Annotated in this window: 47 protein-coding genes (2 of these 47 cut by a window edge); 20 read left to right on the top strand and 27 right to left on the bottom strand. The window is 41.4% G+C overall.

Going from position 1 to position 57,671, the window contains the following annotated elements; all coding sequences use genetic code 11:
- The 3 genes from V7K46_RS02035 to V7K46_RS02025 all read left to right on the top strand — a co-directional run.
- On the top strand, window positions 1-152 hold the final stretch of the coding sequence (locus tag V7K46_RS02035; protein ID WP_335110545.1) for an ATP-dependent DNA helicase. Its footprint begins 1,435 nt before the window's first position; 152 of the gene's 1,587 nt are visible here — the last part of the coding sequence; its start codon lies beyond the left edge, outside the window; the stop codon is at window positions 150-152.
- 115 nt (window positions 153-267) lie between these two features.
- On the top strand, window positions 268-483 hold the full coding sequence (locus tag V7K46_RS02030) for a DUF2839 domain-containing protein (protein ID WP_273766750.1): 216 nt from the start codon (window positions 268-270) through the stop codon (window positions 481-483).
- Window positions 484-1,067: 584 nt separating this feature from the next.
- Window positions 1,068-3,161 (top strand): prolyl oligopeptidase family serine peptidase, encoded by a 2,094-nt coding sequence (locus V7K46_RS02025; RefSeq protein ID WP_335110543.1) that lies wholly within the window; start codon window positions 1,068-1,070, stop codon window positions 3,159-3,161.
- An 87-nt stretch (window positions 3,162-3,248) separates the two neighbouring features.
- Here V7K46_RS02025 and V7K46_RS02020 read toward each other — a convergent pair whose 3' ends face one another.
- The 4 genes from V7K46_RS02020 to V7K46_RS02005 all read right to left on the bottom strand — a co-directional run bounded on the left by V7K46_RS02020 (window position 3,249) and on the right by V7K46_RS02005 (window position 4,858).
- Complete coding sequence (locus V7K46_RS02020) at window positions 3,249-3,533, bottom strand: type II toxin-antitoxin system RelE family toxin (protein ID WP_335110541.1); 285 nt, start codon at window positions 3,531-3,533, stop codon at window positions 3,249-3,251.
- Window positions 3,508-3,876, bottom strand: a complete 369-nt coding sequence (locus V7K46_RS02015; RefSeq protein WP_335110539.1) for a hypothetical protein — start codon at window positions 3,874-3,876, stop codon at window positions 3,508-3,510. The genes V7K46_RS02020 and V7K46_RS02015 overlap by 26 nt, the downstream gene beginning before the upstream one ends.
- A gap of 255 nt (window positions 3,877-4,131) precedes the next feature.
- Window positions 4,132-4,299 (bottom strand): GNAT family N-acetyltransferase, encoded by a 168-nt coding sequence (locus V7K46_RS02010; RefSeq protein ID WP_335110683.1) that lies wholly within the window; start codon window positions 4,297-4,299, stop codon window positions 4,132-4,134.
- 73 nt (window positions 4,300-4,372) lie between these two features.
- Window positions 4,373-4,858: a hypothetical protein gene (locus tag V7K46_RS02005; RefSeq protein ID WP_335110537.1), complete on the bottom strand. Its 486-nt coding sequence runs from the start codon at window positions 4,856-4,858 to the stop codon at window positions 4,373-4,375.
- 429 nt (window positions 4,859-5,287) lie between these two features.
- On the opposite strand from V7K46_RS02005, the gene V7K46_RS02000 reads away from it, so the two are divergent.
- The 5 genes from V7K46_RS02000 (at window position 5,288) to V7K46_RS01980 (ending at window position 14,141) form a co-directional block, all read left to right on the top strand.
- Window positions 5,288-8,047, top strand: a complete 2,760-nt coding sequence (locus V7K46_RS02000) for a M16 family metallopeptidase (RefSeq protein WP_335110535.1) — start codon at window positions 5,288-5,290, stop codon at window positions 8,045-8,047.
- 354 nt (window positions 8,048-8,401) lie between these two features.
- Window positions 8,402-9,685 (top strand): serine hydroxymethyltransferase, encoded by a 1,284-nt coding sequence (gene glyA, locus V7K46_RS01995; RefSeq protein WP_335110532.1) that lies wholly within the window; start codon window positions 8,402-8,404, stop codon window positions 9,683-9,685.
- 316 nt (window positions 9,686-10,001) lie between these two features.
- Entirely contained in the window at window positions 10,002-11,252 is a 1,251-nt protein-coding gene (locus V7K46_RS01990; protein ID WP_335110530.1) for a competence/damage-inducible protein A, read from the top strand.
- Window positions 11,253-11,257: 5 nt separating this feature from the next.
- Window positions 11,258-11,491: a hypothetical protein gene (locus V7K46_RS01985; RefSeq protein ID WP_335110528.1), complete on the top strand. Its 234-nt coding sequence runs from the start codon at window positions 11,258-11,260 to the stop codon at window positions 11,489-11,491.
- Between the two features lie 643 nt (window positions 11,492-12,134).
- Window positions 12,135-14,141 carry a cytochrome c peroxidase gene (locus tag V7K46_RS01980; protein ID WP_335110526.1) on the top strand — a complete coding sequence of 669 codons (2,007 nt, stop codon included), beginning with the start codon at window positions 12,135-12,137 and terminating at the stop codon, window positions 14,139-14,141.
- A 338-nt stretch (window positions 14,142-14,479) separates the two neighbouring features.
- Here the strand turns inward: V7K46_RS01980 and V7K46_RS01975 are convergent, their stop codons facing one another.
- The gene (locus V7K46_RS01975; protein ID WP_335110524.1) at window positions 14,480-16,012 is read right to left on the bottom strand and encodes a hypothetical protein; all 1,533 of its coding nucleotides are present in this window, start codon (window positions 16,010-16,012) and stop codon (window positions 14,480-14,482) included.
- Between the two features lie 201 nt (window positions 16,013-16,213).
- Between V7K46_RS01975 and V7K46_RS01970 the strand changes: the two genes are divergently transcribed.
- Window positions 16,214-17,008 carry an LmeA family phospholipid-binding protein gene (locus V7K46_RS01970; protein WP_335110522.1) on the top strand — a complete coding sequence of 265 codons (795 nt, stop codon included), beginning with the start codon at window positions 16,214-16,216 and terminating at the stop codon, window positions 17,006-17,008.
- Between the two features lie 374 nt (window positions 17,009-17,382).
- Here the strand turns inward: V7K46_RS01970 and V7K46_RS01965 are convergent, their stop codons facing one another.
- From V7K46_RS01965 to V7K46_RS01930, 8 genes are all read right to left on the bottom strand, one after another.
- Entirely contained in the window at window positions 17,383-18,774 is a 1,392-nt protein-coding gene (locus tag V7K46_RS01965; RefSeq protein WP_335110520.1) for a UDP-glucose dehydrogenase family protein, read from the bottom strand.
- 140 nt (window positions 18,775-18,914) lie between these two features.
- Window positions 18,915-19,865, bottom strand: a complete 951-nt coding sequence (locus tag V7K46_RS01960; RefSeq protein ID WP_335110517.1) for a UDP-glucuronic acid decarboxylase family protein — start codon at window positions 19,863-19,865, stop codon at window positions 18,915-18,917.
- Between the two features lie 430 nt (window positions 19,866-20,295).
- Window positions 20,296-22,434 (bottom strand): cation:proton antiporter domain-containing protein, encoded by a 2,139-nt coding sequence (locus tag V7K46_RS01955; RefSeq protein WP_335110515.1) that lies wholly within the window; start codon window positions 22,432-22,434, stop codon window positions 20,296-20,298.
- A gap of 141 nt (window positions 22,435-22,575) precedes the next feature.
- Window positions 22,576-23,232 carry an HAS-barrel domain-containing protein gene (locus V7K46_RS01950; protein ID WP_335110513.1) on the bottom strand — a complete coding sequence of 219 codons (657 nt, stop codon included), beginning with the start codon at window positions 23,230-23,232 and terminating at the stop codon, window positions 22,576-22,578.
- A gap of 104 nt (window positions 23,233-23,336) precedes the next feature.
- Window positions 23,337-23,534: an NAD(P)H dehydrogenase subunit NdhS gene (locus tag V7K46_RS01945; protein ID WP_273766774.1), complete on the bottom strand. Its 198-nt coding sequence runs from the start codon at window positions 23,532-23,534 to the stop codon at window positions 23,337-23,339.
- Between the two features lie 419 nt (window positions 23,535-23,953).
- On the bottom strand, window positions 23,954-25,270 hold the full coding sequence (rodA, locus tag V7K46_RS01940) for a rod shape-determining protein RodA (protein ID WP_335110511.1): 1,317 nt from the start codon (window positions 25,268-25,270) through the stop codon (window positions 23,954-23,956).
- Between the two features lie 269 nt (window positions 25,271-25,539).
- On the bottom strand, window positions 25,540-26,610 hold the full coding sequence (locus V7K46_RS01935; protein ID WP_335110509.1) for an Mrp/NBP35 family ATP-binding protein: 1,071 nt from the start codon (window positions 26,608-26,610) through the stop codon (window positions 25,540-25,542).
- Window positions 26,611-26,890: 280 nt separating this feature from the next.
- Entirely contained in the window at window positions 26,891-27,415 is a 525-nt protein-coding gene (locus V7K46_RS01930; RefSeq protein WP_273766779.1) for an SRPBCC family protein, read from the bottom strand.
- Between the two features lie 391 nt (window positions 27,416-27,806).
- Here V7K46_RS01930 and hemF point away from each other — a divergent pair, with 391 nt between their 5' ends.
- Window positions 27,807-28,850, top strand: coding sequence for an oxygen-dependent coproporphyrinogen oxidase (hemF, locus tag V7K46_RS01925; protein WP_335110507.1), 1,044 nt, complete (start codon window positions 27,807-27,809; stop codon window positions 28,848-28,850).
- Between the two features lie 243 nt (window positions 28,851-29,093).
- Window positions 29,094-29,462, top strand: coding sequence for an STAS domain-containing protein (locus tag V7K46_RS01920; RefSeq protein WP_273766782.1), 369 nt, complete (start codon window positions 29,094-29,096; stop codon window positions 29,460-29,462).
- 88 nt (window positions 29,463-29,550) lie between these two features.
- Here V7K46_RS01920 and V7K46_RS01915 read toward each other — a convergent pair whose 3' ends face one another.
- Window positions 29,551-30,156 carry a chromophore lyase CpcT/CpeT gene (locus V7K46_RS01915; RefSeq protein ID WP_335110505.1) on the bottom strand — a complete coding sequence of 202 codons (606 nt, stop codon included), beginning with the start codon at window positions 30,154-30,156 and terminating at the stop codon, window positions 29,551-29,553.
- A 203-nt stretch (window positions 30,157-30,359) separates the two neighbouring features.
- Here V7K46_RS01915 and psb29 point away from each other — a divergent pair, with 203 nt between their 5' ends.
- Window positions 30,360-31,067 (top strand): photosystem II biogenesis protein Psp29, encoded by a 708-nt coding sequence (psb29, locus tag V7K46_RS01910; protein ID WP_335110503.1) that lies wholly within the window; start codon window positions 30,360-30,362, stop codon window positions 31,065-31,067.
- A gap of 89 nt (window positions 31,068-31,156) precedes the next feature.
- Here psb29 and V7K46_RS01905 read toward each other — a convergent pair whose 3' ends face one another.
- The 4 genes from V7K46_RS01905 to V7K46_RS01890 form a co-directional block, all read right to left on the bottom strand.
- Window positions 31,157-31,519: a phage holin family protein gene (locus V7K46_RS01905; RefSeq protein ID WP_335110501.1), complete on the bottom strand. Its 363-nt coding sequence runs from the start codon at window positions 31,517-31,519 to the stop codon at window positions 31,157-31,159.
- Window positions 31,520-31,792: 273 nt separating this feature from the next.
- Window positions 31,793-32,473, bottom strand: a complete 681-nt coding sequence (locus V7K46_RS01900; protein ID WP_335110499.1) for an ExbD/TolR family protein — start codon at window positions 32,471-32,473, stop codon at window positions 31,793-31,795.
- Between the two features lie 41 nt (window positions 32,474-32,514).
- Window positions 32,515-33,243 carry a MotA/TolQ/ExbB proton channel family protein gene (locus V7K46_RS01895; protein ID WP_335110497.1) on the bottom strand — a complete coding sequence of 243 codons (729 nt, stop codon included), beginning with the start codon at window positions 33,241-33,243 and terminating at the stop codon, window positions 32,515-32,517.
- A 38-nt stretch (window positions 33,244-33,281) separates the two neighbouring features.
- Window positions 33,282-33,737, bottom strand: coding sequence for a hypothetical protein (locus V7K46_RS01890; protein ID WP_335110495.1), 456 nt, complete (start codon window positions 33,735-33,737; stop codon window positions 33,282-33,284).
- Between V7K46_RS01890 and V7K46_RS01885 the strand changes: the two genes are divergently transcribed.
- A complete protein-coding gene (locus V7K46_RS01885; RefSeq protein ID WP_335110493.1) occupies window positions 33,725-34,039 on the top strand; it encodes a YkvA family protein in 315 nt (104 codons plus the stop codon). The genes V7K46_RS01890 and V7K46_RS01885 overlap by 13 nt on opposite strands.
- A 421-nt stretch (window positions 34,040-34,460) precedes the next feature.
- Entirely contained in the window at window positions 34,461-35,216 is a 756-nt protein-coding gene (locus V7K46_RS01880) for a class I SAM-dependent methyltransferase (protein WP_335110491.1), read from the top strand.
- A gap of 579 nt (window positions 35,217-35,795) precedes the next feature.
- On the opposite strand, the gene V7K46_RS01875 is transcribed toward V7K46_RS01880, so the two are convergent.
- A complete protein-coding gene (locus V7K46_RS01875) occupies window positions 35,796-39,002 on the bottom strand; it encodes a glycoside hydrolase family 15 protein (protein WP_335110489.1) in 3,207 nt (1,068 codons plus the stop codon).
- A gap of 998 nt (window positions 39,003-40,000) precedes the next feature.
- Here V7K46_RS01875 and treS point away from each other — a divergent pair.
- The 5 genes from treS to V7K46_RS01850 all read left to right on the top strand — a co-directional run bounded on the left by treS (window position 40,001) and on the right by V7K46_RS01850 (window position 47,600).
- Window positions 40,001-43,387: a maltose alpha-D-glucosyltransferase gene (gene treS, locus V7K46_RS01870; RefSeq protein WP_335110487.1), complete on the top strand. Its 3,387-nt coding sequence runs from the start codon at window positions 40,001-40,003 to the stop codon at window positions 43,385-43,387.
- Window positions 43,388-43,445: 58 nt separating this feature from the next.
- Window positions 43,446-43,646, top strand: a complete 201-nt coding sequence (locus V7K46_RS01865; RefSeq protein ID WP_298904763.1) for a hypothetical protein — start codon at window positions 43,446-43,448, stop codon at window positions 43,644-43,646.
- A 458-nt stretch (window positions 43,647-44,104) separates the two neighbouring features.
- The gene (mgtE, locus tag V7K46_RS01860; protein WP_335110484.1) at window positions 44,105-45,457 is read left to right on the top strand and encodes a magnesium transporter; all 1,353 of its coding nucleotides are present in this window, start codon (window positions 44,105-44,107) and stop codon (window positions 45,455-45,457) included.
- Between the two features lie 296 nt (window positions 45,458-45,753).
- Window positions 45,754-46,806 carry an aspartate carbamoyltransferase catalytic subunit gene (locus V7K46_RS01855; RefSeq protein ID WP_335110482.1) on the top strand — a complete coding sequence of 351 codons (1,053 nt, stop codon included), beginning with the start codon at window positions 45,754-45,756 and terminating at the stop codon, window positions 46,804-46,806.
- A 353-nt stretch (window positions 46,807-47,159) separates the two neighbouring features.
- Window positions 47,160-47,600 (top strand): pentapeptide repeat-containing protein, encoded by a 441-nt coding sequence (locus tag V7K46_RS01850; RefSeq protein ID WP_335110480.1) that lies wholly within the window; start codon window positions 47,160-47,162, stop codon window positions 47,598-47,600.
- Between the two features lie 69 nt (window positions 47,601-47,669).
- Here V7K46_RS01850 and V7K46_RS01845 read toward each other — a convergent pair whose 3' ends face one another.
- The 8 genes from V7K46_RS01845 to V7K46_RS01810 form a co-directional block, all read right to left on the bottom strand.
- A complete protein-coding gene (locus tag V7K46_RS01845; RefSeq protein ID WP_335110478.1) occupies window positions 47,670-49,010 on the bottom strand; it encodes a TldD/PmbA family protein in 1,341 nt (446 codons plus the stop codon).
- A gap of 150 nt (window positions 49,011-49,160) precedes the next feature.
- Window positions 49,161-50,633 (bottom strand): TldD/PmbA family protein, encoded by a 1,473-nt coding sequence (locus tag V7K46_RS01840; protein ID WP_335110476.1) that lies wholly within the window; start codon window positions 50,631-50,633, stop codon window positions 49,161-49,163.
- Between the two features lie 307 nt (window positions 50,634-50,940).
- Window positions 50,941-51,807 carry a glycosyltransferase family 2 protein gene (locus V7K46_RS01835; RefSeq protein WP_335110474.1) on the bottom strand — a complete coding sequence of 289 codons (867 nt, stop codon included), beginning with the start codon at window positions 51,805-51,807 and terminating at the stop codon, window positions 50,941-50,943.
- 3 nt (window positions 51,808-51,810) lie between these two features.
- Window positions 51,811-53,115, bottom strand: a complete 1,305-nt coding sequence (locus V7K46_RS01830; RefSeq protein WP_335110472.1) for an NAD(P)/FAD-dependent oxidoreductase — start codon at window positions 53,113-53,115, stop codon at window positions 51,811-51,813.
- 86 nt (window positions 53,116-53,201) lie between these two features.
- Entirely contained in the window at window positions 53,202-53,558 is a 357-nt protein-coding gene (locus V7K46_RS01825) for an EamA family transporter (RefSeq protein ID WP_335110470.1), read from the bottom strand.
- 33 nt (window positions 53,559-53,591) lie between these two features.
- Entirely contained in the window at window positions 53,592-53,975 is a 384-nt protein-coding gene (locus V7K46_RS01820) for an EamA family transporter (protein ID WP_335110468.1), read from the bottom strand.
- A 281-nt stretch (window positions 53,976-54,256) separates the two neighbouring features.
- Window positions 54,257-54,502 carry a hypothetical protein gene (locus V7K46_RS01815; protein ID WP_335110466.1) on the bottom strand — a complete coding sequence of 82 codons (246 nt, stop codon included), beginning with the start codon at window positions 54,500-54,502 and terminating at the stop codon, window positions 54,257-54,259.
- 1,403 nt (window positions 54,503-55,905) lie between these two features.
- Window positions 55,906-56,244 (bottom strand): hypothetical protein, encoded by a 339-nt coding sequence (locus V7K46_RS01810; RefSeq protein ID WP_335110464.1) that lies wholly within the window; start codon window positions 56,242-56,244, stop codon window positions 55,906-55,908.
- 611 nt (window positions 56,245-56,855) lie between these two features.
- On the opposite strand from V7K46_RS01810, the gene V7K46_RS01805 reads away from it, so the two are divergent.
- Window positions 56,856-57,671, top strand: the 5' end (the start) of a protein-coding gene (locus V7K46_RS01805; RefSeq protein ID WP_335110462.1) for a Tex family protein. 1,344 nt of this gene lie beyond the right edge of the window; the window shows 816 of its 2,160 coding nt (coding positions 1-816); its start codon is at window positions 56,856-56,858; its stop codon lies off the right edge, out of view.

The raw sequence follows: 57,671 nt of genomic DNA, 5'->3' as shown, positions 1-57,671 counted from the left end.
GAGAAAGTCAAGGCATTGTTGCTCTACTTGATAGTCGTGTAGTTAATCGTAGCTACGGCGCTCAAATTCTTGCAGCTTTAAGTCCTCTGGCACGAATTAACTATCTTGATCCAAGCCTGTTTTCTACTACTAGTGAAGAAAATTCCGCTTAAGGTCATTTGTCACCCAATTTACATTTTATGAAGGTAATGCGATTCATTGCCTCTCTATAGCCATGATTCCTGCCAAGATAAATTTAGAACCTAAGTAAAATTTGAGTTGCTGATTATGGGTGAAGCAAAGCGTCGTAAAACCAGACAAGGGGAAACATACGGTCAAGAGACTCGGATCTTGCCTTGGGTTCCCATCACAAAAGCTCAATCCGAACTATTTGTCAGTTGGACAACTCGTGGTGCCTGGATAGGCATTATCCTTATGGCTGTAGGATGGGCAACTATCCGTTTTATCGGCCCAGCCTTCGGTTGGTGGCAAGTAGTCTTCTAAATCTTGCTGTTAGCCTTCTGACTTGGAGAAACCTTGAATCTTACTCCCCAACACTAGTAGGGAACGATCTGCTCTTGTTAGGTCTGTATTGGACTCAACTGAGAAACGCTATAGAAATATACCAGATAAGGGGTTTGGCTTAAAACTATAGGACTTACGCAAAATATCTCTCAAACTCTGATTTCTCCGTGCCGCGCCAGTTGCTTCTCCTAAGGGAGACGCTGCGCGAACAAGTCGGGAAACCCGCCCAACGCACTGGCTTCTCTGTGCCTCTGCGGTTCGTTATTCCGTAACTTGTGCGTAAGTCCTAAACTAATGCAATTAAATGAGCGTAGGCGTGGCCCGTCGGAGACATCGCTTGTTTATACTTCAATCCGCTTGGATTAAGGCTTGATCCTCCCTAACCCAAGCGGATTAGTTTATCTTGCTTGCTGATTAAAATCCTAACGGGACTGCTTGCTACTTAGTAGTACCCCAGCAGGTACTCTTTCCAATTGGAATTTTCCCACAGGTTTAGTCTGTGTATGCTCCACGTCTTGGGTCTATCTTTGTAGTATGTAAAGAAGCACTTTTGACCTGAGATTATGCCCTCCTCTAAAAAACCCCTCGCCTACCCATCCAGCCACAAGAGCAATCAAGTCGATAATTACCACGGTACTTTAGTCGCAGATCCTTACCGTTGGTTAGAAGATCCTGACTCTGAAGAAACAAGGACTTGGATTGAGGCACAAAATCAAGTTACTTTTGGCTACTTGAGTGAAATTCCTACTAGGGAAAAAATTAAACAGCGCCTCACCAAACTTTGGGATTATGAAAAATATGGTATCCCTTTTAAAGAAGGTGAATCTCTGCAAGACGGTTCCACCGAACGCTACTTTTATTTCAAAAATGACGGACTGCAAAATCAAAGTGTCTTCTACACTCTGAAAACCCTCGAAGACCAACCCAAAGTTTTACTCGATCCTAATAAACTTTCAGAAGATGGCACTGTTGCTCTTTCAGGATTGTCTATTAGCGAAGATGGTAAACTTTTAGCATACGGTCTATCCGCCTCTGGTTCTGATTGGCAAGAGTGGAAAGTCCGCGATGTTGAAACTGGTGAAGACCTGCAAGACCACCTGAAGTGGATTAAATTTTCTGGTGCATCGTGGACACATGATAATCAAGGTTTCTTTTACAGTCGCTACGATCAACCGAATGAAAAAACTCAATTAGAAGATGTTAACTATTATCAAAAGCTCTACTATCATCAACTAGGTAAACCCCAATCAGAAGATGTACTAATTTATCATCGTCCTGACCAAAAGGAATGGGGTTTTGGTGGCGGTGTTACTGAAGATGGAACCTATCTAATAATTTCTGTTTGGCTGGGAACTGACTCCAAGAATTTATTTTTCTACAAAGATTTGACTAACCCTAATGCGGAAGTTGTAGAACTAATTAACCAATTTGAGGCAGATTACAGCTTTATTGACAATGATGATAGCCTGTTTTATTTCCGCACGGATTTAAATGCACCACGGGGACGAGTTATTGCGATTGACACCAAAAACCCTGCGCCAGAAAATTGGCAAGAAATCATCCCCCAATCAGCAGAAACGTTAGAAAGTGTAGGCATACTTAATAACCAATTTGTTGCAGATTACCTCAAAGATGCTCACAGCCAAATTAAAATTTTTGACCTCAAAGGCGCGTTTATCCGCGAGTTAGAACTACCTGGACTCGGTTCAGCCGGAGGTTTTGGAGGAAAGCGTAATGATACCGAAACTTTTTATATTTACACCAGTTTTACCACACCAGGAACTATCTATCGCTACGATATGATAACTGGTAAAAGTACCATTTTTCGCCAGCCAGAGGTAGATTTTAATCCTGATGGTTACGAGACAAAACAAGTCTTTTATGATAGTAAAGATGGTACTAAAGTGCCAATGTTTATTACCTATAAAAAGGGCATTAAATTAGATGGAAATAATCCGACTTATCTTTATGCTTATGGCGGTTTTAATGCCTCAATGACACCTAGTTTTTCTGTGAGTCTTTTGATATGGATGGAGATGGGTGGTGTCTATGCTATGCCCAATATCCGCGGCGGTGGAGAATACGGCGAAGAATGGCATCAAGCAGGAATGAAGGATAAAAAGCAGAATGTCTTTGATGACTTTATTGGCGCAGCTGAGTGGCTGATTGCTAATAAGTATACTAAGACTGATAAGCTGGCGATCGCAGGTGGTAGTAACGGCGGCTTATTAGTAGGTGCTTGCATGGCACAACGTCCTGATTTGTTTGGTGCAGCCTTACCAGCAGTTGGGGTGATGGATATGTTGCGGTTTCACAAATTTACCATCGGTTGGGCTTGGACTTCGGAATATGGTTCAGCAGATAATTCAGAAGAGTTTCCAGCGCTGTATGCTTATTCGCCATTGCAGAATCTCAAACCAGATACAGCTTATCCAGCAACCTTAATTACCACAGCCGATCATGACGATCGCGTTGTCCCTGCTCATAGTTTCAAATTTGCCGCAGCTTTACAAGAGGCTCACGCAGGTGATGCGCCAACGCTAATTAGAATTGAAACTAAAGCAGGACATGGTGCGGGTAAACCCACGGCTAAAATTATCGAAGAAGCCGCAGATAAATGGGCTTTTCTGGTGCGTGCTTTGAATGTTGAAGTTTAAGGGTTGATTTATTTGTAGGGTGCGTTACACTGCGTTAACGCACCACATTATTTTTATAAGCGTCAAACTTCCCTATACATTTTAAAATTATTCATAAACTCTACCTCGATGCTGAATCAAAATAATCATTACTTGATTTAAGCCATCATCTATTTCATAAATGACGCGATATTGACCTACGCGATAACGATAATAACCTAATAACTCACCTTTCAGAAATTTAATATTAGGAGAATTACGAGGCTCAATTTTTAAACGTTCAAAACAACGATCTAATTTTTTTTGTAAAGAAGCAGAAGACGACTCGAAAAATTCTTGAGCATCAATACTAATAATAACAGTATACTTAATATTTTCGTTGGAGTTGGTCAACTGAAATTACCTTACCTTCTTTAACATTCTTCTTTGCTTTAGCAAGCGCTTCTTTAAAACCCTCTATTTTCAACAATTCTTCAGTTGCTTCATTATCATCTCTTTTAGCTAAATAATATTTTCGTTGGAGTTGCTCAACAGAAATTACTTGACCTTGTTTAACATTCTTCTTTGCTTTAGCAAGCGCTTCTTTAAAACCCTCTATTTTTAACAATTCTTCAGTTGCTTCATTATCATCTCTTTCAGCTAAATACGCTAAAAAATCAGCAGCAACTAATAATCTCTCTGGGGAGAGTTGATCGACATATTCTTTAATTTGCTGGCGAATTTCTACTGTATTCATAAAATTTTATTGGTATCTAAACACAAAACTCTAGTCACGTCGCCCTTCGTCCTCTTTGAGGCTGCAAATCAAACCTGTAAAAGCTGGTTGTATCCCAGTTTTAGCTTTATTGTAACCGCTTTATATTCAGGGGCTAAACACTCAATACCATTCATCACCCAAAATGGCGAACCATAATTCGTCTACCGAGTCGCCTTTAAACCACAAACTCTTGTGAAAGTGTCCTTCACGTCTGATACCAATTCGCTCCAGCAGTTAAGCGGATGCTATGTTTGCTCGATCGCAGTTTGCAAGTAGACGATGCAGATTGTGTTCTATAAATAAATAGTCGAGCAACATCGTTACAGCTTCGGTTGCGTAACCTTTACCTTGGTGCGATCGCGCCAGTGTGAAAGTTAAGCAATAAGGCTGGAGAGAAACAATTATTTATCTTCACCCTTACGGCTTTCCTGCATTTTAGTAAAAAGAAAGTTTAATTTCTATATCCCTTTTGTGCTTAAAACACGACAAATCGGGCTGTACCCTTGAGATTGATTATTGTATAAAGTTGTTTCTGCTGCTGGTTGGATTGAGGAATCGTAGAAAAACGATTCAATGTTGTGATTCCGTTAGTTACAATTTTTACTTCCTCGCCCAATCCAATTTTTACACGGGGTATGAGCAAGCTAAATGTAATGTAGTCACCATTTACCGTCTGTTTAATAGTCACAGTCACTTGTGTACCAATTTCTGTTTCTACAGTACGGATCTGCTTTTCTCCTTCAAAGTTTAATGTCTGTTTCTGGTCTTTATATTGGAAAGAGGGCTTGCCAATAAAGCTTGTTGTTGAATAATTAATACTGACTTTCTCACCTTTGAAATTATACCCTGTGAAACTATACACGTCCGGTGTGTTTTCTTCTAAGGCATGAGATTGTGATACAGGTATTGCTGCTAAGGTTATACCTAATGTGAATGATGCAATTAAGTTTCTTGTTTGCATATCTCAAAAATTTATTGCTAGTTTGATCAAGATATCTACCCTGATGGGATGACAATAAGAATTAAACCAATTATAAAGGTAGATATTCCGAAAAACTTGTCAAATCGAACACATTGCAATCCTTGTTAATATACCTGCAAAATTTTGTAACAGTGCGTAAAGTTACATCTATCTTGAAAATAGGGAATAAGTGGCAAGAAATAGGGAAAGGGATTTTTATACCCTTGTTGTCGGCTATTGCTCGTAGGTGTCTTGCAAATAGATAAACTTGAAAACCGACTATTACGGCATGGCGAAAATAAAGCTACCATTGAAAATGGTAAAAAAGCTGAAAATATAAGTCTTTTGACTTTTTCAAAACGGTACTAGAATTTTGTTTTATAATTAGAGATTTTGAATTTTGCATTGCTTATGAAGTTACGCTCATATATGCTTATCGGGTTTTTACTTAGCCTTCTCCTAAGTATTGTGCCTTTTTCGAGGAATTTTACCAATGCTGCAACACCGACAGCAGTCGCACCTGTATCTGCTCTCTCATTCACCCAAGGGGTGAAAAAAACGGTATTGGACAACGGCTTAACAGTGCTAACCAAGGAAGTCCATACCGCTCCAGTAGTGAGTGTGCAAGTCTGGTATAAAGTTGGTTCACGCAACGAGGTTAAGGGAGAAAATGGCATTTCTCACCAGCTAGAACATTTGATGTTCAAGGGTACAACTGACCGTCCAGTGCAGTTTGGAAGGTTGTTTAGTGCCTTGGGTAGCCAGTTCAATGCCTTTACTAGTTATGACGAAACAGCTTACTTTGGCACAGTGCAACGAGACAAACTCGAAGCATTGTTGACATTAGAAGCCGATCGCATGGAAAACTCCTTAGTTGGGACTGAACAACTCGCAAGTGAAAAGCGGGTGGTGATCTCCGAGTTACAGGGGTACGAAAATTCACCAGGCTATCGTCTGAGTCGGGCAGTGATGCAAGATGCTTTCCCTAGCAGAGCTTATGGCTTACCTGTGGGAGGCACAAAAGCAGATGTAGAAAAATTCACGGTGGAGCAGGTGCGGAATTATTACCAAACCTACTACAGCCCAGAAAATGCCACGTTGGTGATTACAGGGGATTTTGCCACAGAACCTGTACTGAAAGTTGTTAAAGAAACTTATGGGAAGTTGCCAAAACGAGCCAAGACGGCTGTGGCTAAAAATTCTGCCCAGGTGAGTGCTTCTACCTCTGTTGCTAAAAAAGCGCCGATTATCCTCAAGCAGCCTGGAAGTGCGGCACTACTGCAAGCGGTGTATCCGTTACCAGATATCAAGCATCCTGATGTGCCGGCAATTGATGTGATGGATGCCATCCTCACAGGCGGACGTAGCTCTCGGCTTTACCAGGGTTTAGTGGAATCTGGACTCGCCAGTTCAGTGAGTGGCGGTGCTGCCGAACTCATCGAACCAGGTTGGTATGAAATTAATGCTACGGCCGCTCAGGGTCAAGAGTTAGGGAAAATTGCCCAGGTGCTCCAGGAATCTTTAGCAAAATTGCAACAGCAGCCAGTCACTACAGAAGAATTGAACCGAGCGAAGACGCAACTGCAAGCCTCGTATATTTTGGGTAACCAAGACATCACTAGTCAAGCTAGCCAACTGGGATATAACCAAACTGTGGCCGGCGATTATCGTTATATTGAAAAGTATCTGGCTGCGATCGCTAAAGTCACCCCAGACGAGGTGCAGCAAGCAGCAAAAACTTACCTAAATCCGGCTAAACAAACCATCGGCTTCTTTGAGCCAACTCAACCAGATGGTAAACCAGGGACTTCTAGCGCTGGTTCTGGTCGCACAGTGGAAAATTTCAGCCCCGGTAAACCTGTAGATCCAGCAGAACTGGCTAAATATCTTCCACCTGCCACATCAGCTACAGATTCGGGCAAACAATCACTACCAGAAGAGTTTACCTTGAATAACGGTTTGCGGGTTCTGCTCTTGAGCGATCGCAACCTCCCCACGATTAACCTGAGTGGACAAATTGACGCCGGTAGCGAGTTTGACGGCAATCAAAAAGCTGGATTAGCGAATCTGACTGCGACTAACTTAATGAATGGGACGCAGACTAAAAACGCTCTTACCCTAGCAAAAACCTTAGAAGACCGGGGAGCTGATTTGAACTTCGGTGCTAGCCGCGAGGGAGTTAGCGTCAGTGGTGAGGGACTTTCAGCGAACCTGCCGATATTGATTCAAACTCTGGCAGATGTGTTAGAAAACGCTACTTTCCCAGCCGACCAGTTAGAATTGAGTCGCCAACGGGCGTTGATAAGTCTCAAAGTCCAGCTAGATGACCCCAGAGGACTGGGACGACAAGTATTTCAGCAAGCAATTTACCCAGAAAATCATCCATTCCATAGCTTTCCCACGGCCGAGAGCTTAAAGAGCGTTACTCGTGATGATTTGCTTGGCTTCTACCAGACACACTACCGACCAGATACCACAACGATCGCTTTAGTAGGAGACTTTGAGCCAGTTAAGGTAAAAGCTTTGCTGAATCAGGCGTTTGGCAAATGGCAAGCCACAGGTAAGCAACCTGTTCTTAAAATAGCGTCCGTGTCATTACCGCAAACTTTAACACGTTTAAATAAACTAATTCCCGGTAAGACAGAGGCTGTTACTTACATCGGCTACAACGGCATCGCTCGGAAAGACCCACGTTATTATGCGGCACTGGTGCTAAATCAAATTTTGGGTGGTGATACCTTATCGAGTCGTTTGGGTACGGAAGTGCGCGATCGCCAAGGTCTAACCTACGGTATCTATAGTGGTTTTGCCGCCGGAATCAATCCTGGCCCGTTCTTGATTCAGATGCAGACTGCTCCTGGAGATACCCAAAAAGCGATCGCCAGTACTCTGGCTTTACTCAAACAGTTGCGCGAACAAGGAGTAACTGAGGATGAATTCAACGCGGCAAAACGCTCAATTACCAATAGCTACCCCGTGGATTTAGCTAATCCCAGTGATGTATCAAGCATCATTTTGAGTAATGCTGTCTTGGGACTTTCACGAGCAGAAATCCGAGAGTTTCCCCAAAAGATTCAAGCAGTGACTATGGCTCACCTGCAACAGGCAATTGAGGATTTAATTAAGCCGGAAAATCTGGTAATTGTCACCGCCGGGCCTGGAGATACTGTACCCAAGATTGGATCATAATTTCACATAAAGGTGCAAAGATGTGCTTTGCACCTTTATATGTTGGTTGAGATTAGACCTTTTGCTTTTATAAGAAGAGATCACAAGTCGGGGTCAGAATTCAGGAAGAATTCTGTAGGAGAGCTTCAGCTTTTTGTCTCACAGAGGAGCGATCGCAAAAAGCTTTATTTAGCCGAGTTTCAAAAAGCAACGTTATGATAATTAATGCACTAATCGAGCTTGCGTCTAATAATAAATAAGTTGGCACAAATAAACCTCCAGAGTACGGAGACGATTAATCGCCTTTGTAAAGCTGTTAGGTGCTGCGGCCAACCAAAATCAGCCGTTGTACAAATTTCCACAAGGATAATTGAAGTGACTAGGACTAATTCAGACTTTCTTACCTCCTCTGATCCAGCGATCGCGGAGTTAATCAACGACGAACTACAGCGTCAGCGAGACCACTTGGAGTTGATTGCTAGTGAAAACTTTACCTCCGCTGCTGTACTGGCGGCTCAAGGTTCAGTACTGACAAATAAATATGCCGAGGGATTACCTGGTAAACGCTACTATGGCGGTTGTGAGTTTATCGACAAAATCGAACAACTGGCGATCAATCGGGCTAAACAGATATTTGGTGCTGCTCACGCGAATGTACAACCTCATTCTGGCGCCCAAGCTAATTTTGCAGTGTTCCTATCCCTGCTGGAACCAGGTGACAAAATTATGGGGATGGATTTGTCTCATGGGGGACATCTCACCCACGGTTCACCTGTAAATGTCTCAGGTAAGTGGTTCCAAGTTAGCCACTACGGTGTTAGCCAACAAACAGAACAACTTGACTACGACCAAATTCGGGAGCTGGCGCTGAGGGAGCGTCCTAAGCTGCTGATTTGTGGTTATTCGGCTTATCCCCGTATAATTGACTTTGAAAAGTTCCGTAGCATTGCTGATGAAATCGGCGCTTACTTACTGGCGGATATTGCCCATATCGCTGGTTTAGTTGCTAGTGGTCTTCATCCTAATCCCATTCCTCATTGTCATGTAGTAACAACAACTACACATAAGACTCTACGCGGCCCTAGAGGTGGCTTAATCTTGACCAGCGACGCAGAACTAGGTAAAAAGCTAGATAAATCTGTTTTTCCTGGTAGCCAGGGCGGGCCATTGGAACACGTCATTGCTGGTAAGGCAGTAGCTTTTGGAGAAGCCCTGAAGCCAGAGTTTAAAACCTATTCTGCCCAAGTGATTGAAAATGCTCGTGCTTTGGCAGAACAACTGCAAAACCGGGGTTTAAAGATTGTGTCCAATGGCACTGACAATCATTTAATGCTCGTGGATTTACGTTCTATTGGCATGACGGGTAAGCAAGCGGATCAGCTAGTCAGTACCGTGAATATTACTGCTAACAAAAATACTGTTCCCTTTGATCCGCAATCGCCATTTGTTACCAGTGGTCTAAGATTAGGTTCGCCGGCAATGACCACAAGGGGCTTAGGAGTAGCAGAATTTACCGAGATTGGAAATATTATTAGCGATCGCCTGCTTTCTCCAGATTCCGAGGTAGTTACCCAAGATTGTCGGCAACGGGTAGCAGCATTGTGCGATCGCTTCCCCTTATATTCTCACCTGGAAATTCCTGTACCAGCCCTAGCCTGAGATGATAGTTAGGAGTTAGGAGTTAAGAGTTAGGAGTGATAAGTTTTAAGTTTTGAACTCCTAACTCCTAATACCAATTCTGTATGAAGATGTGCCTATAGGACTTACACAAAACAACACCCTGTAGGGGCAATTCATGAATTGCCCCTACTACCTAAACAAAGCACAACCTCACATAGAATTGCTATAACTCTTGTACAGACGCGATTAATCGCGTCTCCTAACTCCTGTACAGACGCGATTAATCGCGTCTCTACTCCAAACTCCTGTACAGACGCGATTAATCGCGTCTCCTAACTTCTAACTATTCTTTCCAATGAGTGCAGAAATTATTTGTGTTGGTACTGAACTGCTGCTAGGAGATATCCTCAACGGCAATGCTCAATTTTTGGCGCAACAATTAGCGCAACTAGGTATCCCCCATTACTATCAAACAGTGGTTGGGGATAATCCAGAACGGTTGAAGCAAGTTATAGAAATTGCTATTTCCAGAGCGCAAATTCTCATTTTCACTGGTGGACTCGGCCCGACACCAGACGACCTCACCTGCGAAACGATCGCCGATTTTTTTAAAGTCCCCTTGGTAGAACGCTCTGACATCATCGAAGACATAATCCAGAAATTCGGCCAACGTGGTCGGGTTATGTCACCAAGTAACCGCAAGCAAGCTTTGATTCCCCAAGGTGCAGAAATTCTACCCAACCCCACTGGAACAGCACCCGGTATCATTTGGCAACCTCGTCCTGAAATCACGATTTTTACCTTTCCCGGTGTTCCCAGTGAAATGCATCCAATGTGGGAAGAAACAGCCGTCCCATTTCTCAAAAGTCAAGGTTGGGGTAAAGAAATTATTTACAGCCGGAGTTTAAAATTTTGGGGTATTGGTGAATCTGCTTTGGCGGAAAAGGTTACTTCCTATTTAAACTTGCAAAATCCCACAGTAGCCCCTTATGCAGGTAAGGGGGAAGTAAGATTGCGAGTTTCTGCCAAAGCAAATTCAGAAGCAGCAGCAGAGGTCTTAATTGCGCCCATTGAGAAACAAATTAAAGAAATCGCCGGACTAGATTTTTACGGCATTAATAATGATACTCTTGCTTCCGTGGTCGGTCAGTTGTTGCTTGCATCAAAAGAAACGCTTTCGGTAGCAGAATCTTGCACTGGTGGCGGACTGGGGCAAATGTTGACTGAGATTTCTGGGAGTTCTGATTACTTTTGGGGTGGAGTAATTTCTTACGACAATTCGGTGAAGGTTGGGCTGCTGGGGGTTAACCCAGAAGATTTAGATAAATTTGGGGCGGTAAGTGCTACTGTTGCAGAGCAAATGGCAATTGGCGTCAAAACCCGCCTTGCAACAACATGGGGATTGAGTATTACTGGTATTGCCGGCCCAACTGGAGGGACAGATACCAAGCCAGTGGGTTTAGTTTACGTTGGTTTGGCTGGGCCAAAGGATGAAGTGGCAAGTTTTGAGTATCAGTTTGGTACAGTGCGAGGTCGAAATTTAATTCGTCATGTAAGTGCAAATGCAGCGTTGGATAATTTGCGCCGGAAGTTGTTGACGAGATAGGAGGTATGTTAAGTTTGTCATCCGATTTGGATGACAAGCGTACTTACCAAATGTGTTTCTTAGGAGAAAGTCCGAGCAAAGTTTTTAGTCTCAAACAAGCTAAATTTATTGATAATACTGTCAAAAAGCTTTTGATAATTGTTTTCTTTGTGATGCCTGCGGCGAGCTACGCTAATGGAGAGTGCTTTCTTTATACAGGTTCAATGTTTGAAACCCAAGACAATAATTGGTTTATATAAAATATCAAGATTTTAAAACTAACTTGCAGAATGTGGGTAAAAAGTTATTATCTTGTTAATATCTTGTTAATAACTTATCAATATCTTGTTAATAGCTTGTTAATAACTACAATATTATATTTTTTATCATCTTTTCCTGATTAGTTTATTGTTCGTACAGTTTCATTCACAGGTATTGCGTTTAAACAAGGAAATTTCGTTCAGTAGGAAAAACTTCTTTGTTCTCAAAATGCCTAGAGAATCAGATCGGTACTGCTTGGTATTTTGTAGATAGTTACAATCTCCCATTAGTAGTTTCGTACTATCTAAAGGAAGGCTAACTTTTTGTGAGTCAGTCTCAACCCCTTCTTGAAAGATTAAGATCATAATCAATTTGCCAATAAATAATAGTGCTTAAAAATTTCGCAAAAATGAGGGTAGAAAACACAAATTTTGGACTAGCAGTGCCTACGGCTGGCTCTGCCTATGCGTCATCTGAAAAAGCATTACTCATTTTTGTCTTCAAAATTATGTGTCAAATTGAATTTTATACCCCCATTTGGAGTTAATTTACAGCGTAAATACTATTGACAAAATTAATTTTATTTTAATCTGTCAAGAATGGCCTCAACATCATAATTCCCACACGTATAGCGAGGTCTTAATGATACCCTCAAATGGTGCATTAGCAATGTTACTAGTGCTAATTTTGATGCTTTTTTGGATTTATTTAAGGTATAAAACCAGAATAGGATCAAGATATTCACGCCCTCTGGCAATTTTCGTCATAGTTTCTCTGGCGATCGCTAGTGGAGGTATTGTATCCGCAGTAACACTGAACCCGGCTCCCCTAAATAACATAACTAGTTTACCACCGGCTACAACTGGAGACCCTAACCCGGCGAACCCACCACTCCTGACAGCAGTGGCTCAACCAAGCAATCTCGCAGACTATGTTCAAGACGAAAAAGCCCTACTCAAGCTAGGAAAATCCCTATTCTGGGATATGCAGCTTGGTAGTGACGGCATTCAGTCCTGTGCTACTTGTCACTTTCATGCCGGAGCTGATAACAGATCAAAAAATCAAATCAATCCTGGTTTTTTGGCATCACTGAAAGATACAACTTTCCAGGTAGGTGGTGGTGCAAACTATCAACTCACGGCGGCAGATTTTCCATTTCACAAACTGGCAGATCCTAACGATCGAACCAGTACTGTTATTTCTGACACTAACGATGTCGCCTCATCTCAAGGTGTGTTTAACAGTGTTATTAAGAAAACTGTTCCAGGTCAAGCAGAGGATTCGACTACATCTGTGCCAGATCCAGACGGCTTTCAAGTCAATGGAATTAATGTGCGTCGAGTTGAGCCGCGTAATACTCCAACGGTAATTAATGCAATCTTCAACAAACTCCAGTTTTGGGATGGTCGCGCCAAGGAAACCTTCAATGGGGTGAATATAAAAGGAGCAGCAGATTTTAATGCTAAAGTTTACATAGCTACAACATCAAGGCAACTAACTCCTGTTTCCGTTTCGCTCAATAATTCCTCTCTAGCTTCCCTAGTAACCGGGCCACTATTGAGTCCATTTGAGACATCTGCTGGTGGTCGTACTTTACCTGAAGTCGGTGCTAAGTTTCTGCGGAAAAAAGGTCAGAAGCTCAAAAGCCTCAGACCATTAGGTAAACAACTTGTAGATCGGAAAGACAGTGTTTTAGGATCTAATAGTCGATCCCGTAAGCCCGGTTTGGATATCTCATCCTATGATAAGCTGATTCGGCAAGCCTTTAAGAAGCAATGGTGGAAGTCAAAGTCAATCATTCAAGTTGACAGTAATGGAACACCAACAGTCCTTGGCAAAAATGATGATGATAATGACAGTGAAGAAGGACTGACTTTACCTACAAATCAGTTTTCCCTTAGGGATTGGAACTTCTCCTTATTCGCTGGGTTAGCAATGCAAAAGTATATGTCCACTCTTGTGTCTGACCAGACACCTTTTGATAAATTCCAAGCGGGAAATACCGATGCTCTCACCGAGCAGGAAAAAAGCGGTCTGACTGTGTTTGTCAATAATTCGGCCAATGGTGGCGGTAATTGTAACATCTGCCATACAATTCCAGAATTCACCAGAGCTTCGGTGAGAAGAACCGCAGGAGTAGCTTCAACTGATTCAACTGATCCGCTGATTAATAATGCAACTAACGGCTTCTTTCCTAACTACGGTGTCAGACCTGCCTTAGATGACCCAGGAGCCGGAAACACTACTACATCACTGTTCAAAGCACCTGCCCTCCGTAACATCGGCTTGACAGCTCCATATATGCATAACGGTGGGAAGGCAACTCTGGAGCAAGTAGTAGACTTTTACAATCGTGGTCGAGGTGACGACGGTGGACCTGGTGCAGTACCGTTGAACTTAACCGATGCTAAAAAAGCTGATTTGGTCGCTTTCTTAAGAACCGGACTTACTGATCAGCGAGTCCTCCTTGAACAAGCACCCTTTGACCATCCGCAATTGTTTATCCCCAATGCACATCCCGGCAATCAAAGTTCAGTGACTGCCAGTGGCAATACTAATGGAACTCCTACTGCTACAGATCAGCTAATGGAAATACCCGCAGTTGGTCAGAATGGTGTCACTACTCCCGAGCCAAATTTCTTAGAGTAAGACTCTAGACTTGAAACGTAACCATCTGCCCTTGTTGCATTGCTTTATCCAAAGTTGCAGCATTGGGCAGATTTTCTAACTTAGGGATGAATATCACTTAATTTTAAGCTAGATTTATAACAAAGATGGGCAACCACGCGCAAGTAAGTTTTATCAATAACTTATTTTTAGACGTATTTACGACAATTCCTGAAACGAGATATCGATCAGCGATTTACCAGATAGCTTCATGATTATGAAAGAGGCGATGTCTGACGACAAGCCGCTCCGCATCTACGCAAAAATGCGTAGAGGTTGCGATCGCCTTTAATTAAGAAATGTTAACACCAATATTCAGGTTATTTGATTGCAGCTAAATCACGGTTTAACTTTTTGTTAATCATTTCTAACACCTTAGCTTCTTGTGGCGTAATTACTCCGTCTAGATCAGCAATTTTTTGACATTGTGCTAGTAGAGGTACGGCAAAATCACTATTAATTTGCTCAAGTAAAGTTTCTAAAGATGGTGGAGATTTAATATGAGAAGCAATCGCATCGATTGAGGCAGGACTAAGGTTAGCAGTTTGTAATTCTGGTAAAATATCTTCCCAAGATTTATCTGGATTACCTGCTAAGACAATATGAACCAAAATTTGATCCATAATCTTTTCTTGGGAAATAGCAGCTTCAATAAATTTTTCACTCTCTACCTGAGCATCTACTAAAGTTGCCTCTAAAGTTAATGGATTCTGCTTTGCTTCATAAAACTGACAAGCCGCATAACCTAATGCGTATATCATTACTGCATTTGAACTAGCACCAATGACGGCTCCCGCTACTGGCACAATTCGTAGTAAACCCAAACCTGCTTTGATTACTGTTTTTCCACCCAGCCCTAAACCAAAAATTGCTACTGCCTCTCCTCGGCGCTCGGAATCATTTAAATCCATTCCATAGGCAGCAGCAATTTGATATACTAACTCCACTGATAATGCAGATGTAGCAGCCCAATCCACCATAAACATTGCAGCTGCTTGTCCTGGCGCAAGACTACTAGCAAGCCCTGTTCCTCCTGCTAAAACAGCTTTTTCCAGTATAAGATGATGGGCAATTTGTGCTGGTTCTTCATTTGGGTGTTCTTGCTGTAGCTTTCTAACAGAAGCCTCGGCTTTAACTAAATCAACCTGTTGAATTAAAGGATTTAACCAATCTTGATTTAGAGATTTTATTGCTACTTGCAATTGGGGATTATTGCCAACAATTGCTAGTGTCTGCCCTGCTATTTGTGTTGCCTGTAAAGCTGTACCACCAATCGCACCGCCAATATCTACAGCCGCTCCTGCAACACCTTGCCCTGCTTGAACGGCAGCGCCTCCAATAGTCCGACTAATGCCTATAGTTGCTCCTGTAGCAGCTTGTCCTGCTTGAACAGCAGCACCGCCAACTACTTCGGCTGTTCCTGCTACTGTTTCAAACAATGAATCCCAAAAAGATGGTTTTTTTACAGTTAATTTATTATTTTTTTGTGTTTTGGTAATGGTAATTGAAGATTCCACTTCAATATTTATTTTAGATGTTAATACATCTGAATTTACTAATGCTTCTAACTCAATTTCTTGTTGCCAATCGGGAAAATCTTCGCCTGTTACTCTACCGTATATTTTAACATTTTTAAAAGATTGGATGCTTAAATTAATTAATCCATCACAAATAAGTGGGACTACTAACTGTTGTACTGGAACTTCAATTGATTCCAGCATTATCTGTAGACAATTTCGTTTGAAACTAGTTTTTGGCGTAATTCTGGGTAAATTTAACCACTGACTTACCAAAGTGTTAATCGCATTTGTATCACCCTGCTTGGCAAGTTCCAGAATGTTTAGCTGTATCATACTTAGTACTGGTGAGAATCTTAGCAATAACTTAGTTCAATTATTCCCACTTACTATACAAAAGTAATATTTAACACATTAAACTTAGAACCATCAGCGATCTCATACCTATCCATCAGTACAATTAATCACGGGATCGCTTGCTGTATTCTTCACAGTTTGTTACAAAAGTACAAAGAACTTCTAGAGACTAAAAACCACATGTTCGGCGGACTTACTGGTTTACAAAATCCTAAAGGCACAGATTGGGGAGAGCGGATGCTCAACACAGTCGCCAGCCAAACGATTCGCCACCTGTTTACCCAAAGCGAGTCAGTAGAAGTTTTTGTGCGCTGCTATCCCTCCAGCAAACTGTTGCAAGGCAGCATTGATAGCTTCAAAATGAGCGGTAGTGGCTTGGTGATTCGGAGAGATTTCGCCGTAGAGGAGATGTCTTTTGAAACCGATGCGGTTGCCATTGACTTCGGCTCTGTTTTAAAGGGCAAACTCAGTCTTAAACAACCCACCCAAGCGATCGCTCAAGTAATTCTATCAGAAGCAGGCATCAACCAAGCCTTTAATGCGGAACTGGTGAAAAAGCGTCTGCTTAATCTCTCGGTACCATCACTGACAGCATTATCTGGCGGTGAACCTGTCTCCTTTACGGAAGTTCAGGTACAGCTATTACCTGAAAATCGCTTACAGCTCGTAGCAAAAGCAGATTTAAACAATGGTGAACTTGTACCCCTGAGCATGATTCTAACTATAGGCATTGAAAGGCGGCGGCGAGTTTCTTTCAAAGATCCGAAAATTGAACTCGACCAAGTGCCACAAGCCCAACGGGAAATCTCGCAAACCTTGAGCGTGGCACTGGTAGAAATTTTGGATAATATGGTTGATTTGGATCGCTTTGACCTCGATGGAGTGAAAATGCGGCTCAACCGATTAGAAACTGAAGGTCAAAAACTTATTTTCAGTGGATATGCTGAAATTGAGCGTATTCCCAGTAGCACTTGACATGAAACTTTCACGTAAACAAGGTAAGTAAAGTTTTTTTAACGTGAGTTCGGCGAACCTCTCCCTGCCTTGAACTAAAGTTCAAGTCTGTCCCTCTGTCCCGTCGCAGAGGGACGGTTTTATGTAGTAAAATCTATTAGAGGTACTTTGATTCAGCTAATTAGACGGACGCTATATGAGCCGTCGAATTCATTTTTTTTAGCATCTTTGCGCGAAGCTCTAAAACAAAATTAAATACCGCCTAAAACAATCTAGGCGGTATTGTAAATAAATTCTTGGGTTTTTAAGAGAGTTAGAGTCAGCAGTTATGGATTATAGGTTGTAAGTAATTCTTATCCATCATTGATCACTCATAACTCATAACTCCTAACTATCTATCTTCCCACGCCTACATATTGGAATCCAGCCCGGATCATTGTTTCGGGGTTGAGGAAGTTACGACCATCGATGATAACGGGGTGAGCCATCAATTTTGCCATCTTCACATAATCCAGAGTGCTGAACTGCTGCCATTCGGTGACGAGTACTAAAGCATCGCAGCCGTCAGCAAGTCTTTCGGCATCGGTTTCTACTAGTACACCGGAAAGCCCATGACGTAGACCTGTTTGGGAAACAATGGGGTCATACGCTTTGACTTTGGCTCCTAGTCGGTTTAGCTGCTCAATTAGGTTGAGTGCTGGGGCGTCGCGCAAGTCGTCGGTATCTGGCTTGAAGGTCAGTCCGAGTAGTCCGACTGTTTTGCCTTTGAGAATTTTCAGAACATGTTGGAGTTTCTCCAGAGCAATCAACCGCTGACGTTCGTTGACACTGACAGCGGATTTCAGTAGCTGGGCTTCATAACCATAGTCATCAGCAGTGTGAATCAGGGCGGAGACATCTTTGGGAAAGCAAGAACCGCCCCAACCAATACCAGCTTGTAAAAACTTGTTACCAATGCGGGAGTCTAGACCAATACCTTTAGCTACTTGGGTGACATCAGCACCGACGCGATCGCAAATATTAGCAACTTCGTTAATAAAACTAATCTTAGTGGCTAAAAAGGCATTAGCGGCGTATTTGATCATCTCCGCCGAACTCAGGTCTGTTGCCAAAATGGGCACAGGGGGTAAAGATTGATCCTCAGCATACTTGCGTTCCACAATTGGGGCATACAGTTGTTGCATCAAGGCTACTGCCCTTTGACTATTGCCTCCTAGTACAATGCGATCGGGGTTGAAGGTGTCGTGAACTGCCGAACCTTCGCGCAAAAACTCTGGATTGCTGATCACATCAAACTGGGCTGCAACCTCAGGTAATTTCTCATCACTCAACACCCCACCTGCGGTTACTAATGTTTTCTGCCGTTCAGCAGTACCATCTAGAACAAGCATCCGCACCCAGTCACCTGAGCCAATGGGGACTGTAGATTTATTCACTATGACTTTATAACCACCGTTGAGATTTTCCCCAATCCCACGGGCTACAGCTTCAACATAACGAGTATCACTTTCACCAGTGGGTAAAGGTGGTGTTCCCACAGCAATAAACAGAATTTCTCCGTGGGTAACTCCAGCAGCGAGATCACTAGTAAAATGAATTTTCTCTGTTTGAATGGCGGACTGCATAATTTCTGAGAGTCCCGGCTCAAAAATTGGGGACTGTCCAGACTTCATTAACTTAACTTTTTCTTCGTTGTTGTCTACGCAAATTACATCATGTCCAATATGAGCCAAGCAAGCACCTGTAACTAAACCAACGTAACCAGTACCAATCACGCAAACACGCATTTTTTAACTCCTCACTTTTTTGGGATTAGTCTTCAAAAAGAAGTTCTCAGACACTTATACACTGCCAGGAAACTCAGCCACTAAGGATATTAGTTATCGAGAGCGAACCTGTATGAAAATTCAGAGCGACACTAGGCGCTTTAAATAGTTGAATTATTGACATCGCTTTGAATGCGATCGCGAAAATCTTCTATTGTTAGTTTTAACCCCTCTTGCAGAGGAATTGTAGGTTCCCAATTTAACCAAGTTTTTGCCTTTGTGATATCAGGCTGGCGACGCCGGGGATCGTCCGAAGGTAGTGTCTCGAACTTAATCTGTGCCTCCGGGTTGATCATATTTTGCACTGCTTGTGCTAATTGTAAAATGGTGTATTCACCAGGATTGCCCAAATTTACTGGGCCGATGTACTCGCCATTCATCAGGCGGATGAATCCTTCCACTAAATCGGAAACGTAGCAGAAACTACGAGTTTGCGAACCATCACCGTACACGGTTAAAGGATTACCTCGCAAGGCTTGAACTATAAAGTTGCTCACCACCCGACCATCGTTTTCTAACATTCTTGGTCCGTAGGTATTGAAAATCCGAGCAACTCGAATATCAACTTTATTTTGCCTGTAGTAATCAAATGCTAGAGTCTCAGCAATTCTTTTGCCTTCGTCGTAGCATGAACGTATCCCAATGGGATTGACGCTACCCCTGTACTCTTCGGGTTGGGGATGAACTTCTGGATCTCCGTATACTTCACTAGTTGAAGCCAAGAAAAACCTAGCTTTCACACGTTTAGCCAGCCCCAACATATTTAATGTTCCCATCACGTTAGTTTTTACGGTTTTAACTGGGTTGTACTGGTAATGTACCGGAGAAGCAGGACAAGCTAAATGATAAATTTGATCCACTTCTAACCGAATTGGTTCGGTAATATCGTGGCGGATAAGTTCAAAGTACGGATGACCTAACCATTTAATAATGTTGCGTTTGTGACCCGTGTAAAAATTATCCAAGCATATTAATTCATGCCCATCAGTCATTAGTCGGTCGATAAGATGGGAACCAATAAACCCAGCACCGCCCGTCACCAAAATTCTCATAGTTTCCCAGTTACTTACAAATATTTTCAGTAGCTATTGCACTTACTTTTAGATTACCCAGCTTGAGGACAAAAATACAAAACGAAAAAAAGAACAAGGTTCAATCAATAAATGTTGTTGAACTTACTTAGATTATAGTTTTGTAATATTTTTACCTGCTTCCTTAGGAATTTAACTAGCAAAATAACAAACTTAGTCTCAAGATTGTCAGTCTTCCACCTAAAGTTCATCAAATCTTCAATAATATAAAGTGTTTTTACGGTTATTACTGTTCTGACTCGGATGCAAAGAGCAGAGAGGAGGTTGACCAGAAATGTAGAGTTGTACATCCCTACAGTCGATTCATTTTTTGCAAAAATGTCAATGCAAAGTCGTCCCCCTGTTTCCAAGTCGTCCCTTCATCCTCTTGTTGACTGAACTCTGCCTCGAATCATACAGCAGATGTAATGCTGGTAACCGGGTTAGACATAACTATATTTGTGGTTTGAATGCTTTGCGGTTCTCCAAGCATGATAATGGAGCAGGTGAGTTGTCTGGCTAACTGGGTTGTGACATCGCTAATGGCTAACCCTCCAGGGCTGGTACGATTACGTATAAAAGGTAAAACTACTAAATCATATAATCGTGCTGCCTGCAAAATTGCTTGGGCAACATTTTCATGAGCGATAATTTGAATTTCTGGGGTATTGGTCAAAGCTAATTTAGATACCAATAGGGAGAGATGCGATCGCCTCCAAGCAATTTTACTGGAACTAGTGCGGCGATCGCACACATTCAGCACAGTAATGTGGCTCTGATTTGCTTCTGCCAGCATCTGGGCAAATTGCACAGGCTGTAATGTATGTGCTGTTAAGTTTTCTACTGGTACTAAGATGCGCTGAATTTTTTTCGGTGATTCTACTAGACGTGTCACCGCTACTGGACAATGGGATGCCCAAAGCACACCATCAATCACATTCCCAAATAAACGCGCTCGTAACCCAGTCCGTTTACCCCAACCCATAACAATTAAATTAGCATTTTGTTCACGAGCAGCTCTGCTAATTCCCTGAGCAAAGGCATCATCAATTCGTAGCAGTGGTTCTGCGGCTACACCCAATACTCGACTTTGGGCCGTGGCTTTGGTCAATAACCGCTCACTCCGTTGTAGAGAGGCTTCTAACTGCGGTGCATCCATCTGAGCAGCAGCAGCAGCGATCGCTAGTGGTACAATTTTGCCTTGAGACTGACGCGCTAATAATGCCGCCATTTCAATCAAATACTGCTCGGTCTGAGGATTATAAACAGGTACGACTATAGTAAAGGCACTGTCTGTTTCTGGTGCGTTTTGGTCAGGTAGGGGTGGTGCTGGATCTTCGGCTGGTGAGGAATTCAAACCAACAGCTATTCTACTAGTTATCAACGGCCCCAAGGTTGATGTAACAAGCATTAAGACAATCACACTGTGTAATACTTCTAGTGGCAGCAACTCAGCCCGATATCCCACTAACGTTGCTGCTAGGGTTGTAGCAACCTGGGGAAGTGATAACGACCAGATGGTTAGCATTTCTTGCCACTTGTAGCGGTAAACCAGTTTTGTGAACAAAGCTGCAATTAATTTACTGACAATCAAACCGACTATCATCAACAGCGTTAACTTGAGCGTGTCCAGGTTGTTCACAGAGGCAGGTAGATTGATCAGTAAGCCAAGGTCAACAAAGAAAATGGGAATAAATAGCACACTGCCAATAAATACCACCTTTTCTTTGACTGGGCCTTCACCCACAGCTTCATTCACCGCCAAACCCGCTAAAAAAGCACCAACAATTTTTTCTACCCCAATCAATTGAGCGCCCACAGCCGCCAGAAACACAGAAAGCAACACAAACAAAAACTTGTTTCCTTCGTCGTCTCCAGACCGTTTGAAAAATTCTTTGCCTGCCCAATCAAAGCCTGTGACAACAGCAACAGAGTAAATAGTTAACCAACCCGACAAGGTGAGTAGTTTAGCAAAACTGAATGCTCCAGTATGAGTGATGCCTACACAAACCGCTAATATCAGCACTGCACCAATATCTGTAAAAATCTTAGCTCCAATGGTGACAGTAACAGCTTCATTGTTGACCACTCCCAAACGGCTGATTATGGGATATGCCAAAAGGGTATAGGAAGCGAATAAAGAGCCAATTAATATTGAAGTATTCCAGCCAGAGCCTAAAATTAGTGCTACTAAGGTTCCCATCACCAGGGGTACACTGAAAGTCAAGCTAGCAAACCCAAAAGCACGACTTTTCTGGCGGCGGAACTGTTCTAGATCAACTTCTAGCCCTGCGACAAACAGCAAGTAAATTAAACCAATGTCTGATAGCAGGTTAATCAGCGGCGAGTCAGACTGAAATAGATTCCAGCCTGAGGGCCCAAGTACTAGCCCTGAGAAAACCAAACCCACTAATACTGGTAATCTTAGCCGCTCAAACATGATGGGTATAACTAAGATGACCACCAGCAAAATAGCAAAGGGAACAATTGGTTCCTTGCCAAGAACTTGGGAAGTTGGTTCCAGAACAAGAACTTGTGATATGAGTTCCATAGGTAGGAATTGAAGGGGCTATGGTAAAACTGCGATTACCTTGGGACCGATCGCCTGAGCGATATAAATGTAGAAGCCACCTGACGAAAAATCAAAAATATTAACTTACACTAACTAGGCAATTGTTTAAGAACTAACTACCTACGGATGGATTTGACTCAAAATGAACCGCAAGCGATCGTAGTCGTCTTTAAGTAGCACGCTCAGGTTACGTCCAGCTTTAATTAGCCATTCTCGGTCAGCTTTGCGTAACTGGTATACATCTCGAATGGCAGCTGCACTCAAAGACTCTACTGGCGCACCGTTTATAGAAAGCAGTGTCCGCAAAAAATCTAGTTCTTCAGTAAATTTAATGATTGCTTCTGGTTCGCACCGATAAACTGCTTGATGAATTTGCGGAGGACGGGGTGGTAGATACTGATATATTCTTTGGTTATAACCTCGATTTTGGGAAGACTGCTCAAATCCCACGATCGCAGCCCGGAATTCAGTTCTGAGCATGGCAAATATTTGGGGTTGTTCCTCGCGTAAGTCTTGCAATGACAACCCCAAAGCTCTGGCCCGGTGTACGGAATCTATGGGCATGGTTGTGGCATAATACACCACAGCAAAAACTTGATTGCCAGATTCTTCATCTACAGAACAGACCCAACTACCAAAAGGTGGCATGGAGGGAAAGCTCAAATCTTCCGGTTCCAAACACTGGGCCAAAAATTCGGTGCTATTAGTCTCAATCACCTCCGCAATGTGGTTGGGATGGCGATCGCCAGTAGCAAACTGTGGTAGGGGAAGGCGCATGGGAGTGCTGAGTTATGAATTAAGAGTTAGGAGTTATGAGTTAAGAGTGATGAGTTGAGGAATCATAACTCCTAACTCCTAACTAATCTCACTCCTAACTAATCTTATTTGGCTTTTTTACGTCCGGCTGTGGTCTCTACGAGTGACAATTCGCTCAGGCGGAAGGTAACTAATTTATCCCAGTTCCCACCTTCAAATAATACGGCTACTTTGCCATCACTCACCCGTTGCACGAGTCCTTCGTAGCGGTAATAGGTATCTGCACGATTGTTGACGCGAACAGTTGCTCCAGGCAGAATCATGTTTTTAGCCTCGCTTGTTTCCTGTTATATAGCTTAATACTTTTGACAGTCCCCAGCCTAAATGCTTGTCGTTACCCATATCTTTTTAATCTCTGGCTTCGTTGCCAACCCGCCTTGGAATAAATAAATTCTGAGGGTAATGGCTAACGCACCATCTCAGATTTTCGGTTTACCCAAGAGTAGGAAAGCGATCGCTAAATTAGTGTTATTCCTGAAGGTAGGGCACCATCCCAGATTTTGAGTGCGTTATGACTAATGTCTATAACACAACCTACGGATTCAAGCCAATGTGGATGAGGTTTTCCGACTTGTGTGTATACGGTAGCTTTAAAAAGGAGGGGGAACCAAAAGCCCTCTTTTTAAAATATCTTGTGTGGTAAGTCCTAAAGTCCACAGTCTAGGAGTTTTTCATCCTTGACTCATGAATAATACTTCTGTCTTTGGCGAAAATTTGCTACCGATTCTACTATTCCCAAGGAAATGAAGTTGGTCAGCATAGCAGAACGCCCATAACTCATCCAAGGTAGCGGAATTCCTGCCACAGGCGCTAAACCTACAGTCATGCCAACATTCACAATCACCTGAAACACAATCATGGACAAAACGCCAATAGCCAACAAGGAACCAAAGTTATCTTTGGCGGTTTGGGCAATATGCAGTAGACGAAAGCAAATTAAGCAGAAGACAAACAGCACTACCAAACAACCAACAAAACCGAATTCTTCCCCCACTGCTGAGAAAATAAAGTCTGTATGCTGTTCAGGTACAAAATTCAGTTGTGTCATTGGCCCCTTGAACAGACCCCATCCCCAAATTTCACCAGCACCAATAGCAATCCGAGATTGGATTAAGTGATACCCAGCACCTAGTGGATCATGATCGGGGTCCATGAATACAGTTAGCCGCTCTTTTTGATACAGTTTCAAAATATGGTTCCAGGCGAAGACTCCTAATTCGCCACCCAGTATATTGAGACTCCATGCACTGATAGCACCGAAACCAAATCGACGCCAGGGAAGAGTTTGCCAGCCCACAATAGCCATCGCAACTGACCAAACTAGCCCTAATGGGCCAAAAGATAGTTCTTTGAATAAAACTACTGGCTCTGCTAATGGCCAAGATATACTCAGCAAAATGGCGGCAACCACCGGAGAAATCATCAGAACTAACCAACCTGGATTAGCATTTGCCCAGTAAAGCATTCCTAAAACGATCGCACCAAATACCAGTGATGTTGCTAAATCTGGCTGTAAAAATACTAATCCCCAAGGTATAGCAGTGATTGCCAGAACCCGGAAAACACCTTCAAGACTAGAAGCAGTACGCCTGTGTAACAAAGCTGCTAAGGTGATGATCATGCCGACTTTGGCAAATTCTGAGGGTTGCACGTTAAAACCAGCGATACTAATCCACCGCTGCGCCCCTTTGGCGCTAGTACCAGCAATCATCACAGCGATTAAGCTGAAGTTCGTTAGTGCGTATGTTACCCAGTGCCATTGCATCAAGAGTTCGTAACGCGTGCGAGATAAAAATAGAGCTATAAGCACACCGATACCCGCTACCAGCCAGTGCCACCACCAGTCAGTTACTGGCTGCTTCAGTTCCGTGCTGAGGATCATCATGCCACCAAAGATACTGACAGCAATTGGCAAACAAAATAGTAGCCAATCTACATCCTGCCAGGGCTTAACCCAAGACTTCCAGCGAATTTTGGGGAGCGATCGTTTTAACAACATTGTGCCAGTTTAGACTTTTTTAAATGTCGGGTATTGGGCACTTGTACTGAGCGAACGCAAGAGCGTCTCTAAGAGTTGCCGTTGGCGCAGCCTTTTGTAGAGAAGTATTGGGCATTGCTTATTCTCGTTGTCCCTCTAAAGTTCTGATTTAAGGAAGTCTTACCTTAGACTTCTCTACTTATCTTCCTTGTCCCCATGTCTCAGTCCCCATACCCAATCCCTAGTATTCCCAAGCTATAGCCCAAGAAGTAGATAGAAATTAAAATTAATTATGTCAAAGCAGCAACTGATACTTTACCAGCAATGGTAAGAGCGATCGCTGTTAATGCTTTTGCTGAAGCTGAATCTGGTTCACCTACGACTATCGGCACACCATTATCACCGCCAACTCGTGTGGAAATCTCTAGCGGCACGCACCCCAACAGTGGCACTCCCAATTCAGCGGCTGTTTTGGAGCCACCACCGGAACCGAAGATGTCATACTGCTTATCCGGCTGATCGGGGGGGATAAAATAGCTCATATTTTCCACGATCCCCAATACCGGGACATTCATCTGCTGGAACATCCGCAATCCCTTGCGAGAATCTAACAGGGCTACAGTTTGCGGCGTGGTGACAATTACTGCCCCTGCCATCGGCACTGCTTGGGTTAAAGTTAACTGAGCATCTCCGGTTCCCGGTGGCATATCTACAATTAAATAGTCCAGTTCTCCCCATTGCACTTGATAGAGAAACTGGCGAATTACACCATTGAGCATAGGCCCACGCCAAATTACTGGTTGATCTCGGTCAATCAAAAAGCCCATTGAAACTAATTTGACGCCGTGATTAAAAGCAGGTTCTAGGATGTCACCTGTTTCGGTTGAGCGGACAGTAATTTGGGCATCAGCTAAACCCAGCATGGTAGGGTCATTGGGGCCGTAAATATCAGCATCTAACAAGCCGACTTTCGCCCCAGTTTGGGCTAAAGCTACTGCTACATTCACCGCCACCGTACTTTTACCAACGCCACCTTTACCGCTGGAAACAGCAATAATATTTTTGACCCCAGAAATACCAGTGCGGTCAGGCAAACTTTTTTGTTGCGGTGTTTCTGCCGTCACTTCTATGCTTACATCTGTAACGCCTGGAAGCTTTTTGACAGCTTTCTGACAGTCTTCAACGATAAATTCACGTAAAGGACAGGCAGGAGTGGTCAACACCAAAGTGAAGCTAACCTTACCATCGTCAATTTTCACGTTGCGAATCATATTCAGTTCTACCAGACTTTTGCGGAGTTCTGGGTCTTCTACTGGTCGCAACACTTCTAACACAGAGCGGGAGTCGAGGACATCGTACATAAAAATTCAAAATTCAAAATTGAAAATGAAAAAATACACTCGTGGCGAACATCTTAGTTATTAACTGGATGCTTTTTTAAGTAAGGTCAGCTTAGTGTTTTCACTGTTACTGCCGTAACAAAACTTAGCAAATTGCATTATCACCTAATAGAATCTTAACTTTCTTTAGGGATTAGTTATTGGCATGGAAAAAGAAGCAGGGGAGCAGAGGGGAGTATTTTCCCCCTTTCACCTACAAGAACTGCCCTTGTGCCCCTTAAAAGTCTCCAGTCCCCATCACCTAAAAATCAAAACAACTGTCATTAAGGGATTTTTTCTTACCAGATACCGTTGATAATGCCGTCTTTTCTACTGCCTCTACTAAAGACCGTGCTACGCGGTCTGCATAAGGACGGGATAAAGACCAAATCAGGGGCGATAACCAACCCCGTAGTGTTACAGAATAAGACAGACAAGTACCACAAACCGTTGACTCTACTTGATAAGTCACCCGTTCTTCTATCCCAGGAATCGCCAGCACTCGGATACTCAGCATCTCTCTATGATTGACGCGCTCCACAAAAATTCGGATGGGAATCGGCCAAAAGCGTGTTACAGCATGAAAAATTAATCCTGGTTTGGGTACTAATCCGTAGGGCACGTTAGTACTCTTAAGTAGTGGATGCCAGGAAACATCTGTTAAGTCAGCCACTTTTTGCCACAGTTCATCTACAGAAGCAGAACTAATCTCTCGATACGTCCGCACCAGAGAAGCGCAAAACCGCCGACGTTTGCGGTGGATGAATTTGGATAACCAACCTTGCATTTTTTTAATCCTCCTCCTTCCTAGACACTTTCTGGTAACTCTGGTATGGTGGGCAACTATGCTCAGTTTGTGACAAGGGCGTTACCCTGCGGGATCTTGCTCCGTTTATAACCACTTTATATCCCGCCACTGATTTGGAGTACCAAATGAGCGTGGGGGACGAGGGCGCGAAATAGTTAAAATTAACAAATAAAAACTCAGTCAATATATAAGCCTATACGCATTTGAGGGAAAATAACTCTAGTGATGCCCATCAATCGGATAAATGCTTAACCAGTAATAAAAAACCGGGTTGGGCAAATACAGCTTGATTGTTGGCGCGTGTTTCCCCCAAATTTGAAGATAAGAAATTTGTGGCTTTCTGGAAATTGTAATTTAGGTTCGGGAATCTATGTTGACCAACTCGCAAATACCAACTGTAGTAGCAGAATCATCGAAGTCTTTGCCAGCAACTGACGCTCAGACTAGGGTGAGTCAGTTTATGAAACAGCTGCAAGACGAAATCACCCAAACGTTAACAAAACTAGATGGTGTGGGCAAGTTTCTCGAAGATAGTTGGGAACGCCCAGAAGGAGGTGGAGGGCGATCGCGTGTGCTGCGAGAAGGTGCAATATTTGAACAAGCAGGTGTAAATTTTTCTGAAGTTTCGGGTTCCCATTTGCCAGCCTCAATTTTAACCCAACGCCCGGAAGCAGCAGGGCATGCCTTTTATGCCACGGGCACTTCAATGGTATTACATCCTCGCAATCCTTACGTGCCTACAGTTCATCTAAATTATCGCTACTTTGAAGCGGGGCCAGTTTGGTGGTTTGGTGGTGGTATTGACTTGACACCTTATTACCCCTTTGCTGAAGATGCGGCACATTTACACAAAACATTAAAACAGGCTTGTGACCAAAACCACCCAGAATATTACCCGGTGTTTAAGCGGTGGTGTGATGAATATTTCTACCTGAAGCATCGTGATGAGACACGGGGTGTTGGTGGTCTGTTTTTTGATTACCAAGATGGTCAGGGTGGTTTATATCGCGGGCCAAATCCGAATGGGGAAGCGGCTATTTATAGCGACCAGGTGGGAACACCAGCAACCCGCAGTTGGGAAGATTTGTTTGCCTTTGTGCAAGACTGTGGCAAAGCATTTTTACCAGCTTACGTACCAATTGTAGAACGGCGACATGGGATAGAATATGGCGATCGCCAACGGAATTTTCAACTCTACCGCCGGGGACGGTATGTAGAATTTAACTTAGTTTATGACCGAGGCACTATTTTTGGTCTGCAAACCAACGGACGCACCGAATCAATTCTCATGTCCCTACCACCCTTAGTGCGCTGGGAATACGGCTATCAGCCAGAACCCAATTCCCCCGAAGCCGAGTTGTATGAAACCTTCCTTAAGCCTCAAGATTGGAGCAACTGGACACCCAGACAATAGTTGAGTTAGGAGTTAGGAGTTAGGAGTTCTTCCCTATCTCCCATATCCTCCTCATCTCCTTCACTCCCCACTTCCTCATTTGAAATTGCTACTCAGCACTGTTTTGGTGAGTTAAACTACCAAAGGTAAGCACTTAGCAGAAAAAGGTGACAATTTTAGCTATAGCTTGTTAATCTCTAGTGACAGCATTATAAAATTCTGTAAGTAGTTAATCTTAAGAGGAATGCCACGGGGAGGGCTTTAGTGATTCAGATAGACCAAAAAAGTTATACAACCCAAGACGGAAACACCGTTATTGTCCTGACGCCAGCAGGTCGCCTAGATATCACCACTGCTTGGCAATTTCGTCTGAAGTTACAGGAGTGTATTTCCAAACTCAGTCGCCATGTAGTTGTAAATCTGGCTCAGGTAAATTTTATTGATAGTTCTGGTCTTACGTCTTTGGTAGCTGGTATGCGTGATGCAGATAAAATCAAGGGCAGTTTCCGCATCTGCAATGTACATCCAGAAGCTAAACTTGTGTTTGAAGTGACGATGATGGATACTGTCTTTGAAATCTTTGAAACAGAAGAGGAAGCTTTAGAAGGTGTACCTCGTAGCATCGCTAGCTAAAAAAGAGTTAGGAGACGCGATTAATCGCGTCTGTACAAGAGTTGGAAGTTAATTCAAACTTCATGACTTAATGATATTTATCATAAGTTTAACTTATTGAATACTGATTTCGCTTGATGTAGCGATAAGGCCCCATAATCGCTCCCCAAGTTGCTTTTCCAGTTGCTGGATCAATTCCTTTGTCGTAGCTGTGAAATTCTGCCGCTGTGGCTTCAAATCCCAAGGAAACATACACGCTATTGCCAAGATAACTAAAGCTGCAACGAGTCTCTGGTAGTGGGGTAGTGGTAAACTTATAGCGATCGCAAACTAGTGTTTCTTGAGTAACTGTTAGGATACAACCTGGTAGTAAATCTAATTGTTCGGGTGTCAGTGTGTTTAGTAAAGTCGGGTTATGACCTGCGCCGATTAAGGTACCTGGATCTTTAGGCATATAGTATTGCACTTCCAGAGATGTGTCAGAGTCGCTCCTCTGACGTAACCGGATAATTCGCTGGCGGTAAGGTTTATCTAGGTTAATAACGTTAGCCTGTTCGGCAAATAGGGTGATACTATCTTCTGTGAACAAATTAACTGGTCTTTGCCACAAGCGCAGGTGGACATACCAAACTGGTTCTCCTATGGCTTGTTCCCGATTATCAAATTCACCAGCTAGGTACTCCCCTAAAGCAATTAACTGTGGCGAGAAATTCATAAATGTGAAAAACGAATCATTAAAGATGATAATTTTTGGCTAGTTTTTTAGAGGAAAGGGTTTTATCCCCTGTGGCTACCAGCTGATAAAATACTTCTGATTTATCTATATTGTAAATGAAACCGTCACCAGCCAAAAGCTAAACTTGGCAAAGTAGCCTTTAAGCGAGAAAATAAGAATACGTCGCCCTTAACATTTTCTTTGTGAATAACGTCCGTACTGTCTCTGATACAAAACGAACTTTTTACAATCTTCACACCCGTCCGATCAACACTATTTATCGTCGGGTAGTTGAAGAATTGATGGTGGAAATGCATCTGCTGTCAGTAAATATCGATTTTAGCTACAATCCAATTTATGCCTTGGGCGTCGTCACTACCTTTGACCGCTTCATGCAAGGCTATCTACCAGAACGGGATCAAGAATCAATTTTTAACGCCCTATGTCGGGCTATAGAACAAGATCCGCAACACTATCAACAGGATGCCGCAAGATTGCAAGCTGTAGCTAAAGGTTTGCCAGTTAAAGATTTAATCGCGTGGTTGGGCCAAACTACTTTCTTAGATCGAGATGCTGACTTGCAAGCGCAACTGCAAGCGATCGCTAACAATCCTAACTTTAAATACAACCGTTTGTTCGCAATTGGTGTATTTTCGTTATTGGAACAGTCAGATCCGGAATTGGTCAAAGATGAAAAGCAACTTACGGAGGCGCTGAAAGCGATCGCTGCTGGCTTGCACCTGTCCAATGACAAACTCAACAAAGATTTGGAGCTATACCGTTCTAATCTAGACAAGATGGCACAAGCACTGGTGGTGATGGCAGATATGCTCTCAGCCGATCGCAAAAAACGCGAACAACGTAAACAACAATCAACTACCCCAGTTGCTCCCCCAAGTTCTAACGAATAGTTAGGAGATGGAAGGGAGGAGTGAGGAGTTAGGAGTTATAAATTGTTAATAACTCTTAATTCCTAACTATTAACTCCTAACTTTTGATTTTAGACACCCAAGAATTTGTAGATTAAGCTGTTAATTATAGTCAGCGCAAACGCCCCAATAACAGCACTCCAAATCCCGTAACGCAAGCGAAAGCCTTCTACTAACAAAGCAGCAATACTAAAGCAAACTACGGCAATCATAAATGTGAAAATGCTGGATAACAAGTCCAATGTGAGTAAATTTGGGACTGCAAAAACGATGCTTAAAATCGGTCTGACTATTGCTGTTACGATCCCAAGCACTGCGGCAGAAAGGAAGGCTTTACCTGGAGTGTCAATTTCGACTCCCAGAGGTAATTTGCTAATTATCAACAAGCTGATAGCTGTTACTACCCAAACAATTAAAAGCGTCATAATATTCATGCCACAATCCCTGAAACGTGAATGGCAATTGGTGATAAATTACTTTAGTTTATCAGTGGAAAAATCTTTAAAGCTCAACCAATTATCTATAAATTAGCAATAAATTTTTCTCTAATCGAATTTTATTTTAGATATCTTTAGGTTTGGGAAAGAGCTTGAAGGGGAGTGGAAAGATGAGATAAATTCTAACTCTCCCCTGCTCCCCTGGTTACTGAGCGACCTGTCCTGAGCGGAGCCGAACGGAAGTCGAAGTATGCTCCCCTTTGCCCTATCTCATCTTTTAAGAGGAGGTTGGGTTTTTTTAGGTGCTACAGGCGCTTGAGATGCTGGTGGGTTGGAAATACCAGGATTGATAGGACTGATGCCTTGTCCAGTTGGAGGTTGACTTACGCCAGGAAAGGGTACGGAATTAGGTGCTAAGGGAAATTTAGGGTTAAGATTCCCTTGGGGATTGATGCCTGGAATTGGTGCAGCACCAGGATTGATTGGGAAAGAGGGGATATTAGGCTGGTTGAGTGAGTTTGTGGATGATTGAGATGGGCCAGGAATAATTCCCAAAGAAACGCGATCGCCCCCTACTTGCCGCAGCAAATCCAATGTCTCAATCACATCATTGTAAATTGCTGTCCGCGAAGCATTCAGCACCACAACAGCACTGGGGTTTGCTTGGAGATACTGTTTTAACCTCGCTCCCAAATCCTCCCGTTTGACAAGCTGTTTTTCTATGTAAGTATTGCCAACAGCATCGATAGTTACAATCAGACTTCCACTCTGTGATGTTATTCCAGATACTGAACTGGCGCTGGCTTTGGGCAAATCAACATTTATTGCCTGTTGTCGTGTAAATTGTAAAGCCGCTAATAAAAAAAACGTCAGAATACAAAAAACGACATCAATTAAAGGGATGATTTGAATTTGGACTTCTTCAATTGGAGTATGTAGATTAACTTTCATTTTCTCAATTTAAACGCCTGGTTTTGGGGTTGAATTCTTGACTAATTAGATGCATTCGGCGGTTCAGGAGGTTCAGAAACCTTAGTCTTTCCTGGCTTGCGGGGTGGAGTGAAATTTTCCGGCACAATTGCTGATGTACTATTACTAAAATCAGGCGGAGACTGGCGATAGAGCAATTCCATCTCATTCCCTGCCTTCCGAAAAACTTTGACTTGGTTGACTACAAAACTTTGAAATAGGCGGTAAAATATCAAACTAATGATGGCAACTATTAACCCCGTTGCAGTAGCAATCAGGGATTCACCAATACCAGTAGTCACCCCAGCTGTAGATTCAGTTCCCAAATCGCCAATCCGAATTGCTCGCAAAGCGCGGATTAAACCCAAAACCGTGCCCAACAATCCCAGCAGTGGCGCTAGGGCAATTACGGCTTCTAAAAGTTTTTCACCTCGCCGCATTCCAGCCAATTCGTCTTCTGCTGTAGCCTCCAGTGCTAGTCGAAAGGTTTCGGCATCAGTTTTTGAAAAACGTAAGGGGGCGTAGAGAAAACGCCCAACAGGCTGATTGCTTGCAAGTCTTGCAATGTCGGCAGCTACTTGCCAATTATCCTGGGCAGCATCCAAGATGCGATCGACTATTTGCTTTTCCTGAGTCAAAATTCGCAACCAGAACCACAAACGCTCGAAAATCACACTCAAAGATAGAATCGACAGAACTAACAAAGGCCACATTGCTGGCCCGCCCTTATAAAACAAATCTAAAATATCCACTGTTTAAATTTCCTCCCTTTATGACTAGAGCAAATGTGCTAAAGCATTTTAATTTTAGAGATTAATGCAAAATGAGGGACTTCCAAAATATAAATTTCTCGAAAACCTAAAAAGGCAGTGTAAGCATGGCGTATTTGACTTAGACTGCTGGACAAACTTGCTGCTGGGTAGGCAATTGGTATATCAAGTTTCCTTAAAGTTGTCCCAATTATAAATAGTAGTGATATAGGTGCGATCGCCCTGATTATTTGTTGCATAAGTAGAGACATTTTTTGGAGGCTTGACACACCAATCATCAATCGTGACGGTTTTGCGATCGTAACGAGCAGATCCTGTGGTACTAAACTCTTATGCAGAATTACAGAGTAGATATTTGGTGACAGATTACGAGTAGCGTCTTCCAGACTAAGTAGGGCGGTTATTCCCACCAGGAATTTTTCAGATAATTTGCCAAAATTAAAGATAACTGGAGGTTCAAAATATGAAATTTTCAATCCAATCACTTTACACCTGGTATGGCGATTTGCTTCGTAACCCTAAATACCGTTGGTGGGCAATTTTAGGAACACTAGTCTATTTAGCCAGCCCAATTGATATTCTTCCAGATTTTATACCCGTTGTCGGGCAGATTGATGATGTTTTCCTTTTGACTTTGCTGGTTTCAGAGGTGTCTGGGCTAGTAATTGAGGGCTGGAAAGCTCGTAAGGGTGATGTGAGCACTGAAGTACCTAATACCACTGAGGCTTCTACCTCCACTGCAAGCACTATTGATGTCGATGCTGTCTCTGTTAAGTAGTTTTACATACAAAATTAAATTTAATAAATTCCCCTACTTCGCTCTCTTGTGACAATCGCACTTTTGAAGTATGGGGAATTTTTTGTCAAGAATCCTTTTAGTCAACAAATAATAATGTCTATAACTCCTATCAGTAAAGATTTTTTTAAGTAGAACGGCGTGGAAAAACCAAACTATATGAATTTATGTAAAAAGATTTTTGATGATGTCGATTACACTAAAAATTATAGTAGACTCCTAAAAGCTAGAAAAGAAGGTTTTATTACCTTTTTTAAGAGAAAAATCCTAAAAAAACAGAGATATTTTAAGAATTTCTAAATTCTCTATTGAAATCTTGAATAATTTGTGATAGATAGCATTTTCTGACTAGTTTACTCACATAGAAACATAATTTAAACCCCGACATAGCTGGTAGAAAACTATGAAATTTGACGAGATCAGTGAAAAAGTTAAGAATGTACCTTATATTGTTCCTGAAAACGCACGTTATCTGTATGATTTGATTATTCGTGAGAAGTTAACAAATATTCTTGAATTAGGAGTAGCACATGGTACTGGAACTTGTTACATGGCTGCTGCACTAGATGAGCTTGGTACAGGGAAAATTACATCTGTGGATTTGCTAGAGGCAAAAGAATTCTTTCGACCATCAGTAGAAGAACAATTAGCAACAACTGGTTTAGAGAACTTTGTACAAATTGTTCGTATGCAAACAGGTTATACCTGGTTTTTGCATGATGACATTAAAAGACTGACTACAAACGATGTTTGTCAAGAAGAATATGATTTATGTATAATTGATGGTCCGAAAAACTGGACTATTGATGGATTTACCTTTTTTCTCGTAGATAAATTACTAAAACAAAATGGTTTGATAATATTTGATGATTATAATTGGAGATATGCAGATGTGAATAAAACAAGAGATGTAACTGATGGAATCACTCATCGTAATTTGTCGGAAGTAGAAATAAATACACCTCAAATCCGTGAAATTATTAACTTTTTAGTCAAGCAACATCTAAACTATTCTGAGATTGTAGTGTATCCAGACCGGAATTGGGCTGTTGCAAGAAAGATATCTTCTGATAGCAAAAAATATAGTGTTGAATTTAACGAGACTTACACAAGTGCTTTCGCTAAGATAAAGCGTGGTCTCAACAAACTGATTAAATAGATCGGTGAAAACTGGGTATAGTATGGCTAGTGCCCATAAAATTATTGAAATTCTTACTTAATAGGGTACATATAGATTTATGTAAGGATTCAGGTGTTTGAAACTCAGTCACAGAGCTAGTTTGAAAATTGACTTTGGCTTATTACTGGACTTTAGTCACAATAAGCCACGGAAATATAGGCGTTAGCTAATTATTATTGAGAATATCAAATTGTGACTAATCCCCGGAAAATGTTATCAGAAAACGATTGTAGACATTTTGGTATGACCTGAATCCTTACAGATTTATAGCTATTCTTATTGATACACACTAGTAGCGTAAGGCGGAAGTCAAAAGTCAAGGCTTCGGCTTCGTTCAGCCTTGACCCTGAGGACAGTCGAAGGGTCAAAAGTCAAAAGAATTGTATTCCGGGCTTTTGCACCATTTGAAATGGTATGTTTATTTACGCCGTGCTATAAAATTTATATTTAACTTAACAATAAGCATTATTTCAGTGAGCTTTGTAGAGAGAGTATCATTAAATTATGTATAATTAAGTACGAGTAAAGTCCTTAGCGGCGAAATGCCGTTCTCTACGTTTAAAAATCTTTAACAAATTCTGTCAAGAACCTAAATGCCTTCAAAATATAACTAGCACAATCTCTAGGAGAGGTATTGTAAAACGATCGCCACGCACTAGCTTTATCTTCATCATAGCGATCGCTGCGATCAGTATGGTTTTCTAGCCATGCTAATCGCACTGCATGACCAATTAACACATCCAACACGATATATTCTTCGATTTGCAACTTTGGATTATTAGCTGCGATCGCTCCTAATTCTACTAATGCTTCAATATTAACTTGGCGATATTCTGGAGCTTCGATTTTATTTAGCAAATGCTCAACCAAGAGAGCAAAATTTCTTTCCCCTGCTGTCATTTCTGACAACATCACCTCACTATCTAAACGATTGCGGCGCTCTAGTTTATCGCCAATTACTAGACCTTTGCAATGTCGCATTAATAGCCAAACTTGCTTAAAAAATTCTTTGGGTACGCGCCCTGTCGCACCCTCGGCTTGGCGAAACCGCCGCCAACCACCCGGTGGAACTTCTATCCCTTCGGCGATTCCTGGTAAAACCACCCAAGCAATATCACTTTCTTTTTGTTTGACATGGAGTGATTCTTGCTGGCGCAACAGGTTACTCATGCCACTATATCCAGTTAATACCTGACGCAAGCGCACTTTAACTTCAAAGGGTGAAAGTTGCATTAAGCGATCGTAAGCTTCATCTTGAGTGAGGTGCAATTCCCGCGCTAGTTCGCTGGCGATCAATAAGATGAGATAGCCGACTCTCAGCGTTAATAGTCCTTGAAATAGTTTGGGTTCTGAGCGAATTAAAATTCCAATATAGATTAAAATCTCTTGAGTAAGGACGCGATCGCGTATATCTTCACGGCAAAAATGATTAATTTTATCAGCAATTTCATCGTGTGACATGGGTACGGTAATCAAGGACGCCTCACTGTAAGCTTTACCCACAGCAATTTGCTTACCCCGTACCAAAATACTCGTGACTGCATCTGATAGGCTGATATCAACCATTTGCCGTAACCCCGCAGCCCGGCGTACCACTGCCCAAATACTTAAATCTCCAGCTTTGGTGTAAACTTCATCTAGTAAATCGCCTACAGTGACAGGATATCCTGGGCCACCATAGCCCGTATCAAATTTCATTCCCTGCAAGCGAATTAAAGTTTGCAATAACTCAATTTGCTCGTAGATATTCTCTGATGAGCGCAAATAAGAAAGTAATAATCCCAAGTTGGTTTCACACTCCATTTGAAATTCTTGGGTATGTCCTAAGCGCCAGTTTTTATCAGGATGATAAGCTAGATAATAGCAACGTAGTCCAGCATTTTTCACTGGCGATCGCGAGAATTCTGCATTTGGGAGAAAATCAATTCTTTGGATTCCAGCTGTCAGCATTAGCTGATTTAGCCGCCCTAATTTCACCCGCACACCGTTACAAACACCATCTTTCAGTTCTTGCATCAGTTCTAATAATGCTTTTGAACCTGCTTCTAACATGGTGTGCGTCAACATTAAAGTCATAGTCGGACGCCCTAAATCGCTCCAATATTTTTGAATGTAAGCTAGTTCGCTTCTAATTTGATCTAATAGAAAATGGTAATCAAGGGTTAAGTAAAACTGTTGAGAGTCTGAGAATGAAGGCAAAAATACAATTGTTTCACCGCTAATCCGAAAGATTCTAGATGTTGTTAAACTCCGCAGCCGCCGCACTGGCCGCCCAGTTAAACCAAGTTTTTCATTACGTCCAATTTGGGTATAAATAGCGGAAAACTCTCCAGCTTTTCTCACCTGAATCGGTTCTACTTGGGTAGGTGTTTGTGCTTCGATTCCGTGAACTTCTAGTTTCGTCTGTAAATCTTCATCTTCTGCTAATAAAGCAATTTGTACCAATGCCTCACGCTGTTTTCCCACACACAAATGTCTTCCCAAAGGGTCGATATCACCAATAGCAAGTAACCCTTCACTCAACATTTGACTAAGAAGATATAAACTCTGTGCCCACACTAAGGGAATATTTTCATTGGGCAAACGTGGTTGCGTTTGTGGTGCTACCTTTTCTGCTTCTATACTTTCGGCTGGGACATAATAAAGTTCTGGCAATAAACGTAAACCATTTTGTTCTATAAGTAATGATTCTAAAAGCTCTTGGTATTTTTGGACTTGTTCTGGCTCGCCGCAAAATAATCCATCTAGAACTAAATAAGTGAAAAATAATGGCCATTCGCATTCAATATGCTCAAATTGCTTCAGTTCCCACGGTTCGTAATGTAAGCGGTGATTGTCTTCTAAAACGGTTTGGTGTCCATCACGCAGGAAGCGTTTGCAGCCATATTTACCTGCGAGTTTGCTGATAATATCTTTTAAAGTGCGATCGCGTAACTGCGAGTCTTCCACTGCAAAGGCAGGATAACTAATAATACTTAACAGCGCCGCATCAATTTCTTTGGAACCAGATTCCCTCGGTAATAGGGATTCTAAAGTAATCCGGGCGCGGGCGATTTCATCTGGTAGCACATGAATTACCGATGCTTGACTACCACGTACACCAAACAAATCTAGTCCGTTGATAGCTTCTAAAGCAGCTTTTGCCATACCTACGGAACTGGCGTTTAACTCAGCATTACCACGATTAATTTTATTACCACGTTCCCAAATGCCGTAATCTGGTGTGCGGTAAGCTCGTCCAATGTAGTAAACCAAATTTTGGACGAAATTCACTTCATCAATCGTATAAATTATTTGCAATCCGGCAGCGGTCATTTGCGCCAATATTAGTAAAAATATAGATGTGGCATCAAGTTGCAAATGTCCCCATTGGTCATCACCAACAACAATATCACCAGTCGCGGTATTATATTTGGCGTGCAGTCCATCCAGTAGCGACTGAGTATGTTTAAATGTCTCTACTTTATGAGCCTGTCGCATCATCGCAAAGAGCAACCCGCGCATCAGTTTGATCACACTATGTTCTAGTTCATAGGTGCGTCCTTGATCGTCATCAATCTTGCGGTATGCAAGTCCTAAACCCCAAACCGCCAAAATGCTGTAAACGTTGTCTCGCACCCAGGCATCAGTATAATCACCGTGGGCTGTAATCGCTGTACTTGCAGGTAGTAAACCAGTAATCGGATTCTGCCGAGTTAGAATGATCGTTTTGATTTGCTGGTAGTAATACTCCAGACGAGCTAGCAATTTGGTAGATGTTTTCATGATTTGGTTTATAACTACTTGCAGAATTCGACCCGATGACTGTAAAGTGAATTACCTAAACCAACCCAGAACAAGTTCTGTAATGGTTGATGGGACAACAGCTAAGGGTGGTGTGAGTTTATTATTATCTCGTGTTAAAAAGTTTCTGGGTACTTAATTTTAGTGTTCCCAAACTAAAATATGATATTTGTTTAAATTTTTATCATTACGCATCAGAGTAAGTAAATGGGCGGAAATGTCGAGAAATATCTGGATGTTTGCAGTTCGCTACAACTATAAAAGTAAAATAAACGAAGATTTAATGCCTAAAATCCATACTACACATTTAGTATTTCCTGTCAATGCGTAAGTTCTACAGTTTAGTTCTTTCAAGATGGGTAAAAATTCTCTAAAAGAAATTCCTCTATAACCTCTTACCTCTGTGTTCTCTGTGGACTCTGTGGTTAAATAAATTACTTTTTAACCGCAGAGGCACAGAGGAGGGCAGTTGCGTGGGCGGGTTTCCCGACTTGAGCAAACTGCCCGTAGCGCAGAGAGAAAAAAGAGATTTTTTGAGTCACCTTGAAAGGGCTAGAATATAGATTCTAAACCACGACTTGTGCCAGCACTAACCTAAGAGAATAAATCTTTAGGACTTTGTGGTAACTGTCAAGTGGTGATCTACTCATATAAATTGTTAAAAAAACTACATTTATAATATCAGGAACCCCCAAAAGATATCTGTCCAGTCTGCGGGGTGGATGCTTTGCGTTGTCTAGATCGTAGAAAATTGCAATAAGTTTTGTTACATATTTGTACCCTAAAAATTTAAATAAAAATTATATGTATATACACAGGTTGGATGATTATTTATCACTAAATATAGCTCGTTGATAGTTTCATTACTTAAGTAAGAAAGTGTATACATTACTTGTGTAAGATAAATAAGCTATAATCTCAGCGATTGTATCAAGTAAAAATATACTTCTATTAGATATGCGATCGCATATTTTTTTAAAATGTCAAACTCCAGCTTGAAAGATGACCCATTATGGTTTAAAAATGCAATTATCTACGAATTAGGTGTTCGGACATTCGCCGACAGTAATGGTGATGGTATTGGTGATTTTCAAGGGCTGACAGAAAAACTAGACTATTTACAAGATTTAGGTATTACTGCCATCTGGTTGTTACCTTTTTTTCCTTCACCCCTCAGGGATGATGGTTATGATATTGCTGATTACACTAGTATAAATCCTATCTATGGCACGTTAGAAGACTTTAAAGCGTTTTTGAGCGCTGCTCATCAGCGGGGTATCCGTGTAATTATTGAGTTAATTATTAACCATACCTCTGACCAACATCCTTGGTTTCAAAGAGCACGTCGCGCCCCGAAAGGAAGTCAGGAGCGAGATTTTTATGTTTGGAGTGATACTCCTGAAAAATACCAAGAAGCGCGAATTATCTTCCAAGATTTTGAGACATCTAACTGGGCTTGGGATTCAGTTGCCCAAGCTTATTGCTGGCATCGTTTCTATTCCCATCAGCCTGATTTGAATTATGACAATCCCTTGGTGCGCGAAGCGGTATTTGATGTTCTAGATTTTTGGTTGGAGATGGGTGTAGATGGACTACGCATGGATGCTGTGCCTTATCTATACGAACGGCAAGGAACGAACTGCGAAAACTTACCCGAAACCCATGCGTATTTGAAGGAGTTGCGATCGCACATCGACACGAAATTTCCTAACCGGATGTTACTAGCTGAGGCGAACCAATGGCCTGAAGATGCAGCTCAATATTACGGTGCGGGAGATGAGTGTCACATGAACTTTCATTTTCCCCTAATGCCGCGTTTGTTTATGGCGGTGCGGATGGAAGATAATTTCCCGATTGTAGATATTCTCCAGCAAACTCCATCCATTCCTGATAACTGTCAGTGGGCATTGTTCCTCCGCAACCATGACGAACTGACTTTAGAAATGGTGACAGATGAAGACCGCGATTTTATGTATGGGGCCTATGCACAAGACCCGATGATGCGGGTAAATTTAGGCATCCGCCGCAGATTAGCGCCGCTTTTGGGCAACGATCGCCGTCAAATTGAGTTACTCAATAGTTTACTATTATCTCTACCAGGAACCCCCGTACTTTACTACGGTGATGAAATTGGCATGGGAGATAACGTTTATCTAGGCGATCGCAATGGTGTTCGCACACCTATGCAGTGGAGTTCTGACCGCAACGCCGGTTTTAGTCGCGGCAACCCGCAACGCTTGTATCTACCTGTGATCGTTGACTCTGAATACCACTACGAAGCCCTCAACGTCGAGGCACAACGGACTAATAGCAATTCTCTCTGGTATTCGATGAAACGTTTAATTGCTACTCGCAAACGGTTTCCGGCATTGGGTGAAGGGCGTTTTGAATTGGTACAGTCTAATAATCGCAAAGTTTTTGCCTTCAGCCGGATAGCGTCTGAAGAAGATGTCTTGGTAGTAGCAAATTTATCTCATTACGTGCAAACGGTAGCGTTAGATTTATCAAGCTTCAATGGACTACTACCAGTAGAAATTTTTGGTTCCACTGAGTTTCCAGCGATTACAGAATCGCCTTATTTCCTCAGCTTAAGTCCTTACGGGTTTTACTGGTTCACCTTACAACGTAAATCTAGCTCAACTCAACCCCCTAAACCTCAAGCAGACTTAGTAACTTTGCTGGTAAATGGTTCTTGGCAGAATGTGATTTTGCAACGAGAGTCAAAAAGCATTCTCGAATCAACACTGCGGGACTATCTCTATACCTGTAGCTGGTTTGGCGGCAAAACCCGGACTGTACAATCAACACAAATCATTGAAGCGATTTCTTTACCCTATAATCAGCAGATAGCTCAAATTGTTTGGTTGCAGGTAGATTATATCCAGGGAAACAACGAAACTTATCTGTTGTTTCTCGCCTATGCAGAAGGTGAGCAAGCAACATATCTTTTGGCAGAAATGCCGCAAGCTGTGATTGCACGGCTTGGAGTGCAAGGCAAAATAGACACTCCTCCACCCAATACTCAAGAAGTTGGAATTTTATTTGATGCTTTAGCAGACAAGAACTTTCTCACCTCACTGCTAGATGATGCGATCGCTAATCATCACTCTTATAAAGGGATAACCGGAGAATTATTTGGCACTACTACTGATTCATTCTCCGAATTACGCCGACAGTTAACCAATCATGAGCCGACTGTCCTAAATAAAGAAGAACAAACCAATACTTATATAGTTTATGGCGATCGCTTGTTGTTGAAACTCTTCCGGAAAGTCGAGGAGGGTTTGCAGCCAGATTTGGAAATCCGGCGTTTTCTATACCATAAAAAACGCTTGCAATACTCACTTTTCCTAACTGGTGCTTTAGAATACCGTCCTGCAAATAAAATAGGCAATAAAACTGCCCAAGCCACGACTATAGGCATATTACAAGAGTTTATTTCAGATATCCGCAGTGGCTGGGACTACACCCTTGATAGTTTGCAAAAGTACTTTGATTTAGTGACCACAGAACACGCCACTATTACCGAGGTGCCTCTGCCATCAGGTTCCTTGTTGGATTTACAGAGAATTGAAATTCCAGAATTGGCAATTGCAACTATCACTTCTTACCTGCAAAGTGTTGAACTGCTAGGTAAATCCACAGCTGAATTTCATATAGCGCTGGCTACAAATATAGATAGCTCAGACTTTGCTCCAGAATCTTTTTCATCACTTTATCAACGTTCGATATATCAAAATGGGCGTAACTTAACTGGACAAGTATTTCGGTTATTAAAAGAACGAGCAAACTACTTACCAACCGATAGTCAACCATTAGCATTAGAAGTTCTTAATAGCCAAGAGAAAATCTTAGAACGCTTTCAGTTAGTTGTCGGGCAAAAAATTACTGCATTGCGGACTCGTCATCATGGAAACTACCATTTATCGCAAGTATTTTACACAGGAAAAGACTTTATTATTCCTGATTTTGAAGGCAAAGCAGATCGTAGTTTAAGCGAACGACGCATAAAGCGATCGCCTCTACAAGATGTAGCAGGAATGTTGCTATCTTTCAACTATGCAGTTAACGAAGCTCTCCACTATCAAAAAGAATCTGGGATGATCCTGCCGGAAAATTTACCCCTTCTAGAACAATGGGGACAGTTTTGGTATACCTGGGTTAGTACTAGCTTTTTGAATTCTTATTTAGAAACTGCTAATAAAGAATCTTTCCTTCCAAAGACAACAGAAGAACTAGATGTGTTGCTTTTTGCTTATCTTTTAGAGGAAGCGATTGATGCACTAGGCGATGAACTAAATAATCGCTCTGATTGGGTAGAAATCCCACTCAAATTTATTCTGCAATTATTGAGTGAAACTGCTTAAACAGTTTTTCATAGTACAAAATAACTGCAAGAAATAAATAACATCAGCAGGAAGAAAAATGAGCAACAAAACTGGTGAACTGACAAGAACAATTTTTTGGAAAGGGAATGCAGAAGAATTTCTCGGGAAGTATTATAACTTACAATTTATTCCGAGAATAGGTGAAGAAGTACAATTAAAAAACAAAACATGGCTAGTGAAGAGAATTATTTATACTCCCGAAATAGATGACATAACTATCATTTTGGGAGATAAATAGTTTCACCAGTATTATTGAATCAACTAATTTTAGTGTCTTTGCATTTTGGTGGTTAATAAAATTCATTTTGAAACCACTAAGGCACAAAGACACGAAGATAATTCAAGATTAATGAACTATCCCTTGTAATGTATACATAGACGCAGCAGCGGCTTACCACAGGGTAGGAATAAGAGTTTTAGAGAGTTATTACGTAAGCCCTAATGAAAATTACCTGAAACTCAGGGCAATAAAATTAATCATTAGTGATAAATATCACAAATACTGAATACTAATATTCAGTATCTACCGGAGAGGGCTATTCCGGGTTAGGATGATGACTAGCGATGCCTTAATTCAGATATCGATATTGAATTGTTGAGATTTTATGGACCATAGTCCACAAGATGGCAGTATAAACCTCCTCTGACCTGGCGAGGAAGTCTCCCAGCGCGGGGGAGACTTAGGAGATATATATTATGCTCACAGAAGATATTCGTGATTTGCTGACTGATACTACCGATTTAAACCAATTGAAATGGGATTTAAATCGCTTACAACCTGTGGATGTGGGAGAATACATTACGCAATTGCCTGAAAAAGAACGCGCGATCGCATTCCGTTTACTCAATAAAGCTCAGGCAATAGATGTATTTGAATATCTGCCCACAGAGGTGCAAGAAGAACTAATTAATTCTCTGCATGATGTCCAGGTAGTGCAACTTGTAGAAGCGATGAGTCCTGATGAACGGGCAGAATTGTTTGATGAACTACCTGCTGGGGTAATCAAACGGCTATTACAAGAACTGAGTCAAGAAGAAAGGCAAGCAACAGCAACGATTCTCGGCTATCCAGAAGGCACTGCTGGGCGGGTGATGACAACCGAATATGTCCGGTTACGGCAAGGATTGACTGTAGGTGAAGCCTTGAGCAAAATCCGCCGTCAGGACGAAGACAAAGAGACGATTTACTATGCCTACGTCACAGATGACAACCGGACACTGGTGAGAGTAGTTTCACTGCGCCAGTTGCTGTTTACCTTTCCCGATGTTTTCATCAAGGATATTTCTAGCGATCGCGTCATCAAAGTTAGAACTGAAACTCCTCAAGAAGAAGTGGCGCGAATCATGCAGCGCTACGACTTAATCGCTATCCCTGTAGTTGACCGAGAAGACCGATTGGTTGGCATTGTCACTATTGACGATGTGATGGATATTTTGGAAGAGGAAGCCACAGAAGATATTCAAAAACTAGCGGGTGTGGGTGGTGATGAAGCAGCTTTATCCTCTCCCTTACTTACCATCCGTAACCGCTTACCTTGGCTGTTGGGCATCATGGCACTGTATATTGGTGCCGCCAGTGCGATCGCGCCTTTTCAATCTGTAATTGCCGCAGTGCCGGTTTTAGCAGTAATCATGCCGATTTTTTCCAACACTGGTGGCACTGTTGGTATTCAATCATTAACGGTGACAATCCGCGGTTTGGGAGTAGGTGAGGTAACACCCAAAGATACCTTGAAAATTCTCCGCAAAGAACTTTTAGCTGGTTTAGCCACAGCCCTAGTTTTAGCCACAACGATGATCCTGCTTTCCTTAATTTGGGCACGACCCCAAGAGCGATGGGTGGCTTTAATTGCCGGAATGGTAATGGCAACTAATACAATTGTGGCTGTTACACTCGGCACTTTACTGCCAATGGGTTTGAAACGACTGAAGCTTGACCCAGCACTAGTTAGTGGGCCGTTGGTGACTACAATGTTAGATACTATTGGGTTTTTAACGTTCCTTACCCTGATTTCCTTTGCTTTGCAGGTATTACATTTACCAAGTTAATCAGCTAATGTGCGTTCAAATAGCGTATTTTTTCCTGAAAACTGTGATTAGTCATTAGTACACTGTGGCGGAAGTTTGTCTACCTTTAACCAGTTGCTCAGATCAAGTCTGGTTAATTGAGATGGTAGCTGGATTTGCGCTGTGCTGTACTAATCCTTTATGAATACAAATGACTAATGACAAAACAATAGATATCTAATTTGATATAAGACAGGTGATATCATTTCCTCTGCATATGTAAATTAAAAAGCTGTAGAGATGTGATCGCTCTCTATGCAGGAAACTGATTGCTATTTATGCCTACTACCACCTGGAATCGTCATCACATTCTTTCCCTAGCTGATTTCACTACCGCTGAATATGATACAGTTTTGCAAACTGCTGCCAGTTTTCAAGAGGTGTTATCACGGCGGACGAAGAAAGTGCCAACCTTGCAGGGACAGGTGGTGGCGAATTTATTTTTTGAACCCTCTACCCGGACTCGCAGCAGTTTTGAAATCGCTGCCAAACGCTTAAGTGCTGATACACTGAATTTCGCCGCAGCCACTTCCTCTATGACTAAGGGAGAAACAATTCTCGACACGGCGAAGACCTATTTGGCCATGGGAACTGATATTATGGTAGTCCGCCACCAAGAGGCAGGAGTACCGAATGCGATCGCGGCTGAAATGGATCGTTTAGGTGTACGAGTTAGCGTCCTCAATGCTGGTGATGGTCAACATGAGCATCCTTCCCAAGCCCTGCTAGATTTATTTACCATTTGTACTTTAATTGACCCAGATCACCCCCGACTTGAGCTTTTAAAGGGTAAAAAGATTGCTATTGTTGGAGATATTCTCCATTCTCGCGTGGCGCGATCGAATATCTGGAGTTTAATTGCCAGTGGTGCCGAAGTGCATCTGGCAGCACCACCCACCCTCTTACCCAAGTTATTTGCCGAGTTTATCTTGGAATCAGGAGTCAGAAGTCAAGATTTTGTTATCTCCTCATCTCCCTCATTCCCCACTCCCCACTCCCAAAATCAACAACTTTTTCTACATTGGCAGCTGGAACCAGCTTTGCAGAATGCCGATTTTGTCATGACTTTGCGCCTGCAAAAGGAACGCATGACGGCTCATTTGCTGCCAAGTTTGCGAGAATATCATCAGCTATTTGGCATTACACGCACAAAGCTGCAACTTTGTAAACCTAACGTCAAAATTTTGCATCCAGGCCCAGTCAACCGTGGTGTTGAAATTAGTTCTGAGTTGATGGATGACCCAGAATTTAGTCTCATTCAATCGCAAGTTACCAGTGGTGTTGCTGTTCGCATGGCCTTACTGTATTTGTTAGGTAGCGGCAAGGCTTAATTGACATCCACCTTTAGATATTCCTTTCACACCCAGAGCCAAGCAGGCATTAGAACTATACTCTCGGCGATAACACAACGCCAGTCCGCTCAAGTCGGGAAACCCTCCCACACGGCTGGCTCCCCTACATATACTTAGATTTTTTCACAAATCAAATCGGATTGCTATATACATAAAATTATTTATAATAATCTTTTAATTTTAGTCCGATCGGACTACTTTACAGAAAAATACATAGTCTCATAGAAATTATGTATTCCTCCGATCGCATGAGGACAGAATTCTGTAATCTTGGCACACTGGTAGCGTAGAAGTTAAGAATTTAATGACTTCTAGAAGTGTCGGAGGTAAATATGAAACGAATTTTTTTGACGGCAGCAGCCATACTCAGCACGCTATCTTTAGCTGCTCCCATTCCCGTCAAAGCAGAAAACTCCGTCCCTGTCCGGCGCTTGCTGGAAACTAGAGCATGTTTGGGATGTAATTTAGCAGGTGCAAACCTCAAAGGCGCTCATCTAATAGGTGTAGACCTGAGAAATGCAAATTTAAAAGGAGCTAATCTCGAAGGCGCTAACTTAGAAGGTGCCGATTTAACTGGTGCTAATTTGAAGTCTGCTAATCTCACAAAAGCATTCGTTAGCGATACTATCTTAAATAAAGCCAATCTCACCAACGTTAATTTGAGTAATTCCCGTTTATATAATAGTGACGTAAATGGCGCAGTTTTGGCTAATATTGATTTAAGCGGTGCTGATGTATTTAATACTGCCATTAGCATTGGTGGAGAATACTAATGGTGAGTATGATTTCAAAGTGATGAGTTAAGAGTTATATTCAACTCCTAACTCTACACTTAGTAAGTTTTATTCACCGGTAATCGACAGTTCATTGACCCAGATTTTCGGACAAACTCCCCCTGGTGTTAACTCTGGCTCTTTTTCTACATAAATAATTGACTTTAAGAGTTCCAAGAAATCGCCAGCAACTGTTGCTGACTCAATACTCGTCTTGACACCCTTATTAACTAGCCAACCATCAAACGGCAAAGAAAAAGAACCTTGCAAGGATTTAACTCCTGCATGAAGAGCTTGTAAATCATCGATAAAAATCACATTTTCAGCCGTTTCTAAGCTCAACTCTTCTTCAGGAGTTGCTGTTGTAAAAACGTGATAAAAATTGGGACTAACACTGACTTTTGCACCAATACTGGCATTACCTGTTGGCTGGGTATTTAGCCTTTTAGCAGTACCTGCACTGTGGAGAAAGCTTGTTAAAACACCATTTTCAATCAGCGAAATCTGACGAGTAGGAGTTCCTTCACCATCAAAAGTTTCTGCCCCCACGTTAGCTGGGTGAAGTGCATCATCAAAAACCGAAAGCAGAGGAGAAGCTATTTGCTTACCTAAATCATCAGGAGTAGATAGACTTTGATTATCCAAAATACTTTGGGCATTGAATAAGTTAGAAAAACCACCCAACAAACTTAAGAAAGCTTCCGCTGAGAAAACAACTCGATATTTACCAGTCTTGATTTTTTCATAGTTCAAGTGGCTGATAGTTTTATCGGCGGTTTCTTTGATACAACCATTGATGTCTAGATTAGCTAAACTTTGGTTGATTCTAAAAGCACCTCCACTGCGAGGTTTTTTTCCTTCTTCTTCAGTTTTGCTGTAAAGATAAACTGATGCTAAGGAGTGAGATTCAGTTCTCACTGCACCGTCGCTATTGAGATAAAACCTGTCAATATCTCTTTGCGATAAGCCATTATAAGGCACACCTTTAATTGCTGGATGAGCTGCCAGTAATTCTTTTTCAGCTACCAACAATCTTTCTATGAGTTCAGCTACAGGTGCTTGAGGTGTCTTATCCTGAGGTTTATTTGGAATAGGAACAGTAGCTTCTGGACTAAAATCAGGAACATTTTCCTTAACACCAAAGAAACTGGCTTCGTAGGCAGTTTTCAAAGCTAATTCCAGTCCTTTGGGATCTACATCTGTAGTGCTGGTGACACCCATTGTATTATCTTCATTCCAGACCCGAACAGTAACACCAGAGCGATTTGAGGCTTTGACTTGTTTTGGATCACCTTGGTCTACTTGCACGCTAGTGTCATCTACTGTTGAGCCATAAATGTCGAATTTCTTAATACCAAGCTTCTCAGCATTGTCCTTGGCAGAATTTGCAATCTCATTGATATTCGGCATAGTCAATTTTGAATTTGGGATTTTCTTGCTCCCTGGTTAACATCGGGAGTGTAATACTGGAAGGCTTCTGCCTCTTAGATAAAATAAGTGGCACCATAAGGAAGGCGTTTCCAGGTGGAACCTGGGAACGAGTTAAACAAGTTGACGAGGTTATCGTCCACCTACGGTAATAGAATCAACCTTGATGTGGGGCTGTCCTACTGTGGTGTAAATACTCCCACTCACAGAGCCACAAAAACCTGGTGCAATTTCCAAATCTTGGGAACACATAGAAATTTTATTCATAATTTCCTTAGCTTCACCAATCAGAATTGCTCCCTTTAGCGGTTTGGTAATTTTGCCATTTTCAATCAAATAAGCTTCATCGACACCAAAATTAAATTGACCTGTAGCACCAACGCTACCACCACCCATCTTTTTACAATAAATACCTTTATCAACAGAGGCAAATAAATCATCAATGTTATATTCACCAGAATCAATATAAGTATTACGCATCCGGCTAGCAGCGGCATAGGTATAATTTTGGCGGCGTCCACTTCCAGTTCTGGGGTGTCCGGTGCGTGCAGAACCTGTTCTATCTGCTAAGAAGTTTTTAAGAACACCTTTTTCAATTAATAGGGTTCTTTGAGCAGGCATACCTTCGTCATCCATATCAATTGTCCCGAAGGCATTTTCAGAGCGCCCTTCATCCCAGGCTGTCAAACTTTCGTGGGCAATTTTTTCGCCTTTTTTGTCAGCAAAGGGAGTGGTATTGCGTTCAATTTGAGTAGTTTCTAGCAGGTGTCCGCAGGCTTCGTGGAAGATTACGCCGCCAAAGTGATTGGCCATAATAATCGGGTAAGTACCTGATTCCACATAATCTGCATATAGCATTTTTCCAGCAGATTCTGCTATTTTCTCAGCGGCTTGTTGAGAATCCCAAGTTCTCAAGAAGTTGGCATCGCTAGTATTACCAGCGCGATCGCCAATTGAGGTACGATTAGCACCATCAGCACACAATAGGTTAAAGCCTACTGATTGGGTGAGACGAATGTCACGGGCAAAAGTACCATCACTGGCGGCGATTAAAACTTCTTGCCAATCCCGGAAATAGCTAGCCCGCCGGGATTGGACGTGGCTAGCTTTTTGCTTCAGATGGGCAGTACCATCAAGGAGGACTTCTCCCATTTCTCGGATGGAGCTACACACTGGTAGCCAGGCATCTTTGCCTCTTTTGGTGGCATAATCTCTCAATAATTCCAGGTTGATTTCTGGGATGAAAGCTTTAGCAGTAGGTAATTGCAATCCCAAGATAGAAAGACCTTTTTCTAAGGCTGCTTTCAAACCGGAAAAAGAAAGGTCATTAGTGCTGACATAGCAGTCAGCTTTACCGCGAAATACTCTGACTCCCGCACCTGTAGACAGACTGGGTGAAATACTGGTGATGGAGTCGTCTTCTGCAAGAGAACTAATATAGTTGCGACGCTCTAAAAATAATTCGATGAAGTCAGCGCCAGCGGCGCGTCCTAGTCCCAAGAGGGTAGCCAGGGGGGCTTCCCAGGTTTCATCGAAACGCTCTGGTGTGGAGGAATATTGGAGGGTGGGAAGTTGATTCGAGAGAAGTAGCGTACTTGTAAGCATGGGTAGCCTCGTCTGCTGGCGTAATATCAGAGATTTGACTGAAAAATCCTGGTGTGTTCAGTCTAACAAATGAGTCAAAGCCACAGTCGGTAGAAAGGCAGTAGAGGTTTCCTCACCTGGGAAACTCACTTCTCCCCCTTAAAGGTCAGTGAAATATTGTAAGTAACGCCCTTTTGAGAGCGATCGCTATTTTGATATAACCGCAAATCCCTTAAATCCTCAGTTTCATGCTGTCCCATCCTATTGCTAAAAATGCAGCAGAGCGATCGCTCAAACATTTTGTGTGAAACCCTATTTCTTCTAAGGTCTATTTACGATTTGCCATTTTCAGTGGAATTCTTGTTGTTTCTTGCTCATTGAAAGTCTGACCTAAATTGGAAATTTGTCCTGTAGATAATAGATTCTTAAACAGGAGCTTTAAAGTTCGAGTAATAGTTTTAATAATTTTCATTTTGCTAGCAGTAGGCTTTTGATCGTATCTCAAAACCATTGGAATTTCTATGATTTTTGGTTTGAGTACTTTGGCTTTCAGCAGTAAGTCTATCATGCAAGCAAATCCACTTTCAGTGAATAAACTGTCCCCATAACACATATCCAGTTTACTAATGAAAGTACGGTTATACAGCCTGTAACCACAAGTATAGTCTCTTACACCTGGTACACGGGCTGCAATTCTAAAAAGCCAGCTGGCTCCGTAACTCATTATCTGTCTAAATGTTGATAAGCCTATGACTTTAGAGCCTTTTCGATATCTAGATGCGATCGCAATATCATAGCTACCAGCTATCATCGTGTCATACATCTTTATTAACAGTTCTGGTGGTTGAGTGTTGTCGCAATCCATAGCGGCTAAAAAATCACCTTCTTTGGAAACTTCCAAGAAAGTCATGAAACCTGTTTTGATTGCTTGACCTAAACCAGCATTTTTGGGATGTTGGACTAATTTCAGTAATATCCCCAATGATTGAGATTCTTCTAAAGCAGTTTGAGCAGTTGCATCACTACTGCCATCATCAACAAGAATCAGTCGGATCTCCATATTAGAGATTTGCTGCAATATCTGAAACTTTTTGAACAAGGGACGAATTGATTCTTGCTCGTTGTATGCGGGTAAAAGAACAAAAAGACTCATAAATACCTCGTGTGATTTTGAAAATAAAATATCATTACTCAAATTTCAAGAATTCAGTAATGTTGATTTTTTGAGAAAATCATCAACCTGTCGCACAACTGCGTTATTGTTGACACTATCATTTACCAACTGTGAGGTATTGACGACGAAAAAATCATCGTTTTCAGTACTCACCTTTGGAACAAGGCTTGAATAATTTAAAACTTGTAGTGGCTGTACTTTAATAGCTCGATTAATGTGTGCCGCTACAATGTCATCTGCTTTGAGTTCCGGGAACATCAAACGTATACCCTGGAAAAATACTTGACGCAATTCATCATCTGGCTGTTTTAATAACGCGTCAGTGGAAAGTATATATTTTGGTAGGAATGTCATGTGATATCCTGCTGTCTCTTGCAAAGAAACTAAGTTGCTCATACCAATGACTCCGGTAAAGGGAATATTTCTATCAGCAATATTTACCACGTAATAAGGAACTAAAGCCTTACGAGTAATTAGTACCATGCAGATTACACCCAGATATTCTACTGTTTCACTAGTGTCTGAAACTTTCACCAGTTCATTGGCAGCAACCTGTTGCAGAATATTAACTGGGCCAGTAAAAATGACTTTATCAAAATGTTCCTTTTTACCTTGAGATTCTACCCACATTCCACCCCCTGGATGAGGTGCAATATATTCTACTGCAACACCTGTGTGGATATGACCTCCAGCCGCGTAAATTAATTTTTCTATATGGTCAAAAACAGTTTTATAACCGCCTGAAACATAACCAAGTTGTTCTTTATTTAATGATGAATCCCGCGCTGAAAATAGTCGTTTGATATAAGCCCAGATAAAAACTGCTGAGATTCGCTTATAGTTCTCTCCTAATTTGGATAGAAGCAAGGGTTTCCAGAGCTTTTCGTATGTGCTTTTACCACCGAGTTTTAATAGCCAATTTTCGACTAAAATCTTCTCTAAGCGCCGCCAATTATTAAGACGTGAACCATACATGAGAGTGAAAGCTAATCTAATTTTACCTATAAGTCCAAACAGAGGAAAGCGCAGAAATTCTATATTGTTACTAATAGAATAAAATTTTTGATTGTCGTAGAAACCTGTTAAACTTCGATGCCAACGCAGTTTATCTCCAAGACCAATATCTCTGAGAAAATTTATTAAGTGAGTATCAGAAGGTAGGATAACGTGATAAAAACGATCCCAGGTAAACAACCCATAATCATGATAGGTAGTAAGTCCACCAAGCTGCTTGCTGCTATCGAAGACAGTGACAGTATGTCCATGATGTGAAAGACGTTGGGCTAATACTAGCCCAGTTATACCCCCGCCAATAATGCCTATATTCATAAATTTAGATTTTTCTAGGGATGTTTTTGAGATTTATCTTTAGAGGTTTTTAATATTAATAACCTGAGTATTTGTCTCTTTAGCTATTAATTTACAACAAGAATTACACCAGTTATGATAATGGAAATTCCTAACCACTGGCTAAATATAACTTGCTCTTTTAGGAGATAGTGAGAAGCAATCGGTATAAGCGCATACATTAATCCTAGAACTGGAAATGCTTGGCTCAGAGGAATTGTCCGCAATACATAAAGCCACAATATAATCATAAATGTATAGCAGATAAACCAAATCAAAAAATAACGAGAGAATAACAGATTTAGGATAGATGTGCTTTCTCCCTTAGTAGAGCTAGAAATGTAAAGTCCATATTTTAGTGATAGATTAGCTGTTGTTCCTAATAAAACTACAAACATTAACAGCAGCCAAGTAATTATGTTCATTTGTCAATACTTATTGTGGAATTAACTAAAAATTTATATAGACTTTTTAAGTGGAATAGCCACTAAAAGAACACCCAGAAAAATAGTGATTACTCCTGCTATTCGAGTTAGTGTAATTACCTCATCAAAAAAGTAGTATGACCCTAAAAGTATACCGACATAATTTAAACTAGTAAGTGGATAAGCAATACTCAATTTAACAGAGCGCAGAGCCAATATCCAATTTACTATTCCTAAGCAATAAACACTAACAGCTAATGCTAATTGCTCAAGAAATACCCAAGTAAATAGTCCCTGATTTGTTTGGCTCATGGTATGCTTCATCAGCAATTGCCCAGAAATACTAAATAAAATACTGATAAACAGGATGATATAAGGAATTATTTTAAAGTTGGAAATTTGCGAGATAGATTTCATCGTACATTTGCCTCAATCAAGATGAGAGATATGAAGCGGACAGTAAACAGCCCGTTGTTTTGAACGTTTCGGATTTCGGTCACACCTTGTGTGCAATTCAACCTCCACTTCAGTAAATAGACAACAAAATTAACAAGGCTATGTTAGAGGGACTGATATTAAAATGACCGTTGAAGCTCATGTTCTAGAGTTAGCAACTAAATACTATGCAGCTTGCAGGATGGTTGCTGTATTATCACAGCATCCTATATAATAAAAGTAGAGCAAGCTAAATTAGTTTACTAGGTTAGAGTCCCATACAAAGCAGTTTTTTGCTTGGTAATTGGCACAATCAATTTAGGCTTTGCCCAACTGTGAATTGCAGAAATCTTCCGTATCAGCCAGTTATGCTTCAAAACTACTTTTGGTGCGATCGTAATATCTAGGTCATAGTGGATGCAGACATAAGGAAAATTCAGAGATTTGCCGCAAATTTGTGGACAAAATTTAGCAGTCCGCGACGCCGAGTAGCCCGTCGTAGACATCATTTATGCTGAATTTTGATTCGACCCGCATGTTCAATAGATGCAGCTAAGGGAATAAAAATGGATTGCTAGAATTTTTGATTAATCCATTTATTAACTTCCATAAGTTCTATGCTGTTGTAGAAATCTTATTGAAGACACTACTGAACTTCTCATCCCATTAACTTAACTGGATTGATAAATTGTTCTTAATTTGTTCCAGGAAAGTTTATTCATTTACTGATATACCATAGAATTTCTCCAGGCTCACAGACATATCTGTAACCTCGGCTGGAAACTAAGCCGATTAATAAAAATTTATACTCGAATTGAGTGTGTATACGTACTATTTTTGTGCGTAATAACACAAAACTAACAGAAGTCTGCTTGGCTGCGGAAATCAAAGATAGATGAATCAGTTTACAGTAATCCGCTTTACAGGTTTCTGGGGAATTTTACTGAATCTCCAAATGGAGTTTTTGACGAGACTAACGGCTAATGTAAACTAGCCTTTGGTGATCAACTCACAGCTTGCGTTGATTTCAGCGGATTTGAGATGTTTTTACATTATTTAGTATTAGCCTTAATTGTTCTTAATCTTAATTATATGTAATTTTCACTAGAGGTTTATCTCAAATTTATTGTTACATATAATTACTTACTAGAATACCACGATAAATGGGTGTTGCAAATTTATCAACATACTTCATCAAAAATTCATTTACCGGAAATATACTTAAACAAAAACTTCATCAAATCGAAATTAAATCTAAACTTTCCTGTAGATGAATTTTTATTTTTAAGGATTTGTACATTTATGCAGCAGTTTCTGGGTAATAAACTTGCAAAAGTAGCGATTTTGTATCAGACCCTAGAAGTGCAAAGCTAAGAGTTTGAGAAAGCAGAATTGAAACTTGGACAACAATGCAAGCAATGGTTTTTTGTATTACATAAATACATTTACTACAGCCAAAATTACAGTTGGTAACCGAGAGTCTGAATCGTTATCTATTTATCCACGAAAATCATCAAATTCAGATATCTCAGACAAAACTTAGTTGAGAGTTAATTCAGAGTTTCAGTAAGTCGGAAGACGCTATTTCTGAATCCTAGTATCAAATTTTCTTTAATCCTAAAATTGATTGTAAGTATATTTATAAAATTTAGTGTCGCTTTAAACATCTAAAGATTAACAATATTTAACCTAACCATAACGTTCATGGGCTAAAGTAGAAGATCAAGTTTGCCATTATTAGAAAATATTCTATTTAAAAAGATAAGTCTAAAGTAGTCAAGGCTATACTCACGCAGGATAATTTTCAATCAAAAAATTACCAACCTCCGTTTTTAAGCACATCAGTAGGTTAACTGTCTAATAATTTCCAGCAGTTTAAAGTTGAGAAAAAATTAGTTCGCGGTAGCTGGTATTAGTTAATTTCTCTAGGTTGTTTTCTTGTAGCTTCAGTTTGCTTGAACTCATTTTCCTGCAAAAGTCTGTTTGTAATTATTAAGACAATGATTAACAATCCAAACTGAATCTGCCAGGGTGCTAATACTAAACTTAAAATAAAGCTAATGGCTGCAAATACACCTGCAAGATATGCAATTTCATCAGTACTCTTTTTAAAGAAGTAGCCAGTGGCTAAAGCAGTACACAATGGTATCAAGAAAGACAAAGGCATCTTACTAACCTCTGAACTAAAAGTTGTTGTGCTTATAAAACAAATTGAAATTGTTTTTGGAATTGGGGTTAATTTTACATCCAATCAGGTTTTAGCTACAACAGTCGCTCGAAATAAATATTATAGAAAGTCAAGATTAGGCAGCGTCGTATATTACACCAATTTGAATAATTATTCCGACAGATGAACCACCCAAAACCTTAGTGAATAACTCTTTCATTTGTGGTCAATGCTGGGCGCAGCAAGCTTTAAGTGTAAGAGTGCAGAATAGACAGTGACGTCTTTTGTGCCGCTTTCTCGACTCAGCAGAGCTGCGCTATGCTATACAAACTCTCGTTTAACTACGCGGATTGATCAGGTTTAAAACTTACGTAGGTAGGTTTTGTCTATTTCACCAATTATCCTGTTAAACCTCATCTATCTTGAGAACCGTAGTTTTTGCCCTTACCCTAAATCCCTCTCCCAAGTAGGGAGAGGGACTTATTTCCGGCTCCCCTTCTGCCAAATTTGGGAGAAGGGGCTGGGGGATGAGGGTTTTTTCTTTTCATACCGAAAGAACTACAGTTTTCAAGGTGGACGCAGTTTATGAGTAATCATCTGGTAAATTAGCTTAAAACTTCGGTCTTGCGCCAGGATAAGGATCTAGCATATTACCTTTAGAAGTAACATTTTCATTTTTTCATTTTAGACACCTAATGCTGAACATTCCTCAACTACTGGCAACTGAAATAAACCTCAAACCCCATCAGGTGCAAAACGCGCTGGAACTTTTGGCGGAGGGTGCAACAATTCCCTTTATTGCACGTTACCGCAAAGAGCGCACGGACGAGATGAATGAAGTGCAACTACGTGAATTGGCTGATCGGTATACTTATTTAACAGAACTGGAAGAACGAAAATCGGTGATTTTAAGTGCGATCGCCCAACAAGGTAAACTTACAGATGAACTCAAAGCTAAAATCTCATCCTGCTTACAAAAAACTGAACTTGAGGATTTATACTTACCCTATCGACCAAAGCGACGCACCCGCGCTACCATCGCCAGAGAAAAAGGACTCGAACTACTGGCGGAATTCATCAAGTCGCTAAATGCGAAAAATGCTGCAACGGCTTCACTGGAAGAAGAAGCGGCTAAGTATATTTCTGAAAGCAAGGGAGTAAAAACAGCAGAAGAGGCGCTCAAAGGTGCTGCTGATATTTTAGCGGAAGAAGTGGCTGAAAAAGCTGAGTTACGCGCATATATCCGCAATTATCTTTTAGAAGAAGGGGTATTCGTCTCCCGCATCAAAGATGATTATCCCGAAGGTACAACCAAATTTGAGATGTACCGTAACTATCAAATTAGGGTAAAAAATATTGCACCCCACAATATGCTGGCGTTGTGTCGGGGTGAAACTGAAAAAATATTAAGCTTTGAAATCGCTTTTGATGAAGATACGGTACTTTACTATCTTGAGTCGAAAGAAATTAAAACCAAAGTTCGGACAATTCGAGATTTTTATCAGGCGATG

Source organism: Nostoc sp. (assembly GCF_036917395.1).
In the GTDB taxonomy this organism is placed as follows: domain Bacteria; phylum Cyanobacteriota; class Cyanobacteriia; order Cyanobacteriales; family Nostocaceae; genus Nostoc.
Note: the sequence above shows the minus strand (reverse complement) of the source record. Positions and strands in the feature narration are given on the sequence as shown.

Excerpts from the sequence above, each read along its gene's own strand:
- V7K46_RS02030 (WP_273766750.1), top strand. The coding sequence starts at position 268 with ATGGGTGAAGCAAAGCGTCGTAAAACCAGACAAGGGGAAACATACGGT.
- V7K46_RS02025 (WP_335110543.1), top strand. The coding sequence starts at position 1,068 with ATGCCCTCCTCTAAAAAACCCCTCGCCTACCCATCCAGCCACAAGAGC.
- V7K46_RS02015 (WP_335110539.1), bottom strand. The coding sequence starts at position 3,876 with ATGAATACAGTAGAAATTCGCCAGCAAATTAAAGAATATGTCGATCAA.
- V7K46_RS02005 (WP_335110537.1), bottom strand. The coding sequence starts at position 4,858 with ATGCAAACAAGAAACTTAATTGCATCATTCACATTAGGTATAACCTTA.
- V7K46_RS02000 (WP_335110535.1), top strand. The coding sequence starts at position 5,288 with ATGCTTATCGGGTTTTTACTTAGCCTTCTCCTAAGTATTGTGCCTTTT.
- V7K46_RS01990 (WP_335110530.1), top strand. The coding sequence starts at position 10,002 with ATGAGTGCAGAAATTATTTGTGTTGGTACTGAACTGCTGCTAGGAGAT.
- V7K46_RS01985 (WP_335110528.1), top strand. The coding sequence starts at position 11,258 with ATGTTAAGTTTGTCATCCGATTTGGATGACAAGCGTACTTACCAAATG.
- V7K46_RS01980 (WP_335110526.1), top strand. The coding sequence starts at position 12,135 with ATGATACCCTCAAATGGTGCATTAGCAATGTTACTAGTGCTAATTTTG.
- V7K46_RS01975 (WP_335110524.1), bottom strand. The coding sequence starts at position 16,012 with ATGATACAGCTAAACATTCTGGAACTTGCCAAGCAGGGTGATACAAAT.
- V7K46_RS01970 (WP_335110522.1), top strand. The coding sequence starts at position 16,214 with ATGTTCGGCGGACTTACTGGTTTACAAAATCCTAAAGGCACAGATTGG.
- V7K46_RS01965 (WP_335110520.1), bottom strand. The coding sequence starts at position 18,774 with ATGCGTGTTTGCGTGATTGGTACTGGTTACGTTGGTTTAGTTACAGGT.
- V7K46_RS01960 (WP_335110517.1), bottom strand. The coding sequence starts at position 19,865 with ATGAGAATTTTGGTGACGGGCGGTGCTGGGTTTATTGGTTCCCATCTT.
- V7K46_RS01955 (WP_335110515.1), bottom strand. The coding sequence starts at position 22,434 with ATGGAACTCATATCACAAGTTCTTGTTCTGGAACCAACTTCCCAAGTT.
- V7K46_RS01950 (WP_335110513.1), bottom strand. The coding sequence starts at position 23,232 with ATGCGCCTTCCCCTACCACAGTTTGCTACTGGCGATCGCCATCCCAAC.
- V7K46_RS01945 (WP_273766774.1), bottom strand. The coding sequence starts at position 23,534 with ATGATTCTGCCTGGAGCAACTGTTCGCGTCAACAATCGTGCAGATACC.
- rodA (WP_335110511.1), bottom strand. The coding sequence starts at position 25,270 with ATGTTGTTAAAACGATCGCTCCCCAAAATTCGCTGGAAGTCTTGGGTT.
- V7K46_RS01935 (WP_335110509.1), bottom strand. The coding sequence starts at position 26,610 with ATGTACGATGTCCTCGACTCCCGCTCTGTGTTAGAAGTGTTGCGACCA.
- V7K46_RS01930 (WP_273766779.1), bottom strand. The coding sequence starts at position 27,415 with ATGCAAGGTTGGTTATCCAAATTCATCCACCGCAAACGTCGGCGGTTT.
- hemF (WP_335110507.1), top strand. The coding sequence starts at position 27,807 with ATGTTGACCAACTCGCAAATACCAACTGTAGTAGCAGAATCATCGAAG.
- V7K46_RS01915 (WP_335110505.1), bottom strand. The coding sequence starts at position 30,156 with ATGAATTTCTCGCCACAGTTAATTGCTTTAGGGGAGTACCTAGCTGGT.
- V7K46_RS01905 (WP_335110501.1), bottom strand. The coding sequence starts at position 31,519 with ATGAATATTATGACGCTTTTAATTGTTTGGGTAGTAACAGCTATCAGC.
- V7K46_RS01900 (WP_335110499.1), bottom strand. The coding sequence starts at position 32,473 with ATGAAAGTTAATCTACATACTCCAATTGAAGAAGTCCAAATTCAAATC.
- V7K46_RS01885 (WP_335110493.1), top strand. The coding sequence starts at position 33,725 with ATGAAATTTTCAATCCAATCACTTTACACCTGGTATGGCGATTTGCTT.
- V7K46_RS01880 (WP_335110491.1), top strand. The coding sequence starts at position 34,461 with ATGAAATTTGACGAGATCAGTGAAAAAGTTAAGAATGTACCTTATATT.
- V7K46_RS01875 (WP_335110489.1), bottom strand. The coding sequence starts at position 39,002 with ATGAAAACATCTACCAAATTGCTAGCTCGTCTGGAGTATTACTACCAG.
- treS (WP_335110487.1), top strand. The coding sequence starts at position 40,001 with ATGTCAAACTCCAGCTTGAAAGATGACCCATTATGGTTTAAAAATGCA.
- V7K46_RS01865 (WP_298904763.1), top strand. The coding sequence starts at position 43,446 with ATGAGCAACAAAACTGGTGAACTGACAAGAACAATTTTTTGGAAAGGG.
- mgtE (WP_335110484.1), top strand. The coding sequence starts at position 44,105 with ATGCTCACAGAAGATATTCGTGATTTGCTGACTGATACTACCGATTTA.
- V7K46_RS01855 (WP_335110482.1), top strand. The coding sequence starts at position 45,754 with ATGCCTACTACCACCTGGAATCGTCATCACATTCTTTCCCTAGCTGAT.
- V7K46_RS01850 (WP_335110480.1), top strand. The coding sequence starts at position 47,160 with ATGAAACGAATTTTTTTGACGGCAGCAGCCATACTCAGCACGCTATCT.
- V7K46_RS01845 (WP_335110478.1), bottom strand. The coding sequence starts at position 49,010 with ATGCCGAATATCAATGAGATTGCAAATTCTGCCAAGGACAATGCTGAG.
- V7K46_RS01840 (WP_335110476.1), bottom strand. The coding sequence starts at position 50,633 with ATGCTTACAAGTACGCTACTTCTCTCGAATCAACTTCCCACCCTCCAA.
- V7K46_RS01830 (WP_335110472.1), bottom strand. The coding sequence starts at position 53,115 with ATGAATATAGGCATTATTGGCGGGGGTATAACTGGGCTAGTATTAGCC.
- V7K46_RS01825 (WP_335110470.1), bottom strand. The coding sequence starts at position 53,558 with ATGAACATAATTACTTGGCTGCTGTTAATGTTTGTAGTTTTATTAGGA.
- V7K46_RS01820 (WP_335110468.1), bottom strand. The coding sequence starts at position 53,975 with ATGAAATCTATCTCGCAAATTTCCAACTTTAAAATAATTCCTTATATC.
- V7K46_RS01815 (WP_335110466.1), bottom strand. The coding sequence starts at position 54,502 with ATGATGTCTACGACGGGCTACTCGGCGTCGCGGACTGCTAAATTTTGT.